This window comes from Exiguobacterium sp. EA-TM-5 (genome assembly GCF_053878415.1).
The window spans coordinates 115,344-170,254 of sequence record NZ_CM132670.1; the positions used below are offsets into that span (position 1 = coordinate 115,344).

At 46.9% G+C, this 54,911-nt stretch carries 64 protein-coding genes and 1 pseudogene (2 of these 65 cut by a window edge); 29 read left to right on the top strand and 36 right to left on the bottom strand.

Translation table 11 applies throughout. The features are described 5' to 3' along the window. Nucleotides 1–793, bottom strand: partial view of an ABC transporter ATP-binding protein gene (locus ACV3PA_RS00565; RefSeq protein ID WP_456125340.1) — the 5' portion only. The gene continues 932 nt to the left of window position 1, outside the view; 793 of the gene's 1,725 nt are visible here — the first part of the coding sequence; the start codon lies at nt 791–793; the stop codon falls past the left edge of the window. Next, nucleotides 786–1,271, bottom strand: a complete 486-nt coding sequence (locus tag ACV3PA_RS00570) for a MarR family winged helix-turn-helix transcriptional regulator (RefSeq protein WP_047391683.1) — start codon at nt 1,269–1,271, stop codon at nt 786–788. The genes ACV3PA_RS00565 and ACV3PA_RS00570 overlap by 8 nt, the downstream gene beginning before the upstream one ends. Before the next feature lie 155 nt (nt 1,272–1,426). Between ACV3PA_RS00570 and ACV3PA_RS00575 the strand changes: the two genes are divergently transcribed. Then, the gene (locus ACV3PA_RS00575; protein ID WP_456125341.1) at nt 1,427–1,768 is read left to right on the top strand and encodes an ASCH domain-containing protein; all 342 of its coding nucleotides are present in this window, start codon (nt 1,427–1,429) and stop codon (nt 1,766–1,768) included. 45 nt (nt 1,769–1,813) lie between these two features. On the opposite strand, the gene ACV3PA_RS00580 is transcribed toward ACV3PA_RS00575, so the two are convergent. Beyond that, entirely contained in the window at nt 1,814–2,683 is an 870-nt protein-coding gene (locus ACV3PA_RS00580) for a cation diffusion facilitator family transporter (RefSeq protein WP_456125342.1), read from the bottom strand. A 299-nt stretch (nt 2,684–2,982) separates the two neighbouring features. Here ACV3PA_RS00580 and ACV3PA_RS00585 point away from each other — a divergent pair, with 299 nt between their 5' ends. Further along, entirely contained in the window at nt 2,983–3,306 is a 324-nt protein-coding gene (locus tag ACV3PA_RS00585; RefSeq protein WP_023466923.1) for a thioredoxin family protein, read from the top strand. A 64-nt stretch (nt 3,307–3,370) separates the two neighbouring features. Here the strand turns inward: ACV3PA_RS00585 and ACV3PA_RS00590 are convergent, their stop codons facing one another. The 11 genes from ACV3PA_RS00590 to ACV3PA_RS00640 form a co-directional block, all read right to left on the bottom strand. Further along, entirely contained in the window at nt 3,371–3,550 is a 180-nt protein-coding gene (locus tag ACV3PA_RS00590) for a hypothetical protein (protein ID WP_214813533.1), read from the bottom strand. A 154-nt stretch (nt 3,551–3,704) separates the two neighbouring features. Next, nucleotides 3,705–4,001, bottom strand: coding sequence for an excalibur calcium-binding domain-containing protein (locus ACV3PA_RS00595; RefSeq protein ID WP_456125343.1), 297 nt, complete (start codon nt 3,999–4,001; stop codon nt 3,705–3,707). 114 nt (nt 4,002–4,115) lie between these two features. Next, complete coding sequence (locus ACV3PA_RS00600) at nt 4,116–4,970, bottom strand: anti-sigma-V factor RsiV (protein WP_456125344.1); 855 nt, start codon at nt 4,968–4,970, stop codon at nt 4,116–4,118. Next, entirely contained in the window at nt 4,951–5,472 is a 522-nt protein-coding gene (locus tag ACV3PA_RS00605; RefSeq protein ID WP_456125345.1) for an RNA polymerase sigma factor SigV, read from the bottom strand. Before ACV3PA_RS00605 ends, ACV3PA_RS00600 begins: the two co-directional genes overlap by 20 nt. 114 nt (nt 5,473–5,586) lie before the next feature. Beyond that, nucleotides 5,587–6,060 carry a hypothetical protein gene (locus tag ACV3PA_RS00610; protein WP_456125346.1) on the bottom strand — a complete coding sequence of 158 codons (474 nt, stop codon included), beginning with the start codon at nt 6,058–6,060 and terminating at the stop codon, nt 5,587–5,589. Nucleotides 6,061–6,220: 160 nt separating this feature from the next. Further along, a complete protein-coding gene (locus ACV3PA_RS00615) occupies nt 6,221–8,578 on the bottom strand; it encodes a carbohydrate binding domain-containing protein (RefSeq protein WP_456125347.1) in 2,358 nt (785 codons plus the stop codon). A gap of 61 nt (nt 8,579–8,639) precedes the next feature. Continuing rightward, nucleotides 8,640–9,986, bottom strand: a complete 1,347-nt coding sequence (locus tag ACV3PA_RS00620) for a GH1 family beta-glucosidase (protein ID WP_456125348.1) — start codon at nt 9,984–9,986, stop codon at nt 8,640–8,642. A 23-nt stretch (nt 9,987–10,009) separates the two neighbouring features. Beyond that, nucleotides 10,010–10,933: a carbohydrate ABC transporter permease gene (locus tag ACV3PA_RS00625; protein ID WP_456125349.1), complete on the bottom strand. Its 924-nt coding sequence runs from the start codon at nt 10,931–10,933 to the stop codon at nt 10,010–10,012. 3 nt (nt 10,934–10,936) lie between these two features. After that, nucleotides 10,937–11,833 (bottom strand): carbohydrate ABC transporter permease, encoded by an 897-nt coding sequence (locus ACV3PA_RS00630; RefSeq protein ID WP_456125350.1) that lies wholly within the window; start codon nt 11,831–11,833, stop codon nt 10,937–10,939. Nucleotides 11,834–11,893: 60 nt separating this feature from the next. Then, nucleotides 11,894–13,201 carry an ABC transporter substrate-binding protein gene (locus ACV3PA_RS00635; RefSeq protein ID WP_456125351.1) on the bottom strand — a complete coding sequence of 436 codons (1,308 nt, stop codon included), beginning with the start codon at nt 13,199–13,201 and terminating at the stop codon, nt 11,894–11,896. Between the two features lie 204 nt (nt 13,202–13,405). After that, entirely contained in the window at nt 13,406–14,419 is a 1,014-nt protein-coding gene (locus tag ACV3PA_RS00640; RefSeq protein WP_456125352.1) for a LacI family DNA-binding transcriptional regulator, read from the bottom strand. A 221-nt stretch (nt 14,420–14,640) separates the two neighbouring features. Between ACV3PA_RS00640 and ACV3PA_RS00645 the strand changes: the two genes are divergently transcribed. Continuing rightward, entirely contained in the window at nt 14,641–15,069 is a 429-nt protein-coding gene (locus tag ACV3PA_RS00645; protein WP_456125353.1) for a VOC family protein, read from the top strand. Nucleotides 15,070–15,168: 99 nt separating this feature from the next. Continuing rightward, nucleotides 15,169–15,381 carry a nucleotidyltransferase domain-containing protein gene (locus ACV3PA_RS00650; RefSeq protein ID WP_456125940.1) on the top strand — a complete coding sequence of 71 codons (213 nt, stop codon included), beginning with the start codon at nt 15,169–15,171 and terminating at the stop codon, nt 15,379–15,381. Between the two features lie 89 nt (nt 15,382–15,470). On the opposite strand, the gene ACV3PA_RS00655 is transcribed toward ACV3PA_RS00650, so the two are convergent. Continuing rightward, nucleotides 15,471–15,605, bottom strand: coding sequence for a ribbon-helix-helix domain-containing protein (locus tag ACV3PA_RS00655; protein WP_214733853.1), 135 nt, complete (start codon nt 15,603–15,605; stop codon nt 15,471–15,473). A 58-nt stretch (nt 15,606–15,663) separates the two neighbouring features. On the opposite strand from ACV3PA_RS00655, the gene tnpB reads away from it, so the two are divergent. The 4 genes from tnpB (at nt 15,664) to ACV3PA_RS00675 (ending at nt 18,292) form a co-directional block, all read left to right on the top strand. After that, nucleotides 15,664–16,839: an IS200/IS605 family element RNA-guided endonuclease TnpB gene (gene tnpB, locus ACV3PA_RS00660; RefSeq protein ID WP_456125354.1), complete on the top strand. Its 1,176-nt coding sequence runs from the start codon at nt 15,664–15,666 to the stop codon at nt 16,837–16,839. 63 nt (nt 16,840–16,902) lie between these two features. Further along, complete coding sequence (locus tag ACV3PA_RS00665) at nt 16,903–17,133, top strand: hypothetical protein (RefSeq protein WP_456125355.1); 231 nt, start codon at nt 16,903–16,905, stop codon at nt 17,131–17,133. Nucleotide 17,134: 1 nt separating this feature from the next. Further along, on the top strand, nt 17,135–17,542 hold the full coding sequence (gene hepT / locus ACV3PA_RS00670) for a type VII toxin-antitoxin system HepT family RNase toxin (protein ID WP_456125356.1): 408 nt from the start codon (nt 17,135–17,137) through the stop codon (nt 17,540–17,542). Nucleotides 17,543–17,629: 87 nt separating this feature from the next. Then, nucleotides 17,630–18,292: a hypothetical protein gene (locus ACV3PA_RS00675; RefSeq protein WP_456125357.1), complete on the top strand. Its 663-nt coding sequence runs from the start codon at nt 17,630–17,632 to the stop codon at nt 18,290–18,292. A gap of 799 nt (nt 18,293–19,091) precedes the next feature. Here the strand turns inward: ACV3PA_RS00675 and ACV3PA_RS00680 are convergent. Both ACV3PA_RS00680 and ACV3PA_RS00685 read right to left on the bottom strand, forming a co-directional pair. Next, entirely contained in the window at nt 19,092–21,410 is a 2,319-nt protein-coding gene (locus ACV3PA_RS00680; RefSeq protein ID WP_456125358.1) for a DEAD/DEAH box helicase family protein, read from the bottom strand. After that, complete coding sequence (locus tag ACV3PA_RS00685; RefSeq protein ID WP_214724948.1) at nt 21,407–21,730, bottom strand: nucleoside triphosphate pyrophosphohydrolase; 324 nt, start codon at nt 21,728–21,730, stop codon at nt 21,407–21,409. The genes ACV3PA_RS00680 and ACV3PA_RS00685 overlap by 4 nt, the downstream gene beginning before the upstream one ends. A gap of 89 nt (nt 21,731–21,819) precedes the next feature. Here ACV3PA_RS00685 and ACV3PA_RS00690 point away from each other — a divergent pair, with 89 nt between their 5' ends. After that, nucleotides 21,820–22,209: a RidA family protein gene (locus ACV3PA_RS00690; RefSeq protein WP_456125359.1), complete on the top strand. Its 390-nt coding sequence runs from the start codon at nt 21,820–21,822 to the stop codon at nt 22,207–22,209. Between the two features lie 33 nt (nt 22,210–22,242). On the opposite strand, the gene ACV3PA_RS00695 is transcribed toward ACV3PA_RS00690, so the two are convergent. From ACV3PA_RS00695 to ACV3PA_RS00705, 3 genes are read right to left on the bottom strand one after another with little or no spacing between them, the layout of a single operon-like run. Then, a complete protein-coding gene (locus ACV3PA_RS00695) occupies nt 22,243–22,506 on the bottom strand; it encodes a hypothetical protein (protein ID WP_456125360.1) in 264 nt (87 codons plus the stop codon). Beyond that, complete coding sequence (locus ACV3PA_RS00700; protein ID WP_456125361.1) at nt 22,496–22,858, bottom strand: hypothetical protein; 363 nt, start codon at nt 22,856–22,858, stop codon at nt 22,496–22,498. The genes ACV3PA_RS00695 and ACV3PA_RS00700 overlap by 11 nt, the downstream gene beginning before the upstream one ends. Next, nucleotides 22,855–23,298, bottom strand: a complete 444-nt coding sequence (locus ACV3PA_RS00705) for a hypothetical protein (RefSeq protein WP_456125362.1) — start codon at nt 23,296–23,298, stop codon at nt 22,855–22,857. The genes ACV3PA_RS00700 and ACV3PA_RS00705 overlap by 4 nt, the downstream gene beginning before the upstream one ends. A gap of 146 nt (nt 23,299–23,444) precedes the next feature. Here ACV3PA_RS00705 and ACV3PA_RS00710 point away from each other — a divergent pair, with 146 nt between their 5' ends. The 7 genes and pseudogenes from ACV3PA_RS00710 to ACV3PA_RS00740 all read left to right on the top strand — a co-directional run bounded on the left by ACV3PA_RS00710 (nt 23,445) and on the right by ACV3PA_RS00740 (nt 28,377). Continuing rightward, nucleotides 23,445–24,125, top strand: a complete 681-nt coding sequence (locus tag ACV3PA_RS00710; protein WP_456125363.1) for an ABC transporter ATP-binding protein — start codon at nt 23,445–23,447, stop codon at nt 24,123–24,125. Further along, nucleotides 24,118–25,149: an ABC transporter permease gene (locus ACV3PA_RS00715; protein ID WP_456125364.1), complete on the top strand. Its 1,032-nt coding sequence runs from the start codon at nt 24,118–24,120 to the stop codon at nt 25,147–25,149. Before ACV3PA_RS00710 ends, ACV3PA_RS00715 begins: the two co-directional genes overlap by 8 nt. A 79-nt stretch (nt 25,150–25,228) precedes the next feature. Continuing rightward, entirely contained in the window at nt 25,229–25,564 is a 336-nt protein-coding gene (locus tag ACV3PA_RS00720) for a hypothetical protein (protein ID WP_456125365.1), read from the top strand. Nucleotides 25,565–25,582: 18 nt separating this feature from the next. Next, nucleotides 25,583–26,353, top strand: a pseudogene (locus tag ACV3PA_RS00725) (HAMP domain-containing protein); the annotation flags it as partial. Between the two features lie 126 nt (nt 26,354–26,479). After that, nucleotides 26,480–27,301: a methyl-accepting chemotaxis protein gene (locus ACV3PA_RS00730; RefSeq protein ID WP_456125941.1), complete on the top strand. Its 822-nt coding sequence runs from the start codon at nt 26,480–26,482 to the stop codon at nt 27,299–27,301. A gap of 21 nt (nt 27,302–27,322) precedes the next feature. After that, nucleotides 27,323–27,973, top strand: coding sequence for a Type 1 glutamine amidotransferase-like domain-containing protein (locus ACV3PA_RS00735; RefSeq protein WP_456125366.1), 651 nt, complete (start codon nt 27,323–27,325; stop codon nt 27,971–27,973). Next, complete coding sequence (locus tag ACV3PA_RS00740) at nt 27,970–28,377, top strand: NUDIX hydrolase (RefSeq protein ID WP_456125367.1); 408 nt, start codon at nt 27,970–27,972, stop codon at nt 28,375–28,377. Before ACV3PA_RS00735 ends, ACV3PA_RS00740 begins: the two co-directional genes overlap by 4 nt. 47 nt (nt 28,378–28,424) lie before the next feature. On the opposite strand, the gene ACV3PA_RS00745 is transcribed toward ACV3PA_RS00740, so the two are convergent. Then, nucleotides 28,425–29,516: a GGDEF domain-containing protein gene (locus ACV3PA_RS00745; RefSeq protein ID WP_456125368.1), complete on the bottom strand. Its 1,092-nt coding sequence runs from the start codon at nt 29,514–29,516 to the stop codon at nt 28,425–28,427. A gap of 145 nt (nt 29,517–29,661) precedes the next feature. Between ACV3PA_RS00745 and ACV3PA_RS00750 the strand changes: the two genes are divergently transcribed. Together ACV3PA_RS00750 and ACV3PA_RS00755 are read left to right on the top strand one after the other, a co-directional pair. After that, complete coding sequence (locus ACV3PA_RS00750) at nt 29,662–29,838, top strand: hypothetical protein (protein ID WP_167341066.1); 177 nt, start codon at nt 29,662–29,664, stop codon at nt 29,836–29,838. 87 nt (nt 29,839–29,925) lie between these two features. Further along, nucleotides 29,926–31,575, top strand: a complete 1,650-nt coding sequence (locus tag ACV3PA_RS00755) for a methyl-accepting chemotaxis protein (protein WP_456125369.1) — start codon at nt 29,926–29,928, stop codon at nt 31,573–31,575. Between the two features lie 49 nt (nt 31,576–31,624). Here ACV3PA_RS00755 and ACV3PA_RS00760 read toward each other — a convergent pair whose 3' ends face one another. Beyond that, nucleotides 31,625–32,152: an NUMOD4 domain-containing protein gene (locus ACV3PA_RS00760; protein ID WP_456125370.1), complete on the bottom strand. Its 528-nt coding sequence runs from the start codon at nt 32,150–32,152 to the stop codon at nt 31,625–31,627. Nucleotides 32,153–32,284: 132 nt separating this feature from the next. Between ACV3PA_RS00760 and ACV3PA_RS00765 the strand changes: the two genes are divergently transcribed. Next, nucleotides 32,285–32,863 (top strand): shikimate kinase, encoded by a 579-nt coding sequence (locus ACV3PA_RS00765; protein ID WP_456125371.1) that lies wholly within the window; start codon nt 32,285–32,287, stop codon nt 32,861–32,863. Between the two features lie 38 nt (nt 32,864–32,901). On the opposite strand, the gene ACV3PA_RS00770 is transcribed toward ACV3PA_RS00765, so the two are convergent. The 3 genes from ACV3PA_RS00770 to ACV3PA_RS00780 are packed head-to-tail and all read right to left on the bottom strand — an operon-like array spanning nt 32,902 to nt 35,330. After that, nucleotides 32,902–33,243, bottom strand: coding sequence for a GNAT family N-acetyltransferase (locus ACV3PA_RS00770; protein WP_456125372.1), 342 nt, complete (start codon nt 33,241–33,243; stop codon nt 32,902–32,904). Then, nucleotides 33,244–34,290: a DNA alkylation repair protein gene (locus tag ACV3PA_RS00775; protein WP_456125373.1), complete on the bottom strand. Its 1,047-nt coding sequence runs from the start codon at nt 34,288–34,290 to the stop codon at nt 33,244–33,246. Continuing rightward, a complete protein-coding gene (locus ACV3PA_RS00780; RefSeq protein WP_456125374.1) occupies nt 34,287–35,330 on the bottom strand; it encodes a bifunctional transcriptional activator/DNA repair enzyme AdaA in 1,044 nt (347 codons plus the stop codon). Before ACV3PA_RS00780 ends, ACV3PA_RS00775 begins: the two co-directional genes overlap by 4 nt. Before the next feature lie 244 nt (nt 35,331–35,574). On the opposite strand from ACV3PA_RS00780, the gene ACV3PA_RS00785 reads away from it, so the two are divergent. The 4 genes from ACV3PA_RS00785 (at nt 35,575) to ACV3PA_RS00800 (ending at nt 40,011) form a co-directional block, all read left to right on the top strand. Next, nucleotides 35,575–36,072: a class I SAM-dependent methyltransferase gene (locus ACV3PA_RS00785; protein ID WP_456125375.1), complete on the top strand. Its 498-nt coding sequence runs from the start codon at nt 35,575–35,577 to the stop codon at nt 36,070–36,072. Then, the gene (locus ACV3PA_RS00790; protein WP_456125376.1) at nt 36,047–36,736 is read left to right on the top strand and encodes a response regulator transcription factor; all 690 of its coding nucleotides are present in this window, start codon (nt 36,047–36,049) and stop codon (nt 36,734–36,736) included. Before ACV3PA_RS00785 ends, ACV3PA_RS00790 begins: the two co-directional genes overlap by 26 nt. Next, complete coding sequence (locus ACV3PA_RS00795) at nt 36,733–38,082, top strand: sensor histidine kinase (RefSeq protein WP_456125377.1); 1,350 nt, start codon at nt 36,733–36,735, stop codon at nt 38,080–38,082. Before ACV3PA_RS00790 ends, ACV3PA_RS00795 begins: the two co-directional genes overlap by 4 nt. Nucleotides 38,083–38,217: 135 nt before the next feature. After that, complete coding sequence (locus tag ACV3PA_RS00800) at nt 38,218–40,011, top strand: acyltransferase family protein (protein ID WP_456125378.1); 1,794 nt, start codon at nt 38,218–38,220, stop codon at nt 40,009–40,011. 49 nt (nt 40,012–40,060) lie between these two features. Here ACV3PA_RS00800 and ACV3PA_RS00805 read toward each other — a convergent pair whose 3' ends face one another. The 3 genes from ACV3PA_RS00805 to ACV3PA_RS00815 all read right to left on the bottom strand — a co-directional run bounded on the left by ACV3PA_RS00805 (nt 40,061) and on the right by ACV3PA_RS00815 (nt 43,005). Further along, on the bottom strand, nt 40,061–41,110 hold the full coding sequence (locus tag ACV3PA_RS00805; protein ID WP_456125379.1) for a copper resistance D family protein: 1,050 nt from the start codon (nt 41,108–41,110) through the stop codon (nt 40,061–40,063). Then, a complete protein-coding gene (locus tag ACV3PA_RS00810; RefSeq protein WP_456125380.1) occupies nt 41,044–41,571 on the bottom strand; it encodes a copper resistance CopC family protein in 528 nt (175 codons plus the stop codon). The genes ACV3PA_RS00805 and ACV3PA_RS00810 overlap by 67 nt, the downstream gene beginning before the upstream one ends. A 63-nt stretch (nt 41,572–41,634) precedes the next feature. Further along, nucleotides 41,635–43,005 (bottom strand): copper amine oxidase, encoded by a 1,371-nt coding sequence (locus ACV3PA_RS00815; protein ID WP_456125381.1) that lies wholly within the window; start codon nt 43,003–43,005, stop codon nt 41,635–41,637. A gap of 246 nt (nt 43,006–43,251) precedes the next feature. Here ACV3PA_RS00815 and ACV3PA_RS00820 point away from each other — a divergent pair, with 246 nt between their 5' ends. Next, nucleotides 43,252–44,259 (top strand): hypothetical protein, encoded by a 1,008-nt coding sequence (locus tag ACV3PA_RS00820; protein ID WP_456125382.1) that lies wholly within the window; start codon nt 43,252–43,254, stop codon nt 44,257–44,259. A 57-nt stretch (nt 44,260–44,316) separates the two neighbouring features. Here the strand turns inward: ACV3PA_RS00820 and ACV3PA_RS00825 are convergent, their stop codons facing one another. The 3 genes from ACV3PA_RS00825 to ACV3PA_RS00835 all read right to left on the bottom strand — a co-directional run bounded on the left by ACV3PA_RS00825 (nt 44,317) and on the right by ACV3PA_RS00835 (nt 47,020). Continuing rightward, entirely contained in the window at nt 44,317–44,802 is a 486-nt protein-coding gene (locus ACV3PA_RS00825) for a FixH family protein (protein WP_456125383.1), read from the bottom strand. Next, a complete protein-coding gene (locus ACV3PA_RS00830; protein WP_456125384.1) occupies nt 44,795–46,162 on the bottom strand; it encodes a PepSY-associated TM helix domain-containing protein in 1,368 nt (455 codons plus the stop codon). Before ACV3PA_RS00830 ends, ACV3PA_RS00825 begins: the two co-directional genes overlap by 8 nt. Nucleotides 46,163–46,438: 276 nt before the next feature. Further along, on the bottom strand, nt 46,439–47,020 hold the full coding sequence (locus ACV3PA_RS00835; protein ID WP_456125385.1) for a DedA family protein: 582 nt from the start codon (nt 47,018–47,020) through the stop codon (nt 46,439–46,441). Nucleotides 47,021–47,296: 276 nt separating this feature from the next. Between ACV3PA_RS00835 and ACV3PA_RS00840 the strand changes: the two genes are divergently transcribed. Beyond that, nucleotides 47,297–48,082, top strand: coding sequence for an NUDIX domain-containing protein (locus ACV3PA_RS00840; protein WP_456125386.1), 786 nt, complete (start codon nt 47,297–47,299; stop codon nt 48,080–48,082). A gap of 62 nt (nt 48,083–48,144) precedes the next feature. Here the strand turns inward: ACV3PA_RS00840 and ACV3PA_RS00845 are convergent, their stop codons facing one another. Next, entirely contained in the window at nt 48,145–48,747 is a 603-nt protein-coding gene (locus tag ACV3PA_RS00845; RefSeq protein ID WP_456125387.1) for a CPBP family intramembrane glutamic endopeptidase, read from the bottom strand. Here ACV3PA_RS00845 and ACV3PA_RS00850 point away from each other — a divergent pair. Both ACV3PA_RS00850 and ACV3PA_RS00855 read left to right on the top strand, forming a co-directional pair. Further along, nucleotides 48,638–49,789: an Rgg/GadR/MutR family transcriptional regulator gene (locus ACV3PA_RS00850; RefSeq protein WP_456125388.1), complete on the top strand. Its 1,152-nt coding sequence runs from the start codon at nt 48,638–48,640 to the stop codon at nt 49,787–49,789. The two genes, ACV3PA_RS00845 and ACV3PA_RS00850, sit on opposite strands and share 110 nt — an antisense overlap. Nucleotides 49,790–49,874: 85 nt before the next feature. Next, on the top strand, nt 49,875–50,033 hold the full coding sequence (locus ACV3PA_RS00855; protein WP_456125389.1) for a hypothetical protein: 159 nt from the start codon (nt 49,875–49,877) through the stop codon (nt 50,031–50,033). Between the two features lie 71 nt (nt 50,034–50,104). Here the strand turns inward: ACV3PA_RS00855 and ACV3PA_RS00860 are convergent, their stop codons facing one another. Then, nucleotides 50,105–50,968: a VOC family protein gene (locus ACV3PA_RS00860; protein ID WP_456125390.1), complete on the bottom strand. Its 864-nt coding sequence runs from the start codon at nt 50,966–50,968 to the stop codon at nt 50,105–50,107. Between the two features lie 121 nt (nt 50,969–51,089). Here ACV3PA_RS00860 and ACV3PA_RS00865 point away from each other — a divergent pair, with 121 nt between their 5' ends. Continuing rightward, complete coding sequence (locus ACV3PA_RS00865) at nt 51,090–51,440, top strand: winged helix-turn-helix transcriptional regulator (protein WP_456125391.1); 351 nt, start codon at nt 51,090–51,092, stop codon at nt 51,438–51,440. Nucleotides 51,441–51,542: 102 nt separating this feature from the next. Further along, nucleotides 51,543–52,322, top strand: a complete 780-nt coding sequence (locus ACV3PA_RS00870; RefSeq protein ID WP_456125392.1) for a nucleotidyltransferase domain-containing protein — start codon at nt 51,543–51,545, stop codon at nt 52,320–52,322. Between the two features lie 54 nt (nt 52,323–52,376). On the opposite strand, the gene ACV3PA_RS00875 is transcribed toward ACV3PA_RS00870, so the two are convergent. The 3 genes from ACV3PA_RS00875 to ACV3PA_RS00885 form a co-directional block, all read right to left on the bottom strand. Next, entirely contained in the window at nt 52,377–52,961 is a 585-nt protein-coding gene (locus tag ACV3PA_RS00875; RefSeq protein WP_456125393.1) for a DUF4352 domain-containing protein, read from the bottom strand. Nucleotides 52,962–53,131: 170 nt separating this feature from the next. Next, nucleotides 53,132–54,067, bottom strand: a complete 936-nt coding sequence (locus tag ACV3PA_RS00880; RefSeq protein ID WP_456125394.1) for an NADP-dependent oxidoreductase — start codon at nt 54,065–54,067, stop codon at nt 53,132–53,134. A gap of 112 nt (nt 54,068–54,179) precedes the next feature. Further along, a protein-coding gene (locus tag ACV3PA_RS00885; RefSeq protein ID WP_456125395.1) for a methyl-accepting chemotaxis protein crosses the window boundary here: on the bottom strand, nt 54,180–54,911 show its end. It continues 738 nt past the right edge of the window; only the last 732 of its 1,470 coding nucleotides appear in the window; its start codon lies off the right edge, out of view; its stop codon occupies nt 54,180–54,182.

A 54,911-nucleotide genomic window follows, 5' to 3' on the forward strand; every position in this document is an offset into this window, starting at 1 on the left:
CACTGTCAATCCGGATGCCACCGAACCCAATGACACCGACGACCGTCAAGTTCATGACGAGCATCATCACTGGCATCAAGAAAGCCATGATTTTATTGACCTTGATCGAGACTTCTGTCAAATCTGCGTTTGCTTTCGTTAATCGAACCTGTTCATCGCGTTCCCGGTTAAAGGCACGGATGACACGAATCCCAGTCAGGTTTTCCCGCAGGACGAGGTTCAAGCGATCAAGTCGTTTTTGGACCTTCCCGAACAACGGAACCCCTTTCCACAGAATCAATAGAATCGAAATCACAAGTACCGGCATCGCTGCAACGATGACGAACGAAAGTTTGGCGTCTTTTGAAACGGCCATGATCAATCCACCGATGAACATGATCGGGGCACTGACGACCATCCGTAACATCATGATGACGACTTGTTGGACTTGCGTGATATCGTTCGTCGTCCGGGTAATCAGTGACGCCGTTCCGACTTGGTCAAACTCTTGCAGGGAAAACCGTTCGACATGATTGAAGACTTGACGGCGAATATCCCGCCCGAGTCCCATCGATGCCTTCGACGAATAATAACTAGCGGCAACTGCTGCTAACGCCCCGATACCGGTAATTCCGAGCATGACGGCACCAATCTTCCAAATGTAGGCGGTATCGCCGGTGACGACCCCTTTGTCAATGATATCTGCCATCAGTGTTGGCAAATAAAGATCAGACATCGACTGTGCGAAAACCAAGACGAGCACCGCGAGTACTGCCCATTTATACACCGTCAACCGTTTGAGTAACTTAATCATCTGAGCACCCTCCTTTCATTTCTGGTTGTAAGATACGTCCGATGCCTTCCGCAATCTGAGCATGCGTCGCAAGCATCTGGTCGAACACCTCTTGATCAATCGTCTCAAGGACCTGTTCGAGTTGACGTTGCATCCCTTTCTCTTGTTCTTGAATCTCCGTCACAAATTGTTGTCCCTGATCACTAAGCGATAGGACGACTTCTCGTCGATTTTCAGGATTCGTCTCCCGAATGACCCAACCGGACTGCACTAAACCTTCGATCGACTGACTCAGTGTGCTCTTTGGTAAATGCGTATGTGTCGCCAGCGCTTTTTGCGAGATCGGTCCACGTGGTGCAATCGTCATCAAGCTATGAAATTGCGGTAAACTGAGTCCGTTTTCCTGTGCCGTCTGGTGTGCTGCTCGGACGAGATGCCGTTGCACGTTCCAAAACGACTGCATCATCGCCGTTGAACGAACCGTTTCCGTTTGCTCCATCCTGTTTCGCCTCCTTGTTCCATTTCAAATCGTTCCATAAGGAACAATTACTTATATGAATTAAATTACGCCGATTATTTCCGATTGTCAACGAAAAGGCAATGTGAAAAATCACATAGTTTTGCTATGCTTTTGTAGAGAAGGAGTGGAGACAGATGAGACATGAGATGGGGTTATACGAAGCACCGTTTCGTTCGATCGAACAAAGGCTGAAAACGGTCGAAATTCGACTCAATGATCAGAAACGCCAACAGGTACAAGTCGGTGATCAGATTCAGTTCACGCATACGGAAACGAGCGAGACGTTAATCGTCCAGGTGACGAAACGGGAGACATTTCAAGATTTTCAAGCACTGTATGAACACGTATCACGAGAATCCATTGACTGCGTCGGTTGGTCGATCGATGAACTCGTAACATCTACTTATACGATCTATTCGCCGGAAGCCGAGCAACAGCACGGAGCACTGGCTCTTCACATCGAGTTATTGCCATAAAAAAACGTCTTTTCTACAGTCAGCGTAGAAAAGACGTTTTTGAATTCATTCGGGTTCGACGTGAACATGGATATCATAAACTCCGTATTCTTCCGTCAGCGTATCCTCAACACGTGTCGCAATATCGTGCGCTTGATGGATGTTCAAGGTGGAGTTGACGAGGATGACGACATCAACGACTTCATTGTTGCCGTAGTTGCGTCCTTTGATGGACTTGATGCCTTTGACACCTTCGAGATCGAAGATGACATCTTCGTACATCTTCAGTTTCTTCTCATCAAAGCCATCCGTCAGTTCGTGTGACGCTTCCGTGAAGATGTCCCACGCTGTCTTACAGATCAAGAAGCCGACGATGATCGCTGTCACGACATCGAGCCAGGGCATGCCGAACTGTGATCCGACGATCCCGATCGTCGTCCCGACACTGACCCAAGCATCGGATAGATTATCTTTCGCTGCTGCCATGACGGCTTTGCTTTCAATCTCTTCGGATAACTTCTTATTGTAACGATAGACGAAGTACATCACGAGAGCTGAACCGATTCCGACATACGCTGCAAGAACATCAGGCGATTCTTGCTTGCCTTCGAATAACGTCGAGATCGTATCAATCAAGACTTGGAGACCGACTGCCATCATGATGAAGGAAGCTACGAGCGAGGCAATCGTCTCACTTTTCCAGTGTCCGTACTTGTGATCGTCATCTGCTGGACGTTGTGAGATCCGTAAGCCGATTAGGACAGCAATCGAAGCAATGATATCCGTCGCGTTGTTTAAACCATCCGCCCGGAGAGCCGCGGAGTCTGCTGAATAACCAATGATTAATTTTAAAGATGATAACAAGATATAGGCTGCGATACTGATCATCGCACCGCGTTCGCCGCGTTTTAGGTTGTCGTATTTTTGTTGTTCCATTCTCGTCGCCCCCACTTTCTCTGCGATTAGCAAACCTCATCGTACCAGTCGGAAATCGAGTGGGTCTAGAGAAATCATTTTGTTTCGAACTAGGTAATTAACAAAAGTACAACAATGTTTCTTTTAACCAAAACAGGATAAATCATGTCACGTAGCGTTTTTAAAGAAAATCATCACAATTATCTTAAAGAACAACCAACTTTTTTGACTTGTCAGACTCTTTGGCGAACATAATTCGTGCAAGTTCTGAAGGGAATCGGTAGACTAAAGGTACAACACCAAGAGGAGGAGTTCTCACAATGGCAGAATTCATTAAGAGTGAAGAAACATTCAAAGAATTGATTTCAAGTGATGCACCGGTCATCATCAAGTTCGAAGCAGACTGGTGCCCAGACTGCAAACGGATGGATTACTTCATGCCAGACGTCGAGTCACAGTTCGACCACTTACCAATCCATACGATCGACAAGGATGAGTTCCCAGAAATCGCATCGAACCATGATGTCATGGGTATTCCAAGCTTGCTCGTCTTCAAAAACAACGAAAAATTGGCGCACCTACACAGTGCAAATGCCAAAACACCAGAAGAAGTCACAGCTTTCCTTAAACAAAACTTCAACTAAGCAAAATAACCTGACGCCGCGGCGTCAGGTTATTTTTATGTATCGAGATCGCTTATTTTAACGATCAGCTTTTCTTAAAAAAGATACGGGTAAACAGATTCGTAATCGTTCCAGCTATAGCTGCTTCGATCAGAGCGACGACCACGATTGCTAATAAATCCTGTATACCTAATGCGCCTAAGAAATTAATGAGATTCAGAATGAAAAATAGAATGAAGAAAATTAGATAATCTCGTTTTCGCATAGTAATCCTCCTACTCAACATGTATTTGTCGTCTTTCATCGCTATAACACTACCATACATGATAATTTTCCAAGGATTACATAATTGAAAGGAACAACTAATATCGACAAAAAAGTAGTCTTTCTCTCGCTCGAGGAAGACTACTTTTACTCATTTAACGTTCACACGCGATACCGTCTTTATCGCGATCTCTTTTTGTGTTTAAGTTATACGTCGCGAGACTGACGTATGCCTTATATTTTGTGGCTTTGTAGATTGGTTTTCCATTCTTATCATAACCCGTTCGATTCTTCAGCCCCGCTTTTTTTGCGACGCCACCTTTATACGTCTTCTGCATTTTTTCACAACTTGAAAAGGCTTTTGCTTTCGTCGCAGCTTCACTAGCTGCCGGAACATGAATCAATGCGAGACTTACGACACCTGCGAGTACAAGCCGACTCCATTTTTTCATAGGGATTCCTCCTTTTTTCAAAAAACAACGATTCGTCTTTTGATTATAAGAGGTCATTTTTAGAAGTTGTTTCCTTTTTTCATTTTTACATCAATGATTTTTAAAATCTGACAATCAACGAATATAGGACAAGCTGACGAGATCGTCTTTTAAAATTGACGTCGGAATTTTAAACTCGACGATGCCCATATATCCTGGAGCGATGCTGTACTCATCAAACGACAGGACTAAGTTATGGTCTGACGTAATATAGAAGTTTTGCTTCGCTGAAATTTGCTTGAACTGTTCATCTTTCGGTACATCCGGTGTTCCTTTGACAAAGTAGACCTTCCCTTCATCTGCCTTCATTTGCCGACGCATCTCTTCTTTTAGATAATCACTGATCGTCGTGATATATCCGTCATCCTTGAACAGAGATGGTAACGTCAGGACAAGCTGTTGTTTCTTATCGATCGTATCGTACTGGACGCTTTCCGCTGCACTCGCTCGTGTCTCCGTGACGGTTCGCCCGATCGCCAACAAGTCGTCCGTATCTGTCTTGACGTCATAGCGACTATCGATCGCAAATGCCCCCTCCTGTCCGTTTGTCTCTTGTTTGAACTTTTGGTATAACGCCTGACCTTCCGCGATATACTTTTCATTCAGCTGTTGCTCGAGCGCCTTATTCGGTAACGTCACTTGTGGTGCTTTAATATCAGCCGACTGTTGTATCTTCGTCTCTTTCCAGTCAATCGTTACAATCTCAGTTAGTTGACCAAGAACGGGTACCTTCGCCATCGTCTCCGCAAATGATGTATTACTATTTAATCCGCCGACGAATAACGTGATGGCGGCCGCTGTAATCAAAACGGACTGTTTCGTCCGTGAGGGACGAACCCGATGTTCGACTTGAGCAATCATCGCATCGAGTTCTTTTGGAACGGGTGGTTGTTGGTAAGCCTGTTTCAGCTCATCGAGTTTCTTCGACATCTAGATCATCTCCATTCAATTTCATTTTCAGTAATGTCAGTCCTTTATAAAGTCGGGACTTGGTCGTACTTAAATTCAGCTCTAAAATTGTCGCGACGTCTTTTAAGATCAAATCCTCGAAATAGTGCAAGATGACGACTTCCCGGTACATGACCGGTAACTCTTCTAGTGCTTGTCGCAAATCGGAATCCGGATATGTATCTTCTTTTGTTGCGACGAGTTCAATCAATCGATCCGTATCGTAACTGACGCTATGCTGCCGCTTCCGAATCGCATCAATCGCTGTTCGTGTCAAAATCTGATAGAACCAGGCTTTCATCCGTTCATCATCTTCAAGTCGGGCGAGTGATTGTAACGCTTTTTGGATGCTGTCTTGGATGACATCCAAACTATCCTGTTCATTTTTCATATAACTGTAGGCTAACCAGTATAAGTTCGGTTTATATTGCTTCAAAAAACGGACGAATGCTTTTTCCCGTTTTCTGATTTGGCGAGAGGTCATAGGCCGCGGCTCCTTTTTTCGATATCGTTCTGTGTATACATCATTAAGACGGGCGAGTCGAGAAAAAAGTTGATGACACAACAAAAAAAGGTGACACAAGGTCACCTTTTCAACTCAATAATCTAAATGCCGTGATGTATCATTCCAGACTTTTACTTGAAGTGTAATCAACGCAATGCCGTACAGGACACTCATGTATAACGAAAACTCACCAAACAAGACATCCGTCCAAGCATTTAATCCAAACAACGGTACAACGAAGACGAAATAGAATACAAACTGAACACTTGCCAATCCATCAAACCAGTACGTCTCAGAAAACGCCCCTTCGAGTAACGAGACACCGTAAATAAATAATGCTGCAACAAAACCAATCCGGATATACCAAACTATAAGTCGAAGTGCTTTATCTTCTTTGATATAGAATAGCGATCCGACTAGACCGACAAGCCAGACGACGGAGGCGATGCTTTGCCACCCATTGATCGTGCCGTCTGGGTGGAGCAGAGCGGACCAACCGTTGATTCCAACCATGCCAAGTAAGCCTATGATAAAGATGAGCCGATACGGTATGTACCTCTGACGCATGACGTTTCCTCCTCTGAAAACGAATAGATGTCACTTCTATGTTTTATATTCCATATGATGGGTTTTATTCCTTTTCCATCATGAAAAATAGTTCATCTTTTTCTGTTCGTTTGCTTTACACAACAACAAGGTAATGGACGCGTCCATTACCTTGTTCTGGTCATTCCTTCACTTTGAGATTCACATCATCAATCGTCACGTCATGCGCGGCGAACGGTGAACCTTCCGCACGTCCCATCAAGAACTTCAACGCCCCTGTATCGGCTTGTTCCATCGTAAAGCTATAGCTATACGTTTTCGGTGTTGTCGTAATCGGCTCGACTTGACTAAAGTAACGCGTGTACGAAGCGTTTTCGATTGTCACTTCGATTGGACGCGGTACGGTCGACGATGCTGTAAAACTCAACTCATATGTTTTTCCTTTTGCGAGTGCCAAGTTCCCTTGCTCCAGCAAGACACTCCATGGTTCTTGTCCTTCCGCAGTGACTTGGACTTTTGCTGCTTCATTGACCGCTGCGATAGCGGCTTGCGCATCATAGTGGACGTACGACGACCATGACGTCAAACCGTTCGCAAACGATCCATTTTTGAGTGGTGACGGATCGACTGGAACCGGTGTGACATCGATCAATTCGACGTTATCAAGCGAGATTTTTCTCGCTTGTCCGCTGAAGTCAAAGACAAGCTGATTGTCGTCTGCCGTTTGTAAAGCCGTAAACGGAATTTCGACGGTCGTCGCTTTTTTCGTCAACGGGACAGTCGTCTGTTTTAATTGCTCTTGTGCACCATTAATTTTCACCTGAAGTGACTTGGCTTTTTTCGCCCCTGCTGTGAATCGAAGCTGATAGGCATGTCCAGCTTCCAGTTGAAGTCCCTTTTGCGTTAAGCGAGCTGTCGTTTTTTGACCATGTCCTTCATAACGGAAATCACGTGTCACCGGATCAACAGACCCTGTCGTCCGCTTGCTACCTTTGAAGTGCCAATACGTCAAACGATCCATCGCTCCTTGATCGAACGTCCCGTTGTAGACGAGATTCCCGTCCGGTAGTGCCGGTTTCGTTGCCTCTTCATCGATGACGCCGCGCGGAATCTGTTCGACACGGACGTTCCCGATCTGAACACCCGCTTTTTCAAGTCCGAGGTTGAACTCAAGACGTGCTGAAAGATCCGTCTCTGCCGCCATATCAAACGTGAACGTATGTCGTTTGACACTTAGTGTCAGCGCGATCGACTGTTCATTCGAATATTTCGTGTAGCCACGCTCTGCTCCACCACCGACTTTGACCATCATCTTCCGGTCTGCTGCGCTGCTCGCGTCAAAGCTAACTTGGTAACGACCGCCTTGTGCAAGGGATACGTTTTGGATCAGTTGGTGAGAATAGTTCTGCGAACCCGGCTGATCAATCGTGACGTCCGCCATTCGTTGCCCCTCTTTTTCGATGATTGCAAGACTTCCTTTACCACCGAAGTCTGGGAGCGTGACGTAGTTCCAGTACAGTGGATCAAACGACTGATTCCCAGTGATCATCGTGACCGGTTGTTCAAAGGCTGCATCATAGACGAGGTTCCCTTCCATCGGTTGTTTAGCTCCGTCCGGTAACGTCACGTTTTCATAAGTCGGCTCGACTGGTTCACGGTACGCTCGATTCTTCAAGTCATAGACACGTACGTAATCGACTTCCATCTCAACCGGAAACTTCGTCGTCGCATCGACTTCTCCGTCGAACCAACCGCCGACCGCGAGATTCATGACGAGATAGAAGTTTTGGTCGAACGGTGCCGGGTAACTATAGTTCGTCGCTGCGTTCAAGCCTTTACTGTACCAATCGTTTTGTGTTTGATAAAGGTTTCCGTCAACGTACCAGCGGAGCTCACCCGGCTCCCATTCGACTGCGTACGTATGCCATTGATCGATTCGTTGTCCGTCTGGGAAGTGATAGTCTTTCCCCGTATATTTATTGTTCGGCCAGTTTTCTCCGTAGTGAATCGTTCCGGCGACCTTGTCCGGCTGACTGCCCCAAGCTTCCATGACGTCAATCTCACCGGACGCTGCCCATGCCCCGTACTTATCTTGCTCCGGTAACATCCAGAACGCAGGCCAAAGCCCTTTTCCGGTCGGCAGCTTCGCTTTGATCTCATAACGACCGTACGTCTTACTGAACAACCCTTTTGTCTTCAGCTTCGCCGACGTGTAATCGTATGTACCGAGATCATCCGTCGTCTTTTCCTGCTTCGCCTTGATGACGAGTTTTCCGTCACGAATAAACGAGTTGTCCTGTTTCGTCGTATAGTATTGTTTTTCGTTGTTGCCCCAGCCCGGTGAGACCGGTTGTCCGTTCGCATCCTTGATCCAGTTCCCCGTATCATAGGTCCATTTCGTCCGGTCGAGTTGTTTTGCCTGAAACTCATCCGACCAGACGAGTTTCCACTTCGTCTCTTTTTTGTCTGCCTTCGCGTCGACCGCTTGACCGCTCAGCAATAAACCGGTCCCGACCGCCAGTGCTACCCATGTCTTCATGTCTGTTTCCTCCTCTTCGTCAAAAAGAGGCAAGGACGAATGTTCGACCTTGCCTCCTTTGTCACGCTTCTTGCGGAATCGTTGCCTTATGTTGCTCGATGACGCCCGCATACCAGTGGGCGCTGTCTTTCCAAATTCGTTCCTGTGTCTCGAAATCGACGTAGAGGATCCCGAAGCGCTTATCGTAGCCGAAGCTCCACTCGAAGTTATCGAGCAGTGACCAGAGATAATACCCTTGGATGTTCATCCCTTCTTCGTTTAAATCAGACACGGCTTGCAGGTGTTGTGCGACGTAATCAATCCGGTTCTGGTCAGCGACGCGACCATCGACCAATTCATCGTCGAAGGCCGCACCATTTTCCGTGATGTAGATCGGTAAATCCGTATACTCGGCGCGCAAACGACGAATCAAGTCCTTGAATTCGCTCGGTGCGATATCCCAGCCCATGCCTGTCTTGTCATAATCCGAGTATGCATCCTTCTGCAAGAAGTCGTTCGCAGCACTGAACTCGACGAGGTTACGGCTATAGAAGTTGATCCCGAAGAAATCACATGGGACAGAAATCGTCTCCATGTCGCCTTCTTCAATGAACGCGTACGAATGAATGTATTTCGAGAACAAGTTCATCATGTCGACTGGATACTGACCTTTAAAGACCGGGTCAAGGAACCACCGATTCGCGTATCCGTCCGCATTGTTCATTGCTAACTGATCGTTGACGGAATCCGTCTTCGCATACTTCGGTGCCAAGTTCAACGTGATACCAATCGGTGTGACCGATTTGAACTCATCTTTCAGCAATTCGACTGCTTTTCCGTGTGATAACAACAAGTGGTGCACGGCACGAACGGCTTCGTTCATATCCGTATGACCCGGTGCATGTTGCCCGAGATGGTAGCTCAAGAACCCTGCACACCAAGGTTCATTATGTGTGATCCACGAGTCGACAATCCCGTCGAGTTCCGTGAAACACGCGCGGGCGAAGTCGAGGAACCAGTCGACCGATGCCCGGTTGACCCAGCCGCCTTCTTCATGTGCCCAAAGTGGTAAGTCCCAGTGGTACAGCGTCACGGCTGGCTTGATGCCTTCAGCCCGCAGACGTGTCGCGAGTTTCTTGTAGAACGCCATACCTTCCGGATTGTAAACGCCTTTTTGCGGGAAAATCCGTGGCCAGGCAATCGAGAAGCGGTACGTGTCGACGCCAAGACGTATAATGTGCTGGATGTCCTCTTCATAACGGTGGTAATGGTCACAAGCGACATCCCCGTTATGTTTTTCGAAGACTTTTCCGTCCTCATCACAGAAGGCATCCCAGATCGAAGGCGTACGTCCGCCTTCGTTGTGGGCGCCTTCGATCTGATACGACGACGTCGCCGTTCCGAATACGAAGTTCGGTGCAAATTTCATATGTGTAATCTCCTTTAAGCTACTTATTCTTTCACGGCACCTGCCGAGATACTGCTGACGATATATTTCGAGAGGAACAAGAAGGCGATCATGATCGGTACGACGGAAATCGCGATCCCGAGATAGAGCGAGCCTAAGTTCTCTGCAACTTGTGATCCTTTCAAGAAGCCCATCAAGACCGGTAACGTGTACTTCTCTGGGGAGAAGAGTAAGACGAGCGGCATGATGTAGTTGTTCCATGAACCGATGAACGTAAAGATCGACATCGTCGCGATTGCTGGCATCATCATCGGTAAGGCAATCGTATGGAAAATCCGGAACTCACTCGCTCCGTCCATCCGTGCTGCCTCGATCAGACTTGGATGCAAGACGGTCTGGACATACTGCCGAACGAAGAAGACCGTGAACGGACTTGCAATCGCTGGAACAATCAACGGGATATAACTATCGAGCAACCCGAGATTTTTACTTAATTCGTAGAACCCGATCAATCCGAGTTGACCCGGAACCATCATCATGACCAGCATGAAGACGAACATCGCATTCTTCCCTTTGAACTGATAGAAAGCAAATCCGAATGCTGTCAACGCCGAGAAGTATCCTGATAAGACAGTGACGAGAACGGCAATGATCAAGCTGTTCTTGAAACCAGACCAGATGTTGACGTACGAACTGAGTGCGGCGTAGTTCTCAGCAAGCGAGTTCCCCGGAATCAACGAAAATCCGGATAAGACTTCTTCGTTCGAGCGGGTCGCGTTGATGATCATCATTAAAAATGGGATGATACAAGCAATCGTTAAGACGACGAGACCAATATAGATGACACTTTTGCCGAACCAGGCTTTCTTTTGTTTCGGCGGTGGCGTCAACTTGAGTGGGCGTTCGATACGCTCCGGTTGTTCCTCCGTTTGTGGCACGATCCGACGTGCTTCTGCATTTCGTTCCATCGGTCAGGCTCCTTTCGGTGAACGTTCTTTTCGGAACATCCCTTTGAAGACGATGATTGAAAAGACGAGCGTGATGGCAAACAGTCCGTATGCGACAGCAGCGGCGTAGCCATAGTTGTTGTATTTGAAAGCTTGGTTATAGAGATAGAGCACCATCGTGTTCAAGGCACCATCTGGCGCACCGACACCATCCGTGATCAACATCGGTAGGTCGAACAATTGAAGCCCACCGATCAAGGACGTGATCATGATGTAGAGCAAAATCGGTTTTAAGAGTGGCAACGTGATGCGGGAGAAGATCTGCCAACGTGTAGCTCCGTCAATCAAGGCTGCTTCGAAGTAATCCTTCGAGATCCCAGATACACCTGCCATGACGACGATGAACGAGTGCCCGAGCCACATCCATGTCAGGATGAGCGAGACGGAAATTTGTGCCGTCACCGGTTGCGTCAACCAGTTGATTGGCTCCGAGATGATTCCGATTTTCATCAACATCATGTTCAGTGAACCATGCTGCCAGTCGAGCAAGATGCCGAACAATAAGGCGACCGAGCTGATCGTGATCAAGTTCGGTAAGTAGAATGTCGCCCGGAAGAAGGCAAGTCCTTTTAATTTCAATTGGAGATCCGAGAACAACAAGGCGAGTAGTAAAGCGCCGCCAATCTGAAGGATGAAGTTCAGACCCCAAATCTTCATAGTGTTAAAGAACGCTTCGATGAAGTACGTATCCCCGAGTAATCGCGTATAGTTCGCGAGTCCGACGAGTTGTTCGCCTTCAGCGCCCGTGTAGTTCGTAAAGCTGTAATAGAAAGTCAAGGCAACCGGATAGATGCTGAAGATCAAGAAGACGATCCAAAACGGTGCGATGAACAGATAGCCATGGCGATCAAGTTTTTTCACAGGTCAAACCCCTTTCTTAAACAAGAAGAGGTGAGGCGAGGATCGCCCCACCTACTCTCCTTATTCCGGTACTTTAACGTCCGGATACGCGTTTTTGACTTTTTTGTAGAATTCAGCAAGTGCTTCGTCTTTTGATTTTTTACCTTGGACGTATTCCATGACCGATGCACCGTACAATGTATCGAGCTGTTGGTCATACTTCGTAACAATCCCTGGTGTGATCTTGTCTGCTTGATCAAGGAAGAACTCGTAATTGTTCTGTCCGCCGAGGAACTCATCTTTGAAGTCTGTTTTGATTTTTTCTGTAACTGGTTTGTACGCTAACACGTCACCTGTTTCTTTTGCCCAGTCCGTTAAGAACGCTTCGTCTTGCGTCATCATCTTGACGAAATCATACGCAAGCTTTTGTTTCTTCGAATCTTTGTAGACACCTAACCACGTACCACCCCAGAAGTATGGGCTCGGTCCGCTTGTGACAGCCCAGTCACCCGCTGATTTTTTCGCGTTTTCTTTGAGAACACTGTGAAGACCCCACGTCGGGAGGACGTAAGAAAAGACTTCTGTTTCAGTCTCTTTACCGTTTTCTTTAACTTTGACGGGTTTATCCATCCCGGCGAACCATGATGGTGACCATTCTGGTGCAAGTGCTGTGTATTGTTTCGTACGGAGTTCTTTTGCGTAATCCATGTAATCCTTCTTATCTTGCGTCAAGACGAGCTCTTGCTTATCGTTGACCCAAGGTTGTGGGTCGTTCCCTTGTGCAAACCAACGGATGGATCCTTCATCTGGGAACATCTTGTAGCCTTTACTCTTCATTTTTTCAGCGACTTCGAAGACGCCGTCCATCAAGTCCATCATGCCACCGATTTCTTTTGGATCATCTGTACCGAGAACTTTTTTCGCGATGCTTCGTTTGTAGTAGACGCCACCTGGTGTCGTTTGCCATGACAGCGCACGCACGTTGCCGTCCTTATCTTTTCCCATGTCATAGACGTACGGGATGTAGTCGTCTTTTACTTCGCCTGCGTTGAATGGTTTTTCAGAGAGGTTCGCCCAGTAGCCCGCATCAACCCACTGCTTGAGGAACGCGATCTCGCCTGTGAAGATATCCGGTGCTCCGACACCACTCTCGAGTGCTGGTTTCAACTTCGTTGGGTAATCAGCGATTGGCACGATCGTCAATTCGACTTTGACTCCGTTTTTCTCTTCGAACTTTTTGATAGGCTCTTTTAACTCATCTGTGAACGACCAGATTTTTAGAACTTCTTTCCCGCCGCTCGTCTTTTCTTCGCTGCTACCTGAACATCCAGCAAGGACACTCGCCGTTAACGCACCGACTGTTAAAACGCTAACCAATTGCTTCTTCATCTCATCTCATCCTTTTGTTAAGTATTCCGCTTATAGGTAAGCGGTTTCAATTTGTTATTCAAAAATATCGAAAGCGCTTTCGAAAATGCTTTAAAGAAAATTCCCGAAAGCCCTTTCGGAAAAAGTGATAAAAAATGATTTCGAAATCGCTCTCGCTTTTTCTCACTGACAACGAGCGAGAGCGATTCCGAAACAACCATTGTGTTATTCAGGTACTGGACCTGTCGATTGACGAACCATTAAGTTGACCGGGATGACGTCACGTGTCGTGACCCGTTTTTTATTGACAATCTGTTCAATCAAAACTGATGCTGCGTGCTGACCGATCGTTTCCGTATCTTGCCGGACCGTCGTCAGCTTCGGTGTGATGTACTGTGCCATGTAGATATCATCGTATCCAACGACTGAGATGTCTTCCGGAATCCGTAAACCGGCTTCATGAATCGCCTCAATCGCCCCGATCGCCATTTCATCCCCGGCAACGAAGACCGCTGATGGTCGTTCAGGTAAAGCCAGCAACTCGTTCATTGCCCGCTTACCTTCTTCACCGGAAAAGAATCCACCGTTGACGAGATAGCCATCTGGAATCGGTAAATCAAGTTGTTCCATCGCTTGCTGGTAGCCTTCAATCCGCGCTCTTCCGGCATCTGTCGTCGTATCCCCCGCAATGTGGGCGATCAACCGATGACCGAGTTCGTGCAAATGATTGACGGCGAGCATTCCACCCGTGATGTTATCCGAGTAGACGACACTACAGTCGGCACTGTCCATATCGACGACGACGATTGGAATCGTACTTTGAATCAATTCTTGGACGTGTTGATCCATCTGATCGGAACAGATGACGACGATGCCGTCGACTGCCCGGTGTCGGAAATGCTCGAGGTAGCTCATGTCGCGATTGCGTAAGTTCCGCGATGCGAAGATGAGATCATACCCTTGTTGCTCTGTTGCTTTTCGGAAACTCTCAATGATCGCGTTGAAGAACGGATGCATCATTCCGACGCCATGTGCTTCCGAGAACATGACACCGATCGTCCACGAACGTTTCGTCGAGAGCGACTGGGCGTGCGCGTTCGGTAAGTATCCCATCTCGGCTGCTGCCTGGACGATTTTTGCTTTCGTCTTTTCGCTGACATCCGAATAATTATTTAAGGCTTTTGAGACCGTTGTAATCGAAAAACCGGTCATCTTCGCTAAATCATAAATTGTTCCCATGCTACTCACTCCATTTCACCGAAAGCGCTTTCGATAAATTTAGTATACGAAGTCTCCCTGTAAGTTGCAACCTATTTTTTAATGAAAAATCAGATAAATTGAAAACGTTATCATTTATACTGAATTCAATACAAAAAGAACTCGATTTTTGTTTTAATACGAACAAACGTTTGGTATAATTAAAGAAACACACTTCGCCTTTTTTAGAGAGGAGCTTTCCCATGCCAATCAATCCGTATCTTGTCTTCAATGGCAACACGCGCGAGGCAATCACGTTCTATGCACAGGTTTTCAATCAAGAACTACCGGACATCATGGAGTTCGGACCAGGTCCCGGTCCTGATGGTCAGCCCTATCCAGAAGAGATGAAGTCGCTTGTTCTACATGCTGAACTGATCGTTCATGGTACCCGCTTAATGTTCTCAGACGCGATGCCACATGATCCAGTCACAATTGGTCAGAATGTCACCTTAGCGCTCCACTTATCGGACGTGGATGTGTTACGGAAGACATTCGATCAACTCGCAAAAGACGGTAACGTCATCATGCCGATCCAGAAAACGTTTTGGAGTGAAGCCTACGGAATCGTCGAAGATGCGTTTGGCGTCCAGTGGCAAGTCAATCATGTAGTGAGTGAAGTGTCGGTGTAACCTTTAAACTCCTCGAGAACTCGAGGAGTTTATTTTTAGTCTATCCAAGCCATCGTATACTTTGAAAAAGGGTTGGAAGGAGCGAATTATATGATATCGATGACGTTGCGACAACAACTCGTTCAAACGATTAACGTACACGTGCATGCTCATTTTATTATCTTATTCGGCTCCGGAGCTACGGGAAACATGACAGACGATAGTGATTTGGATATCGCTTATTTAAGTGACTACCCCCTACCCCCTACCCCCTCTCCGCTTACGATTGATTTTTATAAAAGCGGGCGCAAAACCCCTGTGCCTTTAGGCTAGGGGATGTAAGTCTAACTTCCTTGTGTTTGGATGTATTTTTGAATCGTTTCTTTGCTGACATTTCCGATGCTACAGGAGACATCACTCCATTACTTTTCTAGACCTTTGCGAATCAGTTCATAAACCGCACCGGCAAAAGAAGAAATATAATTTTCTTTTTGATATTTCTCTATTGCTTCTACTAAATCTTTTGGAAATTTAATCAATTTTGATACGCGCTCCATTTGACATCACCTCCCTTTAGTATATACTTAGTATATACTAAAGGGAGGTGATGTCAAGATGAAAAAGCATAAGGCCTACAAATTCAGAATCTATCCCACGAAAGAGCAGGAAATCCTGATTGCGAAGACGATCGGTTGTTCACGATTCGTCTTCAACCACTTCTTGGCGAAGTGGGATGGGACCTACAAAGCGACTGGAAAAGGACTCTCTTACGGTTCTTGTTCCAAAGAAATTCCCATCCTGAAGCAGGAGTTTGACTGGCTGAAAGAAGTCGATAGTACTTCCTTGCAAACTAGCTTCAGACATCTTGCCAATGCCTATGACCGTTTCTTCAAGAGACAAAATGAACGTCCTCGTTTTAAATCAAAGCGGAATCCCGTGCAATCGTACAAGACGAACATCCAAGGCAAGTCTCAACTTCCTGAAGTCTCTATCATCGGGAACAAGCTCAAACTTCCGAAGCTGAAATGGGTTCGTTTCGCCTATTCGAAACAGATCGCAGGACGTATTTTGAACGCTACGATCCGACGTAACGCTTCAGGGAAACATTTCGTCTCCCTGCTCGTCGAGCAGGAGATCCACGAATTGCCGAAGACCGGCTCATCTGTTGGCGTCGACGTCGGACTCAAGAACTTTGCCATCCTGTCGGACGGCACGGTATACAAGAACGACCGTTACTTCCGTTCGCTTGAGAAGAAACTGGCGCGCGAGCAGAGAAAGCTGTCACGACGTCAGCACATCGCCCTGAACAGGAAGGTGAAGCTGTCCGAGGCCAGTAACTACCAGAAGCAGAAGCGGAAGGTCGCCCTCATCCACGAAAAGATTTCCAACAAACGTACCGACTTCCTGCACAAGGTATCGACCGAGATTGTCAAAAACCACGACGTCATCGGCATCGAGACCTTGCAGGTGAAGAGCATGCAGAAGAACCACAAGTGGAGTAAGTCCATCTCCGAGGTCAGCTGGTCGGTGTTCTTCCGCATGCTGGAGTACAAGGCGGAATGGTACGAGAAGATTGTCGTCAAGGTCGGCAAGACCTTTGCATCAAGCCAACTGTGCTCCGGTTGCGGCCATCAACACAAAGACGTTAAGAATCTCGCTTTACGTGAATGGACATGTCCGAGTTGCGGAGTCCATCATGATCGCGATATGAACGCAGGTATGAATTTGAAACAAGAAGCAGAACGTATCTTAGCTTCTTCAACCGTCGGGACGACGGGGTTAGCCCGATAAATTTTCGACCGTTAGGTCGGATAACTCAGGAATCCACTACGGCTTTAGCCCAGTGGTAGTTCAATGGCTGGTCAATTAGCAAGACTCGCTGGTCGTGAAGTTGATCTCGTCGATATAAAACAGATTGACCCGATTTTGACGATGCAGATTCTCACAGAAGGTTTAGTCATCGACTGCCAAAATCCGAACGAGCTGATACGACAACAAATGCGTGCTTATAGCATGTATGTTGCCTTTTCTGAGGAGAGGGCTCCAATCGTACAGTCAATCAAAGATCAGAGGAGTGTTTTTTAATATGAACGATGTGTTGTTAAATAAGATAGCGACCATTGAACGTTGTTTATTAAGAATACAGGATGTCTATCAGAACGAACCTAGTCATTTAAAGGATGATACCAAACAAGATAGTATTATTTTGAACATCCAGCGCGCATGTGAGGCAAGTATCGCTATCGCCATGCATCTAGTTCGAACACGGAAGCTTGGTCTACCTAAATCGAGTCGTGATGGATTTCAATTGCTCGAGGAAGCTCAGCTCATCGACGTTTCACTGGCTACTAGTCTCATGAACATAATCGGATTTCGTAACATTGCAGTACATGACTATCAATCACTGAATCTAGACATTCTTCAAGCGATATTAAATCGTCATCTTAATGATTTTTTGACATTCACTCGAACTGTCATTGAACTAGAAGATTGATTCGCTACGGAGCTTTTTTATAGGTAAAGGCGATCCGTAAATTGGAATCGCCTCTTGTTTAGCTATCACTTAAAGAGCGGAATGCATATGGCTGAGTTAAATGCTCCAACTATTATTGACTTGTGTGTGTTGAAAATTCTTCATTTCCTCACACCTCTTCATTGTAATGTAGCTAAACAAAATAGAAATAATCTTTCAAAAGTTTCTACAGGTTCAAAGCAATTTACAGGAACAGTTGATGATATAAAATATGTCATAGGCGTTGAAAAAGGACATATAGATTACTTAATTCATGAATGGAAGAAGGAGTGTTGCTTTATGGATATCCAAACCTTTATCTTTTTAGAAAATGAACAGGAACATGTGAACATCACAGAACAAGACCGCATTCAAGTATATATTCAGCAAAAAGAGGATTGGTTAGAAGATGGCTTTTTAAATCTAGAGGGTACGATTTCGTTTACCCAGAATGGAATCATGCAAGGAGCCGATCACTCAGACGAACTTGCACCATTGTGGCAGTACTATGCAGATGCTTTGAAAAACTGTCTAGAGGATGACTACGCTACATTTTATTATCCGAACACACCTATCGAAGTGTGCTTAAAAAAGGTAGATAAATATCGATTATCATTAACTATTGATCAAGAAGAAGCTATCTATAATACATTAGATTTCATTCAAGCTTTTAAACAATCAGCTCTATCTTTTCTTCAGCTAATTGAATTTAGTTCTAAAATGAATTACTGAGAATAAATTAACACTTCAAAAATTTTACATTTAAATGCATTAAATTCATTTAATTTATTGTATTTATCCTTTTCTACCAAACCTGATATTTGCAGATTTCACAATTTTTATATTCATTACAAACCCTTATAATCCAACAATTTTTTAGACATTAATGATAGGTTGGTTTTAGAAAGACAGAAAACCTGATAAGTTAACCTGATAAAAACTAATGAAATTTTATCAGCCCCCATTAAAAAAAGTGATTTAATATATATTTCAACGATGATTGAAGTCAAAATATTTATCGAAAAAATTTTATTTCCTTATTTTTATTACGAAATTAATTTAAATAAAATTACTTGAAATAAAAATCTCAGTTTCATTATTTTATATTTCCTTACTTAATAGACTATTTTAATTTTTTATTATAATCCCTTCTGTATTTCTTATAAATCATTCTATCGGTTTATAATCCCGTAAGAGCTTGTTTATCTATCTTTCTCCCTCTTTATAATCCTGCACAGTTCTCTTATAAATCATTCTATCGGTTTATAATCTTGTAAGAGTTTGTTCATCTATCTTTCTCCCTCTTTATAATCCTGCACAGTTCTCTTATAAATCATTCTATCGGTTTATAATCTTGTAAGAGTTTGTTCATCTATCTTTCTCCCTCTTTATAATCCTGCACAGTTCTCTTATAAATCATTCTATCGGTTTATAATCTTGTAAGAGTTTGTTCATCTATCTTTCTCCCTCTTTATAATCCTGCACAGTTCTCTTATAAATCATTCTATCAGTTTATAAAATTGATTAAGGATCAGCTTTTAGATCGAAAGTATTCGTTAATTCTGTAATTGACGATATCTTTTATGATTATATAAAGTTCTCTACTTTTTATATTTGGTCTCATTAACAAAAACTCACCAGAGAATGTTAATATTCCGCCCATTCTCGGAAACGGCATCTTTTTCAATAAACTTTCTACTTTTACTGTATCAAATATTCCTTTTAACTCCACCGTTTGCGCATCCTTCAATTCCCGATACTTCTCAGCATGCAAATACTCATAAAAGAATGGAGCGACTTCCGCTGCTGTGATTGGCTCCATCCAACGCTCTTCTCCCCGCTCAAGCATCGCTAACAGAACAATCATCTTATAACTTCGATTCATAATTGTCTTTTCAACCTGCTCGATCAATTCCTGGTTTGCATTGTACGCCTCGGTTTCTTCGTCTGATAACTCCTGATGCTCCTTTAAGAAGCCAACGTAAGAGCCCCACTCTTGTTTATAACCTTGAGGAACTGCCGCATACTCTCCGATTTCAACATATGACGGTCGACGACCGAGTTCATATTTGATTTGCTCATATTGTTCAATCAGTCGTAACTTCCGCTGGCTTGGTTGCCGGAGTCGATGAATCAATTCCAGTGCCCGCGTATCGAACTCAATCACACAACCGGGCGGTGGCGTAATCGGTTCTATTTCCCCTCGCTTGAACGACTCTTTCATCGTTCCGAGTAGTTTCAGCTTCGTCTCAACGTTACGATAGTTCCCGATTAAATCAATGATGACGCAGTGTGATTTGTCTTGCGCTAAACGTAAGCCACGTCCGATTTGCTGCGTGTAGATAGCGACGGATTCAGTTGGACGACAGAATAGCAGTGTATCGACTTTCGGAATATCGACACCTTCGTTGAACAAATCGACTGTGAAGAGGACTTCAATCTCGCCTTGCTCGAATGCTTTCATGTATTGTGCGCGATTCGTCGTCTGCCCTGTCAGTGCAAATGCCGTCTTTCCTTTATCCCGGAATACTTGTGCCAGATATTCCGCCTGCTTGATTGACGAACAAAAGCCGATTGTCTTCGTTTGACGGTGTTTCTCCCACGAATGATAGATATTATCTGCGACTTCACGATCAAGTTGTCGATGCTCGAGTTGCGACGCATCATAAGTCCGACCGATTCGTCGAATCTGGGAATAGTCGATCGTGTCATGAATGCCGTAATAATGAAACGGCGTCAAAAATCCTTCAGCAATCGCTGCCGTGAAATGCATCTGGAAGGCAACGTTATGATGACAGATCGCATAGACATCAGCGCCATCCATCCGGTCTGGTGTCGCCGTCAAACCGAGCAAGAAACGTGGTGTGAAATAATCGATGATTTTCCGGTAACTCGTCGCTGCCGCGTGATGGAACTCGTCGACGATGATGAGATCAAACTGATCAGTTGCAAAACGGTCCAAGTGACGCTTTTGCGCCAACGTCTGGACGGAAGCGAAGACGATTTCCGTCGTCTCCGTAACGGTCCGGTCACTGCCGATATAGAAGCCGGTTTGCCACGCTGGATTAACTTTTTTAAATGAGCGCTCTGCCTGCAGCAACAGTTCTTTTTGATGTGCCAGGAACAGGATTCGTGTGAAGTCTCCCGCAAAGAACGCACTGAGGTAGGTCTTCCCTAGTCCAGTCGCAAGCACTGCCAACGCACGTGTCCGTCCTTCTTCCATCGTTTCCCGTAACGCGTGCAGCGCTTCTTCCTGCACTCGGTGCGGCAGGATTTCTGGCGCAACGACGACCGTTCCTTCATCATACTCGACTTCTAGTTCCGCGACATATTGACGTGCCACGTACTCTTGACGATAAGCGTCTAAGACAACTGGGTTCAGTTCTTCTGCCGATTCACTGAGATAAAGATCCATAAAGGCATCAATCGCATCATCAAGAATTTGTGGAGCGACAGCTTGCGGTAGATGGACGTTCCATTCGATACCGGATCGAAGCGCACTATTTGAGATGTTCGACGAACCGACGATTGATAAGCCAGTCTCTGCGTTTCGAAAAAGATAGGCTTTCGGATGGAAAGAGCGTCCGCCTGACCGATAAAATCGAACTGACAACCCATCAAGCGCAAGCAACTGCGCCAGTGCCTCTGGGTCGGTGATATGTAAATAGTCGCCAATCAACAGCCGAATCTCGGCTCCTCGTTGCAAGGCACGACGAAATGCTGGGACGAGCAAGGCGACGCCTGACTTCTGAGCAAACGCTGCAACGATATAGACTTCCTCTGCTTGATCAATGGCCTCGACGAGTGAGTCATATAAATGATGCGTCGTCAGCTTCGCTTCCGGGATCAATCTTCGACCTCAATCAGGTAGAGGCGTTCTTCGAATCCGCCGCGTTGTTGCTGTTTCTTCGCCCGGACAGCTTCCAGTTCCTTGACTGTCACGCCATGTGTCTTCGCTAACGCTTGAATCAGCTCCAGTAAATCAGCTAATTCCTCGACAGCATCTATGTCTGTCGTCGCTTCCTCATATTCAGCTAGTTCTTCATGTAATTTCTTTTTCGCTTCCACTAGGAATTCATTTTCGTCCAACGTGCGGAACGTCGCTTTTTTCCCGTTTTGGTCGATGATGTTTGGAATCGCGTCTCGAACTAATTTATGATAAAGTGGCATATCAATTCACTCCTTTGAAGGGTTGAGGGATATCCGAGTCGAATCACTCGATGTCGTACATATGTATTTTATAAGAGGAGGTTCTTTTCATGTCTACATTCAAACAAATCGACACAACGAACGCCCCTGCTGCGATCGGTCCTTACTCGCAAGGCTTTATCGCAAACGGAACACTCTATGCTTCCGGTCAAATCCCGATTGATCCGGCAACCGGTGAACTCGTACCAGGTGGAATCACGGAGCAGACGGAGCAAGTCATGCGCAACATCGATGCTATCCTGAAAGAGGCAGGATTAACACCAGATCGCGTCGTCAAGACGACATGCTACTTAACGAGCATGGAACACTTCGCTTCTTTTAATACGATTTACTCAGATTACTTCGCACCGCACAATCACTTCCCAGCTCGGTCTTGTATCGCTGTGAAGGAACTACCAAAAGGCGCCTTAGTCGAAGTCGAAATCCTAGGACTCGTGTGATCTAATCGCTACGCACTCATTGCGTAGCGTTTTTTATCGTAGTCCCCAGCGTCCTGTTCCTTTTCCTGTCTCGCTATAAAAAAGGTCCTGCTCTCCCCTATACAATTCACACTCACTCGCATGCAGGTAAATCAATTTCCGAATGCGTGCCTCGAGTCCTGCTTCTGATGTAAACCGTGATAGATTCAAATGTTCTGTTTGTCTGACGCGCTGGTAGATATCAATTAAGTCGAGTGGTGATTGTCGTTCTAGGATTCGCTGAATTGCATCAAGTAACTGCTGACTCTCATCCGCCATGTCCTTCTAACTCCTTTTTCATCACTTTGTTTTGAATTGCATTCATCACAATCGGTATTTGTACGACCAGATTCAAGACGCTGACCCCAAGAACTAGTTGACTGGCTGTCAATGGATTGAAGTATCCTTCGCCGTATCCTTCCCCTACACTAAGTGCGATCCCATACGAAATCGCAAACGAGACCATATTGCCGATGACGATGTATTTGGGTTTTCCACTCCGTGCAAGTGAATACGATAGTATACCAAGTCCAAATAAAAATAAGGCATACCCTAGTATCGAACCCTCTTTCCAATCAAGGTAAGGTCCAAGCCACGCAAGCGGAATCAGGTACAATAGTGCTCGTTTCATAGTTCATCCTCCCCTTCTTCAGCTTCTCGATTACTTCCGGCATCATAATAACCATATAACAGTTCTCGAATCATCTCCCACCCTGGCGGAAAGATGTTTGAGCGGGACACTTTTTCTGTGCCGTGTTCTGTCGTCACATGAATTTCCCAATCCGTTCCGTCCATCATCGTAAGACTTTCAGGATCCGTATACCCTCGCCATTTATCGGCATTGAATCGATCCGACCACATGTCAATTAGATAGATGTCCTCTTCCGTCAACTTTCTGAATAACGGATGGTCTTCTTCCTCTAAAAAGAGGAGCCCCTTCAGATACCATGGACCTAGTAATCCTTCCTCATCTTCCGCACGAACCGTCCGACTTGCACGGTCCCACCAAAACGTCTGTCCTCTTTCCATACCGGACTCACGGAAATAAATTCGTTCGACTGTTTGCATCATGATCATCCTCTAAAATTGATATTTCCATTATAGCCCATTTGTTATTTTTAACCTGTTACATTTTTTACTATGGTTATGCTGAGTTCTGTTGCTATGAAACATTTTTCTTCTTCTATCAGTAGATGTAGTGAAAGGAGATGTTTCACATGCATATATCCATTCAACAAGCCGGTTATGACGTCGGTCAACCCGTCTTACAAGAGATCTCGTTTTCTTTACACCCTGGATCCATCACCGGTTTGATCGGTACGAACGGTGCAGGAAAAAGTACGACGATTCAAGCGATGTTCGGTACGTTACCTTGGGTCGAAGGAGAGATTGATTTACCGGTCTCACTCGCTTATATTCCGGAACAGCCGACCTATTACGAATATTTGACGCTCGCCGAGCATCTTGAGCTGGTTGCTTCGCTCCACGAGACGGATCATGCCTATACAGAACGACTCTTAAAGACGTTCGAACTGCATGCCGTCACAGGTGACTATGTATCTTCTTTCTCTAAAGGAATGAAACAGAAGGTGATGCTCGTCTGTGCTTTGATGCAACGCGCAGACTGCCTGATCATCGATGAACCGTTCGTTGGTCTCGACGCGGTCGCAACGATTCGGTTGTTACATTTACTCGAAGCAGAACGAACGCGTGGCGTGGCGATTCTGCTCGTCACCCATGTCCTTGATTCCGCAGAACGTCTGTGTGACGACTTTGTCTGGATTGATCAGGGGCGCATCAAACATCAAGGAACACTCGCTCAAATCGGTAAAGCCTCTGGTCAGCCTGGTGCCCGCTTATTCGACATCATGGAAGCGATGGTGCTCGAGCATGATTGAAACCTTTTTGAAGCAACGGATCCGTCGACGGCATGCGGAACAGCGTCGCTTCTTTCGAGAAATCTTCGATTGGACGATTTTGCTCTATCTCGTCATTCCAGTCGGTCTGTTCATCATCTATGAGACGATTCAGATCTTAAACGGTCAAGCGGACTGGGTTCAAACGGTTCCGGTCGCTTGGATCTTACTCGGATGGATCTTGTATGGATTCCTGCCCGCTTTTTTCGCTTGGTTCGAACCAGCAGATCGCCTCTTCTTCAAACCGGTTCCTGGAGCGATCGTTCGAATGAAGTGGTATTCCGTTCGATATCATTTCGCGCGGATTTTCTTATTAACGGCCGGCTTACATTTACTCTGTTTTCCATTACATCGCATCCGGTTTGACCAATCTAGCATCACCGTACTGCTGATTAGTCTCACGCTCTCTTTGCTCCAACCGTTCTTTAGCTTTTGGACATACCGGTTATCTGGGCAACGGTTCTTGCAGAAATGGAGCGGTCATCTCACCCTGGCAACCGGACGCATCACTCTGTTGCTCCTGCTTTGGCTTCAACCACACCCTGTCCTCTTCGTCTTTGCACTGTGTGTGTTGCTGTTCGGATCTCTTCATGTCCGGCACTGGTCACGGCGTGAGGACAGATTAACGGAGGATATCCTGTTGTCAACGAAACGACAGTCGAGTTTATCGGCGACCGTTCTTGAATTGAACGGTGCCTTACCGAAGCCGTCTCACCGAAAGCGTCCGTTCCTTCATCTTCGATTATTCAAGCAGACGCACCAGCAACTCCCGCTGATCACGTATCTGCGGGATCCGAGTAAACGTCGTTTCTTACTCCAGCTGTTTGCTGCGATGAACTACGGTCTTCTCGTCTTACCATGGATCGGACGCGGTCTCGTTTTCGCTTTCGTTCTATTCGTCCTCTATCAAGAGATAAAGCAACATACCCAGTGGTTCAAACAGCAACGTTTCCATCGGCTCATCGACTCGAATTCTAAAGCATCTAAGGAAAATAAAGTCATTTAAAATATATGGGAATGTAGTACTTTCACCGTATTTCCTTTCGTACACTAAAAGAAATCCAATAAGAACGGAGTGTGTGCGGATGAAGTGGGGTCTGTATCCGAAAATGTTACTCGCTTTTCTCGGTCTTGCAATTGTACCGATCGTCTTGATCGGCTCGTTCTTGTATGTCGAAACAAAAGGTGCGTTGACAGACGAGGCCTACTCAAAGCTTGAAGCGATTCGTGATGCTAAAAAAGCAACGGTCACGCAACATATCGATGAGAAGTTCTTGAATCTCGAAGCATTAGCTGAGAACGAACAAGTCCAGCAGGCATTCGCTCCTTTAACGAAACAGTTTGCTGATGGTGGCCTTGCGAACGATTCGTATCAGAAAGAAGCGAAGAAATTCGATACGTATTTCAATCAGTACATCTAACAGTTCGGCTTCTATGACGTTTTCTTCATTGATCCGGACGGAAATGTCGTCTACACCGCATTCAAGGAACCGGACCTCGGTCAGAATGTCGTCACGGGTGATTTAAAATCGTCCGGACTCGGCAAAGCCTATCAGAATGCCTTGACACAACAAAAAGGCGTCATAGCCGATTATGCGTATTACGAACCGTCAAAAGCTCCAGCAGCATTCTTTGCGATCCCCTATGTTGATCCAAAGACGAAGCAACCACGCGGGGTGCTTGCGCTGCAGCTCGACGGAAATAAAATTAATAAAATCATGAAAACAACGGCTGGTCTCGGTAAAACCGGTGAATCGTATCTCGTTGGTGCCGATCAACGTCTACGGTCTGATTTCCGAGCGACAAAACAGACCGAAGTCGGCGAAAAACGCATTCAGTCAACGCCAGTCAAACAAGTCATTGCTGGTCAGACGAAAACGACAGAAACAACGGACACAGATGGTCATGAAGTCGTAACGTCTTTCACACCACTTAAAATCGCTGATCTAAACTGGGGACTGATCACAGAAGTCCATACGGAAGAAGTCTTTGCTGCCTTGTCTGATTTCGTTCAAAAGCTGTTGATTGCGTTAGTGGCGTTAATTGCTTTAGTGGCACTCGCTGCAATTCTTTTCACACGCACACTTGTCCGACCAATCCGGGCGTTGCTGCACAGTGCGGGCGCGATCGCTGAGCATGACTTATCACAACCCGTCGTCGCAACGTCACGTGATGAGATTGGACAGCTTTCGCGTCTATTTGAAACGATGCGCTTATCTTTAATTGGTCTCGTGAAACGGGTTGATACGATGTCGCGGACGATTGATGACTCGCTCGCCGAACTCGTCGTTGAAGCGGAAGAGACCGGACATGGGACAAAAGAAATGGCACATGCGATGACTGGGATTGCCGCAACTGCCCAGCAACAGTCTGGTGCGTTCGATGGGCATACAGCATCCTTACAATCCTTGACAGCGACGATCGAGCAAACCGCGCAAACGTCAGCACTCGTCGTAGACAGTGCTAGTCGCTCGGAGAGTCTCGCGACGACAGGACGTTCGGATCTCCATGCGGTCACGGAACAGATGCAATCGATTCAAAACGCGATTGATGAAGCGGCAGATAAATCACGCCGTGTTCAAACCGCTTCACAAAATGTTCTTGAGATCATCAGCATCATCGAATCGATTGCCAACGAAACGAATCTTCTCTCGTTGAACGCTTCGATTGAAGCGGCTCGTGCTGGGGAGCAAGGAAAAGGATTCGTCGTCGTCGCACGCGAGATTCAGAATCTTGCCAACCAATCGAAACAATCAATGGTTCGTGTCCAAGAAACGATTGATTCGATCCAACTGGAGACAAAACAACTCGAAGACGCGATGGCACGCGGAACCGTTGCCGTTCAAGACGGTGTCGTTCGTGTCACAGAAGCAACCCAGTCGTTTGATTCGATCGTCACGCAGTCAAAAGGTGTCACCATCGATATGTCCGCGCTCTCTGAAACGAACCGGGATGTCTTATCGACCGCTTCCCACCTCGTCGCACAAGCCGAACAGCTGCGTGCCGGAATCATCGCCAGCGCTCAAGATAATCAACAGGCATCCGACCAATCGCTCACCTTCAGTGAACGAATGGATGTCGTGCATACACTAACGGAAGAAATTTATACGCTCTCTCGAGAATTGCATGAGACGATCAACCGCTATACACTGGACTAAACCTGAAAGGAGAAATGCCTCATGCCGACTCACTTATTTCTATTTGGAGGCGGTCCTCCTTTTACACCGAACTTACAAACACGATTTGCCGCATTAACGAATGCTGGACCGGTCGCGATTCTGTACGTTCCGCGGACCGGTAAAGATTGGTTAGGCTACGCCTCAATCTATACGGAACCATTACAGAAAGACGGCATTTCATCTTTCGTCCACTTCCCCTTGTCTGACGCACCGACAAAGGAACAACTCTCGCAACTGAAGCAGTGTCAGGGCATTATTATCTCTGGTGGGGAGACCGAGATGTATCAGCGCTATCTTGTCGAGACGGAAATCGGTGACATCATTCAGTCGCACTTCGTAAACGGTATCCCTGTCGCCGGTTTTTCTGCCGGTGCCCTCGTTGCTCCCGAACGATGCGTGATTCCGGAAATCGATCAACGCGACGGTCAACGGCTTCGCTTGCCTGGTCTTGCCTTACTGAAAGATGCAGTTGTCTGTGTGCATTACGAGACATGGGGCGAATCTGCCCATCTCGTACAATCCTTTACGGAAGAAGGCACAGACCGTGCCTTCGGGCTTGCCGACGCTAGCGGTATCTATTTATGCGATCAGCACCTAATTGAAACAGAAGGAACCGATCCCATCGTTTTATCGCGGAGTCCCGTTAGATGACGGCGATCGTCCCTGCCGTTAAAGGCATCATCATTCATGAACAACGTCTGTTAATCGTTCGCCGAGCTGCTGCTGACTTTGGCGGCGGAACATGGGAATGCCCGGGTGGCAAGATCGACTTCGGTGAACTCCCGCTTGATAGTCTCGTTCGCGAGATAAAAGAAGAGACACAGTTGACGGTTACCCCGGATCGTCTGCTCTATGCTTCGAGCTTCCTGACACATCCCGATCGGCAAATCATTCTCTTGATGTACGTCTGCTCGACGAATCAGACAGACGTTCAGTTATCCGCGGAACACGACGCTTATCTCTGGGCGAACGAATCAATGATCCGTCAATTGATTGCGCCGAACATTTTAGCTGATTTTGAACGCCATGATGTATTTTCGTTACTGCATCGCTAAACACAACTGCCCCGCCTGACCAATCGGTCGAGCGGGGCAGCTTTTATTTACAGCAAAGGATCTCGGTAACAGACGACACGATTTCGCCCGGTTTGTTTGGCTTCATACAATGCTAAGTCCGCTTTCTGGACGGTCTCAAATACGGTTGACGCTTGATCGGAAGAAGCGGCACCCAGCGATAACGTGACATGAAAGACGGGATGTTCCTTATAAACGAAGTGTTGGTCGGCGCAGGCAGAACGAATCCGCTCCCCCAGTCGTTCCGCTTGCCTGAGGGGTACATCCGGCAATAGTAAGACAAATTCCTCACCACCGTATCGACCGACGACTCCTTGTTCTGGACAATAGGATTGCAAGAGATGACTGAGTTGTCGTAAAACGACGTCTCCCCCTTCATGACCATATGTATCGTTGATTGATTTAAAGTGATCGAGATCAAGAATGAGGGCGGAAAAGACCGTTCCGTTTTGAGCGTACTCGGCTAATGTTTCATCTAGCTTCCGGCGGTTTCCCAGTTGTGTCAGCCCGTCCGTTAAAGCCAGTTCTTGTTGCGTGTGCACGAATACAAAGTGCTTCCTTAATTCCTGTAAGAAACGATAGGCCACGTAACCACCAATCATGATGACGATGATATAAACGAACGCAATCTCTAAAAATCGCTCGAACGTGTTCGTTAATAAATAGAGCGCGGGCAAACTGTACGCGATACCTGTTCCAAGCAATATGAGATAATCCTTCATCCGTTGAGCAGCGAACCGGCGATAAATCGTCGCTGTCACGAGTAACGCGACACAGATCAAGGTCGTCAGAATCAGTCCTTGGTATTCGCCAGCTGGTGTCACCGCAAATCGGGCACCGATGATGAACAGCATCGTGATGCTACCGCTGACTAATCCGCCGTAAAAGTACGCCGTGACGAGCGCAACAAGACGCAAATCAATCTTTGCAACGTCATAGGAGATACTGTTAAAGATCAACAGCGCACCAATCACACCGGCGATACAACCAATCACGAGTCGGACTTGTAAGGAGGAGTTGGGCGAGATTCTCTCAATCCGTCGTAGTGGTAAAAACGCGAATAGCAATGTCGCAATCAACAGGGAAAAGTTCAACAACAATGAATTGAGTAACGTAAGCACGACGACATCCTCCTCATTCCATTTCAGATGTTTACTCTATTCCCTTCAAATTACACATTCCCCTCTTTTTCCAAGGTTTTCAAACAAGAGGAGAGGGAATCAAACAAATATGTCTATCGTCTACATCATTAAGGGGGACTCTTTCATGGACCGTCAGGCCGAAAAACGAAAAAGTAAGATGCCATTCTTCATCATTCTTGTCATCGCCATCTTCGTCATCGTTGCTGCTGCGTTGATCATTTACGTCACATCTGAACCAAAAGAAGAGACACAAGCACTTATGACCCATCTTGCGACTGTCCTTCCGGTTTACGTGAATTAGATTCACAAGACCTTTACACAAGCCGTACAGCACCTTCATACATGTTGCTTCATCTCCTTCCGATAGGTACACGGGAGGAGATGTTTTATGATTACGAAAAAACGATTACTAGCACAACAACTAAATGGATGGCTGATTCCGATCGTTGCCATCGGGCTGATTGTGATCAGCGGACTCAGCGTTTACGCATCGTATCAACAATCCGTCGCAGCAACTGAGGAACGGCTGATGCGTGAGTTAACGATGTTCGACGCGAACGTCCGAGCAACGTTTCTTGCGTATCCGGATGATGCAACAGATCGTACACGTGCGATTAAACGATTGCAACAGCAACAACGAACTGACTTATCACGCGACGACTATACAGTTCGCTTTCAAAGCCTGAACACGAGTGAAGCGTTCCGACCGTTGTCACTCGAACCGACAAAACGAAAACAACTATTAAAGTACTTAAGTAATGCGCGTACATATGCTTTTTCGAATCAAGACCAGTTTCTTGTCGCGATGACGATTCCGGAACTCGATGACGTCATCTTGCTGACGACTGATCGCGATAAACTAATCGCTCCTGCTCGTGAGTTAGCTTGGACACTCGTCTGGGTCAGTGTGATCACGCTTGTTAGCATCAGTCTATTGATCCGTTGGCGAATTAGAAAACAACTCGCCCCACTATCGAAACTCGCTTTACAGATTGAAGAAGCGCATGCGAAGCGATCGTATCGTCCATTAACACTCAAGACGACGACCTTTGAATTACAACAACTCACGTTTCAATACAATCAATTGATGCAACAGATCGGAGATTTAACAGCTGAGATGCAACAAGCCAGTCAGGAACTCGAATCTGTCCAGCCCCACTTTTCCTTGCGCTTATCGGCGATGGATCAATCGGTCCAGGCCGTCGATGAAGTCGCCGGTTCCTTACTTTCGCAATCGACGCAGATGGATCAGACAATCGCCGCCTCATCACGTTTGACTGTTCAAGGACACGATGCGTTAAAGGAGATGCAAACGACACTCCTCAACAGCCAACACGCCGTGACCCGTTTTCAACAGACCGTCCAGACGAATCATGCGACCTTGGATACATTGCAACAAGAGAGCCACTTGCTAAAGGAACAATCGCAAACAACGGAACAGATTTTACAGCAGACCTCACACCTGCAGCAGCAAATGGAGACCTCGATTTCACATATCCAGCGTGTTGCTGAAGAGACGCGCCGCTTGTCGCTCAACGCGCTGATTGAAGCAACTCGTGCCGGAGAAGCCGGTCGTGGCTTCACGGTCGTTGCCAAGGAAGTTGAAAAACTCGCAATCGATATTCGGACGAGTACAGATCACATCCGTCAAGTCAATCAGACGTGGACGGCAGGGCTCGAGCAAGTCGAACAAGCGCTCTCACAGATGACAGAACGTTTTCTCTCAACATCACAACAGCTCGAGATCGCAACGGCACACTTGCAACAGATGCTGACTGAAGCGACAACGATTGAGACGACACTGGGTATCGTGGAACAACAACGTCAAATCGTTGCAGACGTTCAGTCGAATATGCAGGAACACTTGCAGTCCGTTCAGCAATTGATGTCAGAGCTCTCGTCTTACAGCCAAGTCCTCGGTGATCAAATGCAACACCACGTTACCCAGCAAACGGAACTGAAGACACATAGCGCGGTACTCGAGTCGCGCATCAGTTCGCTGCAACAGACCGTTCGTTCTAGCGAATACTCATCTTAAAATAAAGGAGCGCCAACCATATCTGGTAAGCGCTCCTTTTAACTTGTTCTCAGCCGATATAACGTGCTTCCTTTTTATCGATGATGTTCCGGATTCGATTCTCGGTCACCTGATACTGCTCTGCCAATTGACGGGTTGTTTTCCCTTTTTCATACTGCGTACGAATCGTTCGGATTTGAAACGACGACAGCGTCACATGTTGATGCAACAAGAGATCAAACTCACCAAGTAGTTCGTTATATTGCTGATCGATTGAAGGCAGGACGTCTAAATTCGACAACTGATCGTCAGCCCGTTGACCGTTGCGTCGGACGAGTTGTGCTTCCGTGACGTCTGTCGTCAAAAAGGCTTGTGCAACAACTAAACCGACCTGCACCCGTTCTCCTCGACCACGTTGATAGAGTGTGACTTTTCGGTACCCTTCCCGATTGAGCCGTGGACGGAGCAAGACACCTTTTCGGCGTTGCCGAACACCGCGACACGTCACGATCGTCCGATCAAGCGATCTTACACGACCGAGGGACGAGACTTCATATATACCTACATAGCCGATGACGGCTTTCCATTGTTCTTGCATAGTTGTCCTCCTTCAGACAAGAACACGACGGGACTTCATACTTGAATTATATCAAATTACGAACAAACGTTCTAGTGATGTCACTCATCGCAATGTGCTATTCTTAGCAGAAAAAGGAAATGAGGTTCGTCCATGAAATTTGTTTTGTTACTTGGTCCCCAAGCGGTCGGAAAGATGACGATCGGTCAGGAAATCGAACGATTGACGGAGATGAAAGTCTTCCATAACCATCAGACGATTGATTTATTATTGCCTTATTTTGATTTCTCTGAACCCGCACATCATCGCTTAAAGGATACGATCCGGCGCGAGATGTTCAAGGAAATGGCGAACAGCTCGCTTGAAGGCGTCTTATTTACCTTCCTCTGTCTATTCGGCGTCGAAGGCGGTGGTCTTGAGTTCATCGAAGAGACAGTCGAGTTATTCGAACAAGCAGGTGCTGACGTCTACATCGTTGAACTCGATGCGCCGGTCGCAACTCGTCTGCACCGGAACACGACTGAAAACCGATTGACGCACAAAGTAACGAAGCGTGATCTCGCTGCTTCTGAACAAGACTTACGTGAGACGGCGGACGGATACCGGACACGTTCGCTGCCGGGCGAACTACCGGACGTCAACTATCTCTTCCTTGATACGGAACAGTTGAGTGCAAGTGAAAGTGCGGAAGCGATTTGTGCGCACTTTAACTGGTTAAAAGCAACCGTTTAAGCACAAACAAACCCCGTCCTGCTATTTAGGACGGGGTTTTAGTGATGGAGTTCGCGTTCATATCGATCAGCATGCAACTGAAATCCGTTCCGACGCCAGACCGTCTCACTGCCTGCTTCGCCGTAGACACGTTTCAGTAACAACGTTCGTGCTAGGTACGAGAGAATTGACGTCAGTGCTTCGGTGATATAACCGTTCTGATCGTCTTCATCATTTGACGTATATCGCAAGCTTCCGATTGAATCCTCCCATGTAAAGATAATCGTTCCGACAATTGTTTTCTCACGCTGTGCATGCAGCGTCCAATTGCAACCCGTTGCGGTATCGGTCGCTTCGACCAATAGACGTGACGTTGTAAAATCCGGATGTCGTCCTTGCATTCAGCTCTCCTCCTCGACCTCAAACGTTGCTGTCGCGTAAGCCTCTCCGTTAATCAAAATCGTCAATGTATGTGTTCCAGGATAGTGGACACGCGTCGTCATATTTCGAAACGATTGGCGTCGTTCGATTTGTAAGATACCTTCGACTTCCCGCTCTCGCAGTTGAAACACCTTCCGACTCGTCCCGCGTTGTTTGACATAATCGATTGCGTATTCAAGACGCAGACGTTGTTCAACGGAACTGTTTACGGTGAACGAGAAATCAAGCTCTCCGCCAATCGTAACCGACGAGACGACTAAGTTCGTGACGGTCACCTCACCTTGCGTAACGTGCCCGAATAACTGTAAGACTTCTGGGTTCCCACGCTTCAGTAACGTCCGGGAAGCATGACGTAAAATCCAATCCGTATTCGGATCTGATCCTAAGTGACGTTCAATCCGCTCGATTAGATATTCAGGGTGTGTCTTTGAAATATCATTCAAGTGATTGGCGACACTTTTTCGGACGTAGAGTGATGGATCCTGTAGTAACGCATCAAGAATCGGTAATGCCGGTCGCGGATCAGCAATCAGACGCGGAATCGCTTGTCCCCATGGAAGACGCGGTCGTGTCCCCTCGGATGCTAAGCGCCGGACATGTTCATCGTCTGATGTTGCCCATATGAGTGCTTGCTCGAGATAACGTTCTTGATCAGCGAGTAGAAAACGCCGAACGGCGAACTCAGACGTCGAATACGGCGTCAATTTAGCGAGTGTCGCTAACGCAAGTGTCCAGTCAGTGAGTGTTGCCGTCCGTTCAACGTACTCCGGAAAAACGATTCCTGGTAGACCGGTAAACTGCGGTGCGAGTCGCTCTAGCTCCAGCACCGAGTCCGGAAACGGTGGCAAGATCGTCTCCAGCGTCTCCGCTACACGGCGAACGCGTTGTTTAAACGCGAGTTCATCCCAGTCTCCCTGTTCAACTCGTCTTCGAAAATCTGGTACATCGACCGCTGCTCCTAAGCGGTCGAGCCAATTTGGTGAAAACACATCTTTAATCAAACTCATCCTTCATCCAGTCCCCTCTGTGTGCGCTCCAGTTTGAGCAATGTTTCCTTGCGTGCGAGTCCACCTGCGTATCCACCTAAGTCTCCATTCGTCCGAATGACTCGATGGCACGGAATGACGATTGCCAGTTGGTTCGCCCCATTCGCTCGTGCGACAGCGCGAACGGCAGTCGGTTGACCGATCCGGATCGCCAGTTCTTGGTACGAGATCGTCTCCCCACTCGGAATCCGCTCGAGTTCTTCCCAGACCCTTCGTTGAAAGGGCGTTCCGTACCGCATCAGTGGTGTCTGAAACAAGACCGGTTCTCCTTTGAAGTAACGACGGAGCTCGGCTTCAATCTGTCCAAAGATGGGTGACTCGCCGGGGACGATGACGGCGCGTGCTTTTTGACGCATCCGTTCGATTTCCCGCTCCAATCCCCGTCGGTCGACGAACTCAAGCAGATGTAAAAGCTGGTCGTCGGCAATCGCCAGCATCGAACCGAGCGGCGTATCGAGCCATTTCGCGCGCAAGACCTGTCCGTCAAACCGAGACGGCGCTTCCCCGAGCATCCGTGTCGAAGCTTCTCGAAACCCGCTGCTTGATTCATAGCCTCCTGCTAACTGTCCTTCAATGATCGGTTTCCCGGTCCGAATCTCCTTCATCGCAAGTCCCATCCGCCGTGCCCGGGCATAAGCGACGAACGTCATTCCGAACCGCTTCTTGAACTGACGCCGCGCTGTTGATTCATCCAAACCAAGTGCTCGGAAATCGGCTTCCTTAAATCGTTTATCCGGTTCCGCTTCGACCGCCTCGATCAAGCGTTGAATCGTACCGTGATCGCCGGGATACGCGAGCGGATGGCATCGCCGGCACGGTCGATAGGAAGCGAGCAATGCTTCTTGCGCCGTCTCAAAAAACTCGCAGTTCTCCGCTTTCGGTTTTCGCGCTGGACATGTCGGACGGCAAAAGATGCCCGTCGTCTTGACCCCGACGAAAAACGTCCCTTCGTACGTCGCGTCTCGTCGAACGAGTGCTTCATAATACGTATGATGTTCCATCGCCTTCCCCTCCTTTGTCTTTAGTATAACGGCTTGCCTGGTCACGATGTCGCCGAAAATCAGGCATTGATATGTTTAAGATTCACTTAAGAAACATCGTCCTGTTTTCGAAAGGGACGACGTGCATACTACATGCTATACTCAACGGAAAGTAGGGTTTTCATGTTAGATTTCTTAAAAGAAGCACTTCACGCACCACTACGCGTTCGGGGCCGTTGCACCGAGTAGTCCACGTCTTGCTGAGATGATGGCACGGCGCGCCGTCGCCGATCGTCCGCGTCAGATCCTTGAAGTCGGAGCCGGTGACGGCGCGATTACAAAAGCCTTACTGGCAGCTCGGTCACCGGAGACGCATCTATTAATTTGTGAACGAAGTGAAACGTTCCGTCCGGCACTCGAGCAATTGCTGGCTGAAGAAACGAATGTCACCCTCTTCATTGGTGACGTGCAGGAACTATCTGACTCGTGGAGCGGACAAATCGACGTCATCGTCAGTGGTCTCCCGTTCGCGTCGTTTCCACCAACATTACGACATGACTTATTGGCACAGTTCCAAACGTTACTACGATCAGGCGGTCACTTCATCGCCTTTCAATACACCCGGTTCCAGTTCAAGATGTTCCGGGATTATTTCCAAGAACACAGTTATTCGCACACACTTTACAATCTACCCCCTGCTTACGTTTTTGAAGGGGTACAACAGGAGGAAATAGATCATGCCTACACTTTTGATCGTCGATGACGAGGCGGATATCCGTCAATTGCTTCGACTCTATTTAACAAATGAAGGCTACGAGATCATCGAAGCTGAAAACGGCGAAGAAGCATTAACGATTCTTGCAACGCGTCCTGTTGACGCAATGTTACTCGACGTCATGATGCCGGTTCGCGATGGTTTCTCAACTGTTCAGGCGGCTCGTGCTGTCGGTCATGCGTTGCCGGTCTTGATGCTAACAGCGAAACGTGAAGATATGGATAAAATTCAAGGACTGACTTTCGGGGCGGACGATTACATTGGTAAACCGTTTAATCCGCTCGAAGTCGTCGCTCGCGTCAAGGCGTTACTCCGCCGTGTCAGTCAATACCATGTCCCAACTACAGCTTCAGCCGTTCAAGTCGGTCCGTTCACACTTAAAGAAGACGAACGCGTCATCTTTAAATACGATGTCCCGCTTGCCCTGACCCGTCGTGAATTCGATTGCCTGGCACTGTTCTTGAGTCATCCACGTCGCGTCTTCTCGGCTGACGATCTCTATGAGCGGGTTTGGCAAGAAGAAGCGCTCGGTTCTGCGTCGAACGCCGTCATGGTCTTGATCCATAAACTGCGTGACAAAATCGAAGATGTCCCGAAAGAACCACGCTACCTCCAGACGGTCTGGGGCGTCGGTTATAAGGTCGAGCCATGAGACGGATCAAACTAACGGTCTGGATGCTCGTTTTGCTACTACTTGCCGCATTTTTGAGTACGGCACTCTCATGGTTATTGTCGAGCCAGTTACCGATTGGTACTACAACGATTCCTCGTTATTACTACACGACGGAAGCAAAAACGATCCAAGATGTCAAACAGGACATCACGCGCTATCAAAGTGGACAAACACCAAATGGACCGTATGAATGGGCAGTGTATGGCGCAGATGGACGTCGTATCAATGCTTCCGACCAGTACCCGGAAAATTTAACGCCAAGTCGGCTGCTCGCTGCTCAAACACCAACGGAACGTGACCCTTCGAACAAAGGAAAGGTACGGACGTTGCATCATATCGAAGCCATTTCCCTACCGAACGACGAATCTGGATTTTTCTTGACGGTGCAGACAGAAAAACCAAAATTGAACGAATACCAAGTCGGTAATCCGAATGCCTTCTTCATTTTACAGGTCATTTTGTTCATTCTCTTTTTACTGCTTTTGACACGCTGGATCGCCGGCTTATTCCGGGAACTTGAACGGCGGCTCGAACGCTTGACCGTCGAACCACCACCGACAGATCCATTACCGCCGGTCAAAGGACCAAAAGAGTTTAAGTTGTTCGCCCAGTCGATTGAACGAATCGAACAGGAACTACGAACGTTACGTCAACGGGATCAGGAACGGTTCGTCGAGCAGTTGCGGTTGATCACAAGCCTGTCGCATGACTTACGGACTCCGTTGACCTCGATTCAAGGCTTCATCCAATGGTTGACGGAAAAACATGAGACGTTATCCGCAACGGAACGTGCAGAGCTTCTTGCAATCGTCACCCGTCAATCGGAGACGCTCGCCTCTCGAATCGATGAACTGTTCACGCTCGCTAAGTTATCGAATACCGATTATCCGGTCGAACGAATCTCGCTTGACCTCGTCACCTTAACGGAACAAGTCTTAGAACTGTTTCCTGGCACTACCGCTACCGTCGATGGTCCTGCACACGCGACTCTCTTCGCCGACCCACTGCTCTTACGTCGATTACTCGAGAACTTGATTCGAAATGCAACGCTTCACGGGACGGGTGATCTTCGAATTACGATTGAAGAGGATCCAGAAATACTTCAGTTAAGCTGTTCGAATGCAATTGCTAACACCTATACACCAGAAGAATTAAACGAATGGTTGACGCCGTTTGGAACGTCTGACGCATCGCGTTCTTCCGGCGGTTCCGGTATCGGTCTGTCGATTGTTCAACAAATCATGGCGCGTCATCACGGAAATGTCCAGCTCACTTCAGCAGACAACTACTTTTCCGTCACTTGTCGTTTTCCGCGTCATTCGTAAGTCAGTACCCGATGCTCTCATCGGGTGCTTTTTTGACCAGGTTGTTACTTCTTAGACACTTCTTTGAAATTGGAATTCGATACACTAAAGACTGTTAGAAATTAGTTGTCGTTTTAAAGGAGTTGTTCGTGTCTTATGAAATCCTCGTCTCGTTCGATTACATATATGCCAGGGCTTGACGGCTTGCGTGCCTTTGCTGTCCTGTCTGTCATTCTCTACCACTTATCCGTCTCATTCTTCTCTGGTGGTTTCCTCGGTGTTGATCTCTTTTTCGTCCTATCCGGTTACCTAATTACCGGTCTCTTGTTACGCGAGTGGCAAACGACCGGTCGCCTTGATTTGAAACGATTTTGGATCCATCGTTTTCGTCGCCTGTTCCCGGCCCTATTCGTCATGTTGCTACTTGTTCTCGGGTACGTGACCGTCTTTGAACGCGAGCTGTTGCATACAGTTCGTCAAGATAGTGCCTTTGCACTCATTTACGGAACGAACTGGTGGTATATCTTCCATGATGTCTCGTATTTCGAGTCGTTCGGGAAACCGTCACCCATTCAAAACCTATGGTCACTCGCAATCGAAGAGCAGTTCTATCTGCTTTTCCCGATCCTACTTTGGTTCGGCATGAAAAATCGTCGTCTGTTCCTTCAATTGATTGGAGTCGCGATTGGCGCATCCGTGCTCGCGATGGCGATCCAGTTCACACCGGGTGAAGATCCAAGTCGTGTCTACTACGGTACGGATACACGGTTATTCGCCTTGTTGATTGGGAGTTTGCTCGCGTTCGCGTGGCAACCTACTCGCTTTAAGCTTGATATTCCAAAACGTGGTGTTCGATTGTTGAATCAAACAGGTGCTGTCACGTTGCCACTCTTACTTTTACTGATGGTTGTCACGAGTGAGTTCGGAAGCTTTTTATACCGCGGTGGCTTTTTCCTTGTCGCCGTCCTTGCTGCACTATTGATTGCTACGATCGCCCATCCGGCGTCGGTCTGGAGTCGTTGGTTCGCGCATCCGGCACTCGTTGCGATCGGCAAACGATCGTACGGTTTATATCTCTGGCATTTTCCCGTCATCACATTGATGACACCGGTCGAGCAAATTGGAACATTCTCGATGCTACGGACCGTGTTAATCATCGTCGTGCTTGTTGCGTTAACTGAAGTATCATATCGCTTCATCGAACGTCCAATCCGTCAGCATGGATTATCTGGTTATTTAGAACGTCTGTCGTTACACCCGCGACAGTTACGTCAGTTCTCAACGCTGCAGTGGACAAGTGTCGTCGTCTTAACCGTACTCGTCGTCAGCTTCATCGGAAACCTATCGATTCTTGCTGTCTCCGATACACCGAAGCCAGAACCCGCCTTCCATAAGGTCGCGGCGCCAAAAGAAAAACCGAAACCGGTCCTCAAACCGACGACACCTAAAGTAAAATCCGATCAGCGAAAAATCTGTCGACCGACGCTTGCAATCGGTGACTCGGTCTTACTCGGTGTTGAAGATTATCTCGGCAGCACACTCAAACAACTGACAATCGATGCAAAACTCGGTCGACAACTCCGCGAGGCAATTCCGCTCAGTGAGCAGTATGCAGCGTACAATCGACATGGACGCCAAGTCATCCTGCATCTTGGCACGAACGGTAGCTTCCGGAAAGATCAGTTGAATACACTGCTAGATCAATTCGCCAATGCCGATCACGTCTATCTGGTAACAGCACGCGTCCCGCGGCCGTGGGAAGCAGAAGTCAATCAGATGCTGCATGAGGCATCAAAACGAAAACGGGTCGAGCTGATCGATTGGCACGCGGTTGCCATTAAACATCCGTCCTACTTCGAAGCAGATGGTGTCCATTTGAACATCAAGGGCGCACGTGCCTATTCGAAGATTCTCGCAAAAGCGACGAGTTGCGCCGCTTCAACGAAATAAAATTACGACGAACAAGGTAGCGGAAGTTTCCGCTACCTTGTTTTCGTATTCACCCTGTCGCAAGCAATCCAAGATAGATCAGACTGACACTAAATAAACTCAGTAAGACACCAACTGCATGTCGACGATACCCTAGCAATAGCAGTGGTAAGGTAGCGATACCAAGCATCAAAATCCATCCGTCTCCTGCTGGACCACTGACTGGGAGTTGTTCTAGTGTCGGTTGTTCTAGACGACTGAGTGACGCACTCGCCATGAACAATAACACTAGAATGATACTCTCCATGCGGACTAACGGACGTGGATCGTACGTTGCTTCCAAATGCAACCGACGCCGGACGAGCGTGCCATTACAAAAGGCGTAAAATAGGAGAGGTAACAGCAGGAGGTGCTTCAGTAGTAATGCTTGACCATATGGGACACCCCACAGATTCGGATACCGTTCAAGCGGAATCGCCAGTTGCATCAGCAACAGACCTGACAGGATGACACCCGTAAAGGCGATCCGAGCAAACGGACTGAACCAGTTTAAAAAGGCAGACCAATGCTCTGTCGAACGAGCACCGACTGCTACCCAAAATACGACACCGATCCAAGCCGTCACACACAAGAAGTGACTGAACTGGAGCGTCCATCCGAGCACACCATATTTAGCTGCCGCGTGACTCGTTCCGGCGATGCCAATCCAGATTGGAATCGTGAAGAGTGATAGCAAGACAGATCGTCGCTTTTGCCACGCAAGTATGATCAATAATAGTAGAGCAGAGAAGTAAACGACAAGAAACATCCGACCGATATGCAAAAATAATCCCGTTCGGAGAGCCTCCGTCATCGTTTGCGTCGAAAGCAGAAAACGAACGGCACCGATGACTGGGATACTCGTTCCAAGAACAAGCATCCCGAGTCCCGCCACCGCCCAATTCGTTCCGTCCATGATCAATGGCTTACGTTTTTTCGGAATGAAACGTAAAACGAGGTAGCCCATCCAGATTGCCCCGCCCATGTAGACGAGTAACTCTCCTAGGAACGCACTCATGTCGAACGACGACGGAATAAAAGAAGCAAGACGATACTGACGAGGAGTCCACCGACGATCCATGGGAGCAGTGTCGGAAGGAGTCCTGGCGAAGTCGGTTCTGCTTCAGGAACGACCGACGCCTTCGTTTCCATCGTTTCTACCTTTTCGACAGTGTTCGATTCCGATGTCGCCTCACCAATCACCGTAAAACCAATCGTCCCTTTGACCGGATGACCATCATCTGAAATCGACGCCCACTCAATCGTGTACTGCCCTTTTGCTAACGGTTTTGAGACGACGGCACTGAGTTCATTCCCGATGATCAGTGGTTTTGCAAGCGACTGTTCGACGTCATTCGCATCCACTACACGTAAGGTACTCGTTTTTTCAACAGCTTCACTGAACGTCAATCGGATACGATCGACGGGTTCAGATAACGCCGCTCCTTCGGCTGGATTCGAGTTTTTTAGACTCGTATGTGCTTCGACCGATACAGGCAACAGACAAATGAGAAATAGAAGTACAAATCGGATGATGCGCATGTCGTTTACCTCCTTTCTGTTTGATGTGTAAAAGAAAACCCGCTGTTGCCAGCGGGTCGTCCTTTATTGTTGCGGGCGACGACGGAGTGCGAAGAATCCAAGGATCGATGCTGCTGCGATACCAAGCAGTGACCAGACGATACCTGTCGTCGATGATGCTTCTTGCATACCACCGAGACCTGTGTTCGGCATTCCAGATGGTGCACCTTTGAATTTATCTGGGAACTGATCGACGATTGCTGTCGCTGTTCCTTCCCCTACGCCGTACATATGCGCGTACGCTTCGCGAATCGCTGGGTACGTTTTGTCGTAATCTTTTTCATTGTAGCTATTGAAGGCAAGTAAGAGTTGGTCAATGTGAACCTTCAATCCTTCTTCCAAATCTTTTGCTTTTAAACGACCTTCCGTTGCCGCATCAAGGAATGCTGCCTGTTCGACACGGTACTCATCAAGTTCCTTCACAGCCATGTCACGTGCTTGATCATCTTTCGCGCCTGTCGCTTTGACATAGTCGACGAAGTAGCCGATGTGGCTCGACCAAATCTTCTTGAATTGTTGCGCTGCTTCGCTACCATAAACAGAGCCAATCGAAGCAGTCAGGTCATCCGTATTTTGATTCAAGGCACCGGCTGCCGCATCAAAGTCTTTTGCACCGTCGATTCCTTTTTGCATTGCGAGGATTGCTAATGCTGCGTGCTCCGAGAAGTTTCGGTTGAGTCCAGCACGAAGGTCTGCTGCTGGTGTATCAACTTTCGTATTTTTGAATTTATCTGGGTACTGGTCGACGATTGCACCCGACAGTCCTTTTCCAACCATATACATATGCTCGATCGCTTTACGTAGATTACTGTAAGCAGCATCATAATCACCCGCTACATAGCTATCGAATGATGTTAACAGTTGCGTGATATGGACTTTGAGTCCACCTTCGAGATCCGCAGCCTTTAGGCGTCCTTCCGTTGCTTTATCAAGGAAAGCAGCCTGTTCGACACGGTACTCATCAAGGTCTTTCAATGCTTTTTGCTTTGCGTCTTCGTCTTTTGCTCCGGTTGCTTTGACGTAATCGACGAAGTAACCGATGTGGCTCGACCAGATTTCTTTGAAGGCAGCGCCTGCTTCTTCTCCGTAGACTGATCCGACAGCTGCCGCTAAATCATCCGTATTTTGATTCAATGCGCCTGCTGCTTGTTCAAAATCTTTTTTACCATCAATCCCTTTTTGCATCGCAACAACTGCGAGATATGCGTGTTCAGATAGAATTTGATCGAGTGTCGCTCGCAAATCCGATGCTGGGGAGGAGACGTCCAGTGAGACTTTTCCTGAACTGTGAGACATCTTACTATGATCCTCATTACCGTGAGCACTAACACCTGCTGCTGGAATCAACAATGCGGCACTAAGCGGAACAGCGAGATACGACTTTTTCATCTTCATCTTATGAACACCCCTTTGATTTTTATGGACTTCACATAGATAACGTAACAAGTTCATAAATAGTTTTATTTTTTTACTTTTTTTATTCAAAATATTTTTTGTTTGAAATACCTTCGTTTATTAATTTAATTATTTTTAGTTTTTATTTACTCATTTTAAGAAATAAACAACTTATTTTCTAACGATTTCATTAAAATCTTCTTATCACCATATCTTTTATTTCTTATTCAGAACAGGAGTGGACTCATGAAACGGATCGTCATTGGCGCATTACTTGCTTCTCTTGTCGTCTCACAAGCAATTGGACCAGTCGAAGCAAAAAGTAAATCGAAAAAGAAACCTGTCGTGCAAGTCGATCAAGATAAAAATGGAATTCCAGATGCTTGGCAAAAACAATATCATTTGGGGTATGGCAAACACGTCGCAACAAAGGATCAGGATCGCGATGGTTTGACGAATGCGCAAGAATATCAACTTCGCCTCAACCCTACTAAATCGGATTCGGATCAGAACCGGATCAAAGATGGACAAGAGGATGTGGATCGCGATTCACTGACAAACACGCAAGAATACAGTGTACGTCTCAATCCATTGAAGAAGGATTCCGATCAAGATGGTATTTCCGATGATAAAGAAGACCAAGATCAAGATCGATTGACGACACGAGAAGAGTTCATCGTCGGTACGCAACCACTGACAAAAGATTCAGATCGCGATGGCATCAAAGATAGTGAAGAGGATCGCGATCAAGATACCCTTTTGAATGAAGACGAATTTGAACTTGGTTCTGATCCGACAAAAGCAGACAGCGATCAGGATGGGACACGGGATGATCAGGAAGACACGGATCAAGACGGCGTTCAAAATAATCAAGAACTCAAACGGATCACAATCAAAGTAACGGATACGAACAAGAAAAAATTCGAGTGGCGCTATAGTACTGAACATCAGCGGAAAGAACTGCGTTTTAAAGATGAGATCGGCGTCACTGACGTCGCGACGTTAAAAGACCGTCTTCTCGTCACACCATCAATGACGGAAGATGAATTAGTAACGTTAGTCGCTCAGGCACTTCAATTGCCAAACATCAAAACACTACAAGTCCAAGTCAAGTTCTACAATGGACAGGAGCTTGAATCGGAAGATGAACACGCGGATAACGATGGTGCATCGGATGATTCTGGGGATGATGAAGGCGATGACGATTCCGATGATCATGGCGATGATCATGGTGGTCACGGTGATGATGATTGATCCTCGACACACAAAGAGAGAACGGAAAATTCCGCTCTCTCTTTTTTCATACTCTTATTAATGATGGTGACCGCTACTCCCACCAGCTGGTTTGGCTCCACCTTGTAAAATCTTTAAATCTTCTTTCGATAACTCACCGACGATGAACTGCCGTGTTGGCATGATCATCGCACCTTCACTGCTCGCATGCGCTTTGACATAATACAAGCCGGATTTCGGTATTGTCTTCGCAATCGTATAGACACCCGGCTTCGTCTCTTCTGCCGGTTCCATACTATAGCGTACTGTCCCATCCGCTTTCCAGATTTCGAAGTGGACATAATCAACTTTTTGCGCCGGTTTCGCTTCACGCCAGACCGTCGCTTCGAACGTTTGCTTTTTCTTTGCATCCGGTTGCATGTCTTTAGGGACATTCATTTTGATGGATAGTGGCTTAGCCACGGCATACTGTGCTGCTGCATCAGAATCGACCGCACAGCCGGCAAGACTCGTCGTTGTGACGAGCAGTCCGCCAAGCAAGAATGTTTGCATCGATTTACGCATTGAAGAACCTCCTTACACTCGGAATACGACGAATGACGAGGTAATCAAGTAGCCAGACGACGAGCAATGATAGTCCGACGAGTGGGAAGACGATCCCCAGCACGACAAGCACAGCGAGGAATCCTTTCAACATGAATGCTTTCGGACCTTTCGGCGCCCCCATCCCTTTACTTGGTTTCCGCTTTAGCCAGAGATAGAAGCCACTGACCGCAACAAGAATGATTCCAAGACAAATCAATAAACTAATCAATTGGTTGAACCAACCGAATTCCGTTCCTTTATGAAGCGTGATTCCAGTCGCGACGATTTTACCGACGACACCATAGTTGTCATAACGATAATCGGCGAGTACGGCACCGGAATATTGATCGAGGTGGATCGTCGCTTCATCCTGTGCTTTTGCGGGGTACGCGGATAGTGTATAGACACCGCTCGGATCACTTGGAATACTAATTTTAAAGCTTGGGTCCATCCCTTGTTGTTTGCCGATCGCAACGATGTCATCGATTGAAGCTGGAACAGCTCCTTCGACTTTCGATTGCGGCACATCAAGTGTTTCGGCAGCCCATGGGACTTCGGCGATATCCTTCGTCTGAAGTGTTGACGTCGGTGCTTCTCCCCCCCAGATCGACGGTGGGTAGCCCAGTCCTTGGTTCGTGACGAGTGACTGGAAGTTCGCTCCCCAGAAGCCGGACCACGGAAGACCTGTCAAGATGAGGAACAACATCCCTGCTGTGATCCAAAATGCTGGAACGGCGTGAAGGTCTCGACGGAATAACTTCTTTCCTTGACGCAGGCGTGGGAACAATACACCTGACAGTCCCTTTTGCTTACGCGGAAACCATAGGAATAGTCCCGTGACAATTAAGACGATCGCCCAACAGGCAACGAGTTCAATGATCCGATCGCCGGTCGTTCCCGCCATCAGTTCCCCGTGGATTTCTTCGATTTTATTCATGATCCGGTCATCATCCGATAAAGTACCGATGATTTTTCCTGAGTACGGATTGACGAAGACTGTCGCCGACATGTCTGGTGACGAGACCTTCACTTCACTGGATCGATCGTCAGATTCGCCCGGTCGATACGACGTGACCAGCGCTTCCGGATACTTCGCTTTGACGCGATCAATCTGTTCCGTTGCCGTGATGCGATCCGCTTTTGGTGTGACTTCATAATACGATTGATACAGGACGTTTTCGATTTGCGGCTTAAAGAGATAGATCGATCCTGTCACAGCGAGCATGACGAGGAACGGTGCAAAAATGATACCAGCATAAAAGTGCCACCGCCAAATCGTCCGGTAAGCAGAAGAAGTCGGTGCTTTTTTGACCGTCTCTTCCGTCTGCATGAGATTCATATGTATCCTCCTCTAGTAATAAATATGTCCACTCTGTGAACACCTCTTAGTATAAGCGTTTACAATCCACTTCCATCCACTGGCTTGTGACGATAAATTGCCAATCTGGTGTGTAAATCAGGTAGCTTTTAAGAAGTGAAAAACGTCTTTTTTTGACAATGATTTCACTTTTCTTGTAGATTACTTCTTATTTCAAAAAACTATCCTTATTCATAAAACCAAACTTCATCTAAAAAAGCGAATCCTGATTTGGATTCGCTTGCTCACGTGATGTATTTATATTGAAGAACTTTCCTCAACTGATTCCTTTTGACGACGATGATATACAATACCGGTTACTATTAGACCAACTAAAATGACTACAATCGTACTGATGATTCCGGGATTCACCTGTAACCAGTTCCACAATTCCGACCAGGTAACAGCTTCTCCAATCCGGACGATCAAAAACGTCCAAAGTCCTGTATAAACACCTGCCGCTAGAAACGTCATCAAGAGATAACGCGGTAGCGGATAACCGAGAAGGCCTGCGACGTAATGAATCGGATGACGAACACCAGGTAAGAAGAACGATAATCCGATTGCCCATAATCCCCGCCGTTCGATGATTGTTTCTGCTCGTTCCAAGAAACGTGACTTCATCCAACGTTTAACGAGCGGAATTTCACGGAAGAACCGTGCAAGTAAATAAAACCACGTAAAAGCGATGAAAAAGACTGGCCATGCGGTCAGCCAGATAACGATTGGGTACATCCCCTCTCGTAAACGCAGTGCTGCAAAACTCATCATCAAGACATCGTCCGACAATGGGGTGAACATGATTCCGCCAGCCAGGCGGACGAGTGCCATGATATCCATCACGTATCCCTACTTTCTGTTTCTCTCTATATTCAGTATCCCCGATTTTTCTAAAGTTGAGCCCTGTCCATTTCTTAACTTCTTCTTTAGCTTTATATTTTTCATTTTAAGAATAGATAATTATCAATCCTTGAACGTCGCTTAGACAGCGTCACATTCATATGAAATCGAAAAACAAAAAAGCCTTTTTCCCACATTGAGAAAAAGGGTTTCATCCGTTCGTTCGAGAAGGGGTACAACGTACATTTGAACGCTCATCTGATAGGAGGAATTTCCATGTTACATCGCCGGAAGACCTATACGATTCGTCCCGAACGCCTAGAAGAATTTACTGAGTTTTTCCATACCTATTTGTACCCGCTTCAAGTTAGTCATGGTGCTCGTCTTGTTGGTCGCTGGGTGACCGAGGCCGAAGATGAAGTCATCGCTATCTGGGAATATCGCGACCGTGAACATTACGAACAAGTCGATCGTGATGTCCGCAACAGTGCTTTACGCCGCGAAGCGATGAAAAAGCGCGCTCGACTCGGCAAAAATTTGTATATCAAATCGTATGAAGACTTCATGACAGCAACTGGTACGTATGCTCCACCTCGCGCCATTGTCAGTGTGACCGCATATATTACGAACGATGCGGGTGAAGTCCTACTCGTCCGTAATTTGCATCGTGGTGATACGTACGAGATGCCGGGCGGACAAGTCGAAAATCACGAATCGATTCTTGACGCCATCAAACGAGAAGTGAAAGAAGAGACCGGTGTCGATGTCACGATCGACGGAATCACAGGCATTTATCAAAATGTCTCAAGTCACGTCCTTTGCGTCTGCTTCCGCGGAAAAGCGGTCGGTGGTGAACTCGCAACGCAAGAAGGTGAAACGACGGATGTCGGATTCTTCCCGCTGACACGTGACTCGCTGAGTGAGTATATCAAACGCGAACACTTCCAGTTACGGACACTCGATGCCATGGATCCACACTACTTCCCACACGCCTTATATAAAGTCAGACCGTATGAATTGATCAGCCGTTATGATGGTAACACGACATCCCCGTCACGCTGACTTGATTACTGTATAACGACATCCAGGAGCAGACCTAACGTCCGCTCCTGGATGTTTTTCCTTTAAAACGATAAGGCAATGAAATCGACGATCATATGCGCAATCCATGATCCAAAGATACTACGACCGGTTTTAATATAGATGTAGTTGAAAATTAATCGCGCTACCCCTTGAAGTAACAGTACATGCAAGAGTGTCGAGACGAAAGATCCATCCCAATATGATGGAATATGCATGAGTCCAAAAACAAGCGCACTCAACAGGCTACTCATCCACATCGATAATCCTTTACTGCGTGCACCTTCTAATACACCGATTCCAAGTAACTCTTCGCCCATCAACATGAAAGGAATCATAAGAGCAATTTGCCCGAGATGACCTGAAGCTGGATTAGCCGCCCATTCCATACCAGCCGCACTAGCGATTAAGCCAATTAACATGCTTGAAACGAAATAAAGCAAAACACCTAGTGGAATCATCCACACTTTTCTCGGAAACGTCAGTACCTGCAGGCTATCTTTTTTAAAAGTAACTGCCCATGCCGCAAGTCCACCTATGAATAATGCTGACCACGCCCATTCCCACTGCGTCAAACCTAAAAATCCAGCTAGTAGCAACAGTGCTCCGACCACTAACCCACTGTTTGTTGTCCGCATCGTTTTCATAATAAGTTCCTCCTTGAGTATTGCACGTTTTTTAATTCGTGCTTCATTTGATACTTGGAGTATAAGACGGATTGATAAAAATAATTCCAATAGTCTCCTATTTAGCACCTTATACTTTTTGAAGTACACATTTGAAAAAAAGGAGAGGATCGTCATTCAATCCCATGGAGAACTCTTACGTGAACTACGGATCAAAAAAGGTATGACCCAAAAGGATCTCTATGATTCTGTCATGTCTAAGTCTTATGCAATCCGTTTTGAACAGGGGAAACATGAAATCTCTTTTCATCTTATTCAACTACTACTCGAACGGCTCGGTATGGAAATTGATGAATTTCTCTATATCCACCATGGGTTTCAGGAATCTCTTGTCGAACGCTTTTATGACGAGTATGGACTCAAAGGGAATGCGAATGATATCGACGGATTGATGGCGCTTCGTTCCACCTATCGTGCATTTCCCACTTCTTATCAAAATAGTTTACGTCTCACCGAACTAGATGCCCGGATTGAACAGCTGACTTACTTTAATCAACACGGTATCTTTTCAAAAGAGGCAATTTCAAAAGAGACGCGTCAAACGATTCATGACTACTTAGATCGGATTGAAACGTGGACAATTGGAGAACTGCGGTTTTTTGCGAATACACTCGATTTCATCGATTATGAACGAAAAACGGAGTACTTTCGTAGCATCCTACCTTCGCTTCATCGCTACAAACAGTTCAAACGCGGACGAACCGTCATTTGTACATTGTTGATTAATGAAATCCATGAATTGATCATGACGACTGAACTTGGTATGGCACAAATCCTCCTCGTGCAGCTCGATGACTTTTCACAAGGTGTTGAAGCCATGTTCTATCGAAATACACACCACTTTTATAGCGGACTCCTACTAATTGCCCAAGGGAATGTTTCAGCCGGAACACTCCAAGTCGAGCAAGCTATCATGATTTATGAAACACTTGGCTATTCTCACCAAGCCGCATTGTCACGTTCGTTTTATCAATTGCTTCGTCCAACGAATCCTCCTGAATGAGGTCTTAAATAAGTGACTTTTTTTATCCCGTCCCTTGTTCTTCGATACGATACACCTATATTCGATTATAAGGCGGTGACTTTCCATGAAAAAATCAAATTCGAGTAACATCCGGTGGGAACGATTCATTCTTTCGCTTGGTCTTCTCTTGCTCTCCTATCTGTATATGAAAACTCGACTCTTTGGAGCGCAACTAGTGATGCCGTTATCTGGATTTTTCTCGATTCAACTCTTTTTCTTATGAGATTTAATGATGATAGCCAGTATAAAACCCCCGTCTACGCGATCATCGCATACAGACGGGGGTTAATCAGGTTAGTTTACGGATGGTGTAACCGTGAGTCGAACGGTAATTCCAGCATCATCGGTGACATACACATCTCCTGCTTGATCCGTAACGGTATAATCAGAAGACTTCAACGTCTCAATTGCTGCTTGGAGCGTCGCTTGATCCGGATAACGTAACGTCCAGTAGACGAGGCCGACCGCGTCATTTGGATTCGTCGGTGCATCGATACCAGACCAGACGTTCAGACCGATATGATGATGGTAACCGCCAGCAGCAACGAATAATGCCCGCATTCGGGAAGCATCAGCTGCTACTTCAAAGCCGAGTGTCTCAACATAAAATTTTCGCGCTGCTTCGAGTGTCTTCACGTGGAAGTGCACGTGTCCCATGACGGTCTCGCTTGGCATGCCATACCAATCTTCTTCTCCTGCTTCAACGAGCATGCTTTGCCAATCGACAGGATCCGTCGTCATTTTGACGTCGCCATTCGCTTCATATGTCCAAGTGTCCCGCGGACGATCGGCATAAATCTCAATGCCGTTCCCATCTGGATCCGATAAATAGAACGCTTCACTGACAAGATGGTCGCCTTGACCAATCTCAATGCCTCGTGCGATCAGATTCCGGATGACGAAACCGAGTTCTTTTCGGTTCGGTAGCAAAATCGCAAAATGGTATAATCCAGCGACCGAGTTCGGTGGGAAGCGACGGGCGTTCGGATGGACTTCCAGCTCAACGAGTGGTGTCCCTTGTGCGCCAAGCACGGTCAATTGCTCGGTTTGTGTCAGCAGACGCAATCCGAGTGATTCGGTATAAAATGAAATGGAACGATCGAGATCCGTCACGCGTAAGCGAACAGGACCGAGTGTAATCTGTGAGTGAATGGACATCTTGTTTCCTCCTTCAATTAAATGGCTCGTGTCTCTATTATTACGCGGAAGCGATGGAAGCGGAAGTAGGCACGAATAAGTGGTATAGTATCCTCAACGATACCATGAAGGAGGAAGACCGATGGAAAAGACACCAAGCTGTCGGGTCGAGACGGCACTCGAAATCTTGACCGGGAAATGGAAACCGTCGATTTTACTTGTCTTGATCACACACGGAACACTCCGCTTCAGTGAACTGAAACGACAATTACCGAACATTACCCAAAAGATGTTGACGGCTCAACTACGTGAGCTCGAACTAAATGACATTGTCCACCGCGAGATTTATCAAGAAGTCCCACCACGTGTCGAGTACTCGCTAACGGACTATGGTCGGACACTCATTCCGGTTCTTGATGCAATTAATGCATGGGGCGAACAGCACGTCATTCACCTCGAAAATAAAGACAAACTAACATCTGCTTCACAATGAGAAGTCCATTTCGATGCGATTTCTCTTTTTTATGGAATAAACTGTCTATTATCCCGTATACTGTCCTAATAGACTTCTGTTTTCGGAAAGGAATGAGTCCTCATGCATCAACTTCATGCGATCGAGCAGCTCGTTGCTCGACTCAAACAAGATCCTGCGGTCGAAGCCATCTTCTTGAAAGGCTCCTTCGGACGGGGAGAAGAAGATGTTCATTCAGACATCGATCTGTACTGCCTTGTATCGGAAGAACGTCAAACAAAGTTTTTATCCCGTCGTTTGTCGCACTTAGCCGCCTATCGTCCCATCATCTGGAAAGATGAAATCGACATCATCGCGCCACAAATGATTGTCGTCTATGATGATCTCTTACATATCGACCTATTCACTGTGACACTCGACTCGCTGAATCATAAGGATCAACTGCGTGTTCTGTACGATCCGAATCAGCAACTGACAGACTACACGGGTACATGTGACTTGACGCTTTCCGCTCAAGAAGCGACCGATGAAGCAATTGATGCCGTCTGGTTCTTATTCCAATACAAAAAAGCAGCGGCACGGGGAAATGACTTATGGGCAGTTGAGATGCTCCGTAGCGCTTTAATCAAGTTCGCGAAAGTCTTACTCCATCATCACGCTCCGAATCGTGCACAGCTCGGCTTAAAGACCATTCCGACGACACTTCCGGACGGTCCGCGCCTTGCTCTTAAAGCAATTTATGACGTCCTAACACCCGCTACGCATGATGAAGCAGCTCAATGTTATCTGACGTGCTTGCAGACAGAACGACAAGCGCTCGACCGGACGCTCGCCGCTCATCCGGAGACGCTCGACTTACTCGATCGATTAACGCATGAACTATCGATGCAACAATTAAAATGATAACGACAAAGGAGTAGCAGGCATTTGCCCGCTACTCCTTTGTATGCTCACTGATTACTGTGTCAATTGAATCTCTTTCGATTGTCCACCTGCCCAGCCAAAGCCAGAAGAAACTTCAAGCAGCGGATTTTTGACCTGTTTCGGTAATTCGAAGACGATGTTGCCGGTTTTTTCGATATTCGGATTGATCGTCTCTAAGAAGAAGCCCATTCCGTCTTCATTTGCATAGAGATCAAGCTCCGTATCGGCTGAGTATTCCGTATCGCCGACATTGACTTTAAACATGTTGCTATCAACGAATCGCTCTTCCTTATCTCCATTTAGAATCGTCAGACCGATGACCAAGAATTGTCCTGACGTTTTCTTTTCACCAAGGGCATTCGATAGCGTATCGACCATTTTGACGTCATTGACGATGTACGTCAGTTTACCGACTTTCACCTTATCATTAATCCCGTACGTTTTCTGGACCGGCTTTGCGGCTGCCTTTGCTTTCACTGGTTTTGCTTCTGACTTAACTGCTTCTTGTTCGACTTCTACTTTTTTCTCCGGTGCTGCTTGTTCTTCATCATCCCCTAAATTTCCGAGAATGACTGCTCCGATTACAATGATTCCTGCCCACTTCAATCCTTTTTTCATGTTACTTCCTCCTTTTAATTTGGCTGACTCACATCTGATAGCCTTAGTATAGGAAGAAGCACCCCCTTACCCTTTGCACTTTTTTGGCCAGGTTTTTTTTTGTTTTAGGTTCAAAAAAATGGATTGACAACATACAAAAAGAGCGCTGAATTTAGCGCTCTTCTTCTCACTCATTCTCCTTTGACTCGGATGACGATTTTTCCTTTAGCATGCCCTTCTTCACCATAATCGTGGGCTTCCTTGATGTGATCGAGATCAAAGATCCGATCAACGACAGGCTGTAACTCGCCACGCTCGACCGCTTTTGCGATATGTCGCAAGCGCTCACCGGTCGGTTGCATGAAGACATACGCAGAACGCGCATTGTGCTCTTTCGCTTCGTCTTCATCGGGTGGTGTGGAAATCGAGACGAGCATCCCGTTCGGCTTTAGCATTTGATACAGTTCCCCTTGTTTATCGCCGCCCATCGTATCAAACACAAAATCGACGTCCCGAACACGATCCGCTGGATTTTCTTGTTTGTAATCGATGACTTCGTCTGCTCCAAGCGCTTTCACCCAGTCAACGTTTTTCGTACTTGTCGATGTAATGACGTCTAAGCCATTCGCTTTCGCAAGTTGAATCGCCACCGTTCCGACGCCACCTGATCCGGCACCAATGAAAATTCGGTCACCTGGTTTCGCATCCATCACTTCGAACATGACTTGCCATGCGGTATGTGAGACGAGCGGAAGCGAAGCCGCTTCAGCAAAACTAAGCGATTCTGGTTTTTTGACGACGAGGTGCGCATCGACTGCGACGTACTCGGCATACGTTCCTTGACGAGCGATTTCCGGACGACTAAAGACCGCGTCCCCGACTTGAAGATCAGAGACGTTCGCTCCGACTTCCTGAATCACGCCAGCAACGTCCCAACCTATGACGAGCGGCATCTCGTAACTCAACATCTGACGCAAGTATCCTTCTCTTAATTTCCAGTCTACTGGATTAACACTCGCAGCGTAGACTTCAATCAAGACATCATCTGGTCCAATGACGGGCTTTTCTAGTTCTCCGACCTTAAATTGCTCTGATCCACCATACTGTTCAATGTAAGCTGCCTTCATCCGTTGACGCCTCCTTCAATAATCGTTCCCTATCTTCTTCCCCGTCCGTTAAAACGACAAACAGTCCGAAGACACACAACAGCTCCCCATCGATTGATGAAGAGCTGTCTCGTTAAGCATTTGTCTGTTGTAGCGTCGATGCCGTTTCGTTCAAGGCATGAATCGCTTGTTGCAGTTCCATGACCTGTCCGACTCGATGACGCGTCAGACCGGATAACGACTCACTTTGAGTGAGTAAGGCGTTCATGAACGTGTCGAGTTGTCCAGCTGCTGTCGTAATGGCAGTAAGACTACTCGTCATCGTCGCGAACTGCGTCTGCGCCGACTGGATCGAACCGACAACTTCTGTCGCATCCGTTTCGATCGTTTGCAGCGCTAACTGACTCTCTGCCATCCGTTCTTCCTGTTCACGTAACAGTGTCGTACTCGCATGAATCGAGTTACCGGTTTGCGTGACATCTTGGTCCACACGTTCAATGATCGCATTGATTTCCTTCGATGCTTCTGCCGTTTGTGCCGACAGATTACGAATTTCTTGCGCGACGACCGTGAAGCCTTTCCCAAATTCACCAGCACGGGCGGCTTCAATCGAAGCATTGAGACTGAGCAAGTTTGTCTGAGCTGCAATCGCATTGATGCTCGTCGTGATGGCGACGATTTCCTGGAACCGCCCGGCGAGTTGTCCGAACGACGTGACAGACTCATCCATGCTCGTCGTCAGTTGTTGCAAGGATTGTCCGGCAAGACCAATCGTTTGTTTACTCTGCTCGGCTGTCGTTCGTGATGAAGAACTCCGATCGAGTGCACGGTCGACGGAAACGGTCACGTCCTGCATACGGTTGAC

Excerpts from the sequence above, each read along its gene's own strand:
- ACV3PA_RS00685 (WP_214724948.1), bottom strand. The coding sequence starts at position 21,730 with ATGCCACTTTATCATAAATTAGTTCGAGACGCGATTCCAAACATCATC.
- ACV3PA_RS00585 (WP_023466923.1), top strand. The coding sequence starts at position 2,983 with ATGGCAGAATTCATTAAGAGTGAAGAAACATTCAAAGAATTGATTTCA.
- ACV3PA_RS00650 (WP_456125940.1), top strand. The coding sequence starts at position 15,169 with ATGACGTTGCGACAACAACTCGTTCAAACGATTAACGTACACGTGCAT.
- ACV3PA_RS00800 (WP_456125378.1), top strand. The coding sequence starts at position 38,218 with ATGAAATCCTCGTCTCGTTCGATTACATATATGCCAGGGCTTGACGGC.
- ACV3PA_RS00810 (WP_456125380.1), bottom strand. The coding sequence starts at position 41,571 with ATGCGCATCATCCGATTTGTACTTCTATTTCTCATTTGTCTGTTGCCT.
- ACV3PA_RS00870 (WP_456125392.1), top strand. The coding sequence starts at position 51,543 with ATGCATCAACTTCATGCGATCGAGCAGCTCGTTGCTCGACTCAAACAA.
- ACV3PA_RS00605 (WP_456125345.1), bottom strand. The coding sequence starts at position 5,472 with ATGACCTCTCGCCAAATCAGAAAACGGGAAAAAGCATTCGTCCGTTTT.
- ACV3PA_RS00790 (WP_456125376.1), top strand. The coding sequence starts at position 36,047 with ATGCCTACACTTTTGATCGTCGATGACGAGGCGGATATCCGTCAATTG.
- ACV3PA_RS00655 (WP_214733853.1), bottom strand. The coding sequence starts at position 15,605 with ATGGAGCGCGTATCAAAATTGATTAAATTTCCAAAAGATTTAGTAGAA.
- ACV3PA_RS00620 (WP_456125348.1), bottom strand. The coding sequence starts at position 9,986 with ATGAAATTTGCACCGAACTTCGTATTCGGAACGGCGACGTCGTCGTAT.
- ACV3PA_RS00750 (WP_167341066.1), top strand. The coding sequence starts at position 29,662 with ATGGACCGTCAGGCCGAAAAACGAAAAAGTAAGATGCCATTCTTCATC.
- ACV3PA_RS00795 (WP_456125377.1), top strand. The coding sequence starts at position 36,733 with ATGAGACGGATCAAACTAACGGTCTGGATGCTCGTTTTGCTACTACTT.
- ACV3PA_RS00720 (WP_456125365.1), top strand. The coding sequence starts at position 25,229 with ATGAAGTGGGGTCTGTATCCGAAAATGTTACTCGCTTTTCTCGGTCTT.
- ACV3PA_RS00865 (WP_456125391.1), top strand. The coding sequence starts at position 51,090 with ATGGAAAAGACACCAAGCTGTCGGGTCGAGACGGCACTCGAAATCTTG.
- ACV3PA_RS00640 (WP_456125352.1), bottom strand. The coding sequence starts at position 14,419 with ATGGGAACAATTTATGATTTAGCGAAGATGACCGGTTTTTCGATTACA.
- ACV3PA_RS00825 (WP_456125383.1), bottom strand. The coding sequence starts at position 44,802 with ATGCGTAAATCGATGCAAACATTCTTGCTTGGCGGACTGCTCGTCACA.
- ACV3PA_RS00775 (WP_456125373.1), bottom strand. The coding sequence starts at position 34,290 with ATGAGTTTGATTAAAGATGTGTTTTCACCAAATTGGCTCGACCGCTTA.
- ACV3PA_RS00615 (WP_456125347.1), bottom strand. The coding sequence starts at position 8,578 with ATGAAGACATGGGTAGCACTGGCGGTCGGGACCGGTTTATTGCTGAGC.
- ACV3PA_RS00700 (WP_456125361.1), bottom strand. The coding sequence starts at position 22,858 with ATGAAACGAGCACTATTGTACCTGATTCCGCTTGCGTGGCTTGGACCT.
- ACV3PA_RS00820 (WP_456125382.1), top strand. The coding sequence starts at position 43,252 with ATGAAACGGATCGTCATTGGCGCATTACTTGCTTCTCTTGTCGTCTCA.
- ACV3PA_RS00815 (WP_456125381.1), bottom strand. The coding sequence starts at position 43,005 with ATGAAGATGAAAAAGTCGTATCTCGCTGTTCCGCTTAGTGCCGCATTG.
- ACV3PA_RS00785 (WP_456125375.1), top strand. The coding sequence starts at position 35,575 with ATGATGGCACGGCGCGCCGTCGCCGATCGTCCGCGTCAGATCCTTGAA.
- ACV3PA_RS00765 (WP_456125371.1), top strand. The coding sequence starts at position 32,285 with ATGAAATTTGTTTTGTTACTTGGTCCCCAAGCGGTCGGAAAGATGACG.
- tnpB (WP_456125354.1), top strand. The coding sequence starts at position 15,664 with ATGAAAAAGCATAAGGCCTACAAATTCAGAATCTATCCCACGAAAGAG.
- ACV3PA_RS00780 (WP_456125374.1), bottom strand. The coding sequence starts at position 35,330 with ATGGAACATCATACGTATTATGAAGCACTCGTTCGACGAGACGCGACG.
- ACV3PA_RS00595 (WP_456125343.1), bottom strand. The coding sequence starts at position 4,001 with ATGAAAAAATGGAGTCGGCTTGTACTCGCAGGTGTCGTAAGTCTCGCA.
- ACV3PA_RS00850 (WP_456125388.1), top strand. The coding sequence starts at position 48,638 with ATGAATAATGCTGACCACGCCCATTCCCACTGCGTCAAACCTAAAAAT.
- ACV3PA_RS00610 (WP_456125346.1), bottom strand. The coding sequence starts at position 6,060 with ATGCGTCAGAGGTACATACCGTATCGGCTCATCTTTATCATAGGCTTA.
- ACV3PA_RS00580 (WP_456125342.1), bottom strand. The coding sequence starts at position 2,683 with ATGGAACAACAAAAATACGACAACCTAAAACGCGGCGAACGCGGTGCG.
- ACV3PA_RS00845 (WP_456125387.1), bottom strand. The coding sequence starts at position 48,747 with ATGAAAACGATGCGGACAACAAACAGTGGGTTAGTGGTCGGAGCACTG.
- ACV3PA_RS00600 (WP_456125344.1), bottom strand. The coding sequence starts at position 4,970 with ATGTCGAAGAAACTCGATGAGCTGAAACAGGCTTACCAACAACCACCC.
- ACV3PA_RS00625 (WP_456125349.1), bottom strand. The coding sequence starts at position 10,933 with ATGGAACGAAATGCAGAAGCACGTCGGATCGTGCCACAAACGGAGGAA.
- ACV3PA_RS00590 (WP_214813533.1), bottom strand. The coding sequence starts at position 3,550 with ATGCGAAAACGAGATTATCTAATTTTCTTCATTCTATTTTTCATTCTG.
- ACV3PA_RS00570 (WP_047391683.1), bottom strand. The coding sequence starts at position 1,271 with ATGGAGCAAACGGAAACGGTTCGTTCAACGGCGATGATGCAGTCGTTT.
- ACV3PA_RS00730 (WP_456125941.1), top strand. The coding sequence starts at position 26,480 with ATGACTGGGATTGCCGCAACTGCCCAGCAACAGTCTGGTGCGTTCGAT.
- ACV3PA_RS00840 (WP_456125386.1), top strand. The coding sequence starts at position 47,297 with ATGTTACATCGCCGGAAGACCTATACGATTCGTCCCGAACGCCTAGAA.
- ACV3PA_RS00715 (WP_456125364.1), top strand. The coding sequence starts at position 24,118 with ATGATTGAAACCTTTTTGAAGCAACGGATCCGTCGACGGCATGCGGAA.
- ACV3PA_RS00695 (WP_456125360.1), bottom strand. The coding sequence starts at position 22,506 with ATGGCGGATGAGAGTCAGCAGTTACTTGATGCAATTCAGCGAATCCTA.
- ACV3PA_RS00705 (WP_456125362.1), bottom strand. The coding sequence starts at position 23,298 with ATGATGCAAACAGTCGAACGAATTTATTTCCGTGAGTCCGGTATGGAA.
- ACV3PA_RS00735 (WP_456125366.1), top strand. The coding sequence starts at position 27,323 with ATGCCGACTCACTTATTTCTATTTGGAGGCGGTCCTCCTTTTACACCG.
- ACV3PA_RS00675 (WP_456125357.1), top strand. The coding sequence starts at position 17,630 with ATGGCTGAGTTAAATGCTCCAACTATTATTGACTTGTGTGTGTTGAAA.
- ACV3PA_RS00710 (WP_456125363.1), top strand. The coding sequence starts at position 23,445 with ATGCATATATCCATTCAACAAGCCGGTTATGACGTCGGTCAACCCGTC.
- ACV3PA_RS00635 (WP_456125351.1), bottom strand. The coding sequence starts at position 13,201 with ATGAAGAAGCAATTGGTTAGCGTTTTAACAGTCGGTGCGTTAACGGCG.
- ACV3PA_RS00740 (WP_456125367.1), top strand. The coding sequence starts at position 27,970 with ATGACGGCGATCGTCCCTGCCGTTAAAGGCATCATCATTCATGAACAA.
- ACV3PA_RS00690 (WP_456125359.1), top strand. The coding sequence starts at position 21,820 with ATGTCTACATTCAAACAAATCGACACAACGAACGCCCCTGCTGCGATC.
- ACV3PA_RS00665 (WP_456125355.1), top strand. The coding sequence starts at position 16,903 with ATGGCTGGTCAATTAGCAAGACTCGCTGGTCGTGAAGTTGATCTCGTC.
- ACV3PA_RS00575 (WP_456125341.1), top strand. The coding sequence starts at position 1,427 with ATGAGACATGAGATGGGGTTATACGAAGCACCGTTTCGTTCGATCGAA.
- ACV3PA_RS00860 (WP_456125390.1), bottom strand. The coding sequence starts at position 50,968 with ATGTCCATTCACTCACAGATTACACTCGGTCCTGTTCGCTTACGCGTG.
- ACV3PA_RS00805 (WP_456125379.1), bottom strand. The coding sequence starts at position 41,110 with ATGGATCGTCGGTGGACTCCTCGTCAGTATCGTCTTGCTTCTTTTATT.
- ACV3PA_RS00880 (WP_456125394.1), bottom strand. The coding sequence starts at position 54,067 with ATGAAGGCAGCTTACATTGAACAGTATGGTGGATCAGAGCAATTTAAG.
- hepT (WP_456125356.1), top strand. The coding sequence starts at position 17,135 with ATGAACGATGTGTTGTTAAATAAGATAGCGACCATTGAACGTTGTTTA.
- ACV3PA_RS00645 (WP_456125353.1), top strand. The coding sequence starts at position 14,641 with ATGCCAATCAATCCGTATCTTGTCTTCAATGGCAACACGCGCGAGGCA.
- ACV3PA_RS00760 (WP_456125370.1), bottom strand. The coding sequence starts at position 32,152 with ATGCAAGAACAATGGAAAGCCGTCATCGGCTATGTAGGTATATATGAA.
- ACV3PA_RS00755 (WP_456125369.1), top strand. The coding sequence starts at position 29,926 with ATGATTACGAAAAAACGATTACTAGCACAACAACTAAATGGATGGCTG.
- ACV3PA_RS00835 (WP_456125385.1), bottom strand. The coding sequence starts at position 47,020 with ATGGATATCATGGCACTCGTCCGCCTGGCTGGCGGAATCATGTTCACC.
- ACV3PA_RS00770 (WP_456125372.1), bottom strand. The coding sequence starts at position 33,243 with ATGCAAGGACGACATCCGGATTTTACAACGTCACGTCTATTGGTCGAA.
- ACV3PA_RS00855 (WP_456125389.1), top strand. The coding sequence starts at position 49,875 with ATGAAAAAATCAAATTCGAGTAACATCCGGTGGGAACGATTCATTCTT.
- ACV3PA_RS00875 (WP_456125393.1), bottom strand. The coding sequence starts at position 52,961 with ATGAAAAAAGGATTGAAGTGGGCAGGAATCATTGTAATCGGAGCAGTC.
- ACV3PA_RS00830 (WP_456125384.1), bottom strand. The coding sequence starts at position 46,162 with ATGAATCTCATGCAGACGGAAGAGACGGTCAAAAAAGCACCGACTTCT.